Origin of the sequence: Marinomonas sp. FW-1 (assembly GCF_005222245.1) — a bacterium.
Lineage (GTDB): Bacteria > Pseudomonadota > Gammaproteobacteria > Pseudomonadales > Marinomonadaceae > Marinomonas > Marinomonas alcarazii.
This window is the reverse complement of sequence record NZ_CP025987.1, coordinates 3,453,357-3,511,027: the sequence shown is the minus strand read 5'-3', so window position 1 is coordinate 3,511,027 and position 57,671 is coordinate 3,453,357. Positions and strand designations below refer to the sequence as shown.

54 protein-coding genes (2 of these 54 cut by a window edge) are annotated in these 57,671 nt (G+C 44.9%); 19 read left to right on the top strand and 35 right to left on the bottom strand.

The window, feature by feature from the left end; all coding sequences use genetic code 11:
* From C1X04_RS16325 to C1X04_RS16295, 7 genes are all read right to left on the bottom strand, one after another.
* Window positions 1–863, bottom strand: partial view of an iron chelate uptake ABC transporter family permease subunit gene (locus C1X04_RS16325; protein ID WP_137170510.1) — the 5' portion only. It extends 139 nt beyond the left edge of the window; only the first 863 of its 1,002 coding nucleotides appear in the window; the start codon lies at window positions 861–863; the stop codon falls past the left edge of the window.
* Entirely contained in the window at window positions 860–1,753 is an 894-nt protein-coding gene (locus C1X04_RS16320) for a Fe(3+) dicitrate ABC transporter substrate-binding protein (RefSeq protein WP_137170509.1), read from the bottom strand. Before C1X04_RS16320 ends, C1X04_RS16325 begins: the two co-directional genes overlap by 4 nt.
* Before the next feature lie 112 nt (window positions 1,754–1,865).
* Window positions 1,866–2,861 carry a gluconate operon transcriptional repressor GntR gene (gene gntR / locus C1X04_RS16315; protein WP_217494977.1) on the bottom strand — a complete coding sequence of 332 codons (996 nt, stop codon included), beginning with the start codon at window positions 2,859–2,861 and terminating at the stop codon, window positions 1,866–1,868.
* Window positions 2,862–3,065: 204 nt separating this feature from the next.
* Window positions 3,066–3,557: a gluconokinase gene (locus C1X04_RS16310; protein WP_110576722.1), complete on the bottom strand. Its 492-nt coding sequence runs from the start codon at window positions 3,555–3,557 to the stop codon at window positions 3,066–3,068.
* An 83-nt stretch (window positions 3,558–3,640) separates the two neighbouring features.
* Window positions 3,641–4,957, bottom strand: coding sequence for a TRAP transporter large permease subunit (locus tag C1X04_RS16305; RefSeq protein ID WP_110576721.1), 1,317 nt, complete (start codon window positions 4,955–4,957; stop codon window positions 3,641–3,643).
* Window positions 4,950–5,507: a TRAP transporter small permease subunit gene (locus C1X04_RS16300; protein WP_175404964.1), complete on the bottom strand. Its 558-nt coding sequence runs from the start codon at window positions 5,505–5,507 to the stop codon at window positions 4,950–4,952. The genes C1X04_RS16305 and C1X04_RS16300 overlap by 8 nt, the downstream gene beginning before the upstream one ends.
* Window positions 5,508–5,592: 85 nt before the next feature.
* Window positions 5,593–6,609 carry a TRAP transporter substrate-binding protein gene (locus C1X04_RS16295; protein WP_110576719.1) on the bottom strand — a complete coding sequence of 339 codons (1,017 nt, stop codon included), beginning with the start codon at window positions 6,607–6,609 and terminating at the stop codon, window positions 5,593–5,595.
* A gap of 331 nt (window positions 6,610–6,940) precedes the next feature.
* On the opposite strand from C1X04_RS16295, the gene C1X04_RS16290 reads away from it, so the two are divergent.
* Window positions 6,941–8,818, top strand: a complete 1,878-nt coding sequence (locus C1X04_RS16290) for a DUF294 nucleotidyltransferase-like domain-containing protein (protein WP_137170507.1) — start codon at window positions 6,941–6,943, stop codon at window positions 8,816–8,818.
* The gene (locus C1X04_RS16285; RefSeq protein WP_110576717.1) at window positions 8,819–9,481 is read left to right on the top strand and encodes a 3'-5' exonuclease; all 663 of its coding nucleotides are present in this window, start codon (window positions 8,819–8,821) and stop codon (window positions 9,479–9,481) included. It begins immediately after the preceding gene.
* A gap of 90 nt (window positions 9,482–9,571) precedes the next feature.
* Here C1X04_RS16285 and C1X04_RS16280 read toward each other — a convergent pair whose 3' ends face one another.
* The 4 genes from C1X04_RS16280 to C1X04_RS16265 all read right to left on the bottom strand — a co-directional run bounded on the left by C1X04_RS16280 (window position 9,572) and on the right by C1X04_RS16265 (window position 13,725).
* A complete protein-coding gene (locus tag C1X04_RS16280) occupies window positions 9,572–10,375 on the bottom strand; it encodes a UDP-2,3-diacylglucosamine diphosphatase (protein ID WP_137170506.1) in 804 nt (267 codons plus the stop codon).
* A gap of 87 nt (window positions 10,376–10,462) precedes the next feature.
* Window positions 10,463–12,235 (bottom strand): GGDEF domain-containing protein, encoded by a 1,773-nt coding sequence (locus C1X04_RS16275; protein WP_137170505.1) that lies wholly within the window; start codon window positions 12,233–12,235, stop codon window positions 10,463–10,465.
* A 301-nt stretch (window positions 12,236–12,536) separates the two neighbouring features.
* Complete coding sequence (locus C1X04_RS16270; RefSeq protein WP_110576714.1) at window positions 12,537–12,722, bottom strand: RSP_7527 family protein; 186 nt, start codon at window positions 12,720–12,722, stop codon at window positions 12,537–12,539.
* A 106-nt stretch (window positions 12,723–12,828) separates the two neighbouring features.
* Window positions 12,829–13,725: a helix-turn-helix domain-containing protein gene (locus C1X04_RS16265; RefSeq protein WP_137170504.1), complete on the bottom strand. Its 897-nt coding sequence runs from the start codon at window positions 13,723–13,725 to the stop codon at window positions 12,829–12,831.
* A 293-nt stretch (window positions 13,726–14,018) separates the two neighbouring features.
* Here C1X04_RS16265 and pobA point away from each other — a divergent pair, with 293 nt between their 5' ends.
* Window positions 14,019–15,221, top strand: a complete 1,203-nt coding sequence (pobA, locus tag C1X04_RS16260; RefSeq protein WP_110576712.1) for a 4-hydroxybenzoate 3-monooxygenase — start codon at window positions 14,019–14,021, stop codon at window positions 15,219–15,221.
* Between the two features lie 103 nt (window positions 15,222–15,324).
* On the opposite strand, the gene C1X04_RS16255 is transcribed toward pobA, so the two are convergent.
* From C1X04_RS16255 to C1X04_RS16215, 9 genes are all read right to left on the bottom strand, one after another.
* A complete protein-coding gene (locus C1X04_RS16255) occupies window positions 15,325–15,657 on the bottom strand; it encodes a PBPRA1643 family SWIM/SEC-C metal-binding motif protein (protein WP_110576711.1) in 333 nt (110 codons plus the stop codon).
* A gap of 108 nt (window positions 15,658–15,765) precedes the next feature.
* Window positions 15,766–16,794 (bottom strand): LPP20 family lipoprotein, encoded by a 1,029-nt coding sequence (locus C1X04_RS16250; protein WP_137170503.1) that lies wholly within the window; start codon window positions 16,792–16,794, stop codon window positions 15,766–15,768.
* A 2-nt stretch (window positions 16,795–16,796) separates the two neighbouring features.
* Entirely contained in the window at window positions 16,797–17,423 is a 627-nt protein-coding gene (locus tag C1X04_RS16245) for a penicillin-binding protein activator LpoB (protein ID WP_217494976.1), read from the bottom strand.
* Between the two features lie 64 nt (window positions 17,424–17,487).
* Entirely contained in the window at window positions 17,488–19,155 is a 1,668-nt protein-coding gene (locus C1X04_RS16240) for a hypothetical protein (protein ID WP_137170502.1), read from the bottom strand.
* A 234-nt stretch (window positions 19,156–19,389) separates the two neighbouring features.
* On the bottom strand, window positions 19,390–19,866 hold the full coding sequence (gene secB / locus C1X04_RS16235) for a protein-export chaperone SecB (RefSeq protein ID WP_110576708.1): 477 nt from the start codon (window positions 19,864–19,866) through the stop codon (window positions 19,390–19,392).
* Window positions 19,867–19,956: 90 nt separating this feature from the next.
* A complete protein-coding gene (grxC, locus tag C1X04_RS16230) occupies window positions 19,957–20,208 on the bottom strand; it encodes a glutaredoxin 3 (RefSeq protein WP_110576707.1) in 252 nt (83 codons plus the stop codon).
* Between the two features lie 11 nt (window positions 20,209–20,219).
* Window positions 20,220–20,639 carry a rhodanese-like domain-containing protein gene (locus C1X04_RS16225; RefSeq protein WP_110576706.1) on the bottom strand — a complete coding sequence of 140 codons (420 nt, stop codon included), beginning with the start codon at window positions 20,637–20,639 and terminating at the stop codon, window positions 20,220–20,222.
* Between the two features lie 197 nt (window positions 20,640–20,836).
* A complete protein-coding gene (locus tag C1X04_RS16220) occupies window positions 20,837–21,640 on the bottom strand; it encodes a DUF1338 domain-containing protein (protein ID WP_137170501.1) in 804 nt (267 codons plus the stop codon).
* A gap of 118 nt (window positions 21,641–21,758) precedes the next feature.
* Window positions 21,759–22,628 (bottom strand): LysR family transcriptional regulator, encoded by an 870-nt coding sequence (locus C1X04_RS16215; protein WP_137170500.1) that lies wholly within the window; start codon window positions 22,626–22,628, stop codon window positions 21,759–21,761.
* Between the two features lie 178 nt (window positions 22,629–22,806).
* Between C1X04_RS16215 and C1X04_RS16210 the strand changes: the two genes are divergently transcribed.
* The 12 genes from C1X04_RS16210 (at window position 22,807) to C1X04_RS16155 (ending at window position 37,473) form a co-directional block, all read left to right on the top strand.
* Window positions 22,807–24,351 (top strand): aldehyde dehydrogenase family protein, encoded by a 1,545-nt coding sequence (locus tag C1X04_RS16210; protein ID WP_137170499.1) that lies wholly within the window; start codon window positions 22,807–22,809, stop codon window positions 24,349–24,351.
* A 46-nt stretch (window positions 24,352–24,397) separates the two neighbouring features.
* On the top strand, window positions 24,398–25,669 hold the full coding sequence (locus tag C1X04_RS16205) for an FAD-binding oxidoreductase (RefSeq protein ID WP_137170498.1): 1,272 nt from the start codon (window positions 24,398–24,400) through the stop codon (window positions 25,667–25,669).
* Between the two features lie 225 nt (window positions 25,670–25,894).
* Window positions 25,895–26,797, top strand: coding sequence for a LysR substrate-binding domain-containing protein (locus C1X04_RS16200; RefSeq protein WP_110576701.1), 903 nt, complete (start codon window positions 25,895–25,897; stop codon window positions 26,795–26,797).
* Window positions 26,798–26,908: 111 nt separating this feature from the next.
* Window positions 26,909–28,438, top strand: a complete 1,530-nt coding sequence (gpmI, locus tag C1X04_RS16195) for a 2,3-bisphosphoglycerate-independent phosphoglycerate mutase (RefSeq protein WP_137170497.1) — start codon at window positions 26,909–26,911, stop codon at window positions 28,436–28,438.
* Between the two features lie 7 nt (window positions 28,439–28,445).
* Window positions 28,446–29,585 carry a murein hydrolase activator EnvC gene (locus C1X04_RS16190; protein WP_137170496.1) on the top strand — a complete coding sequence of 380 codons (1,140 nt, stop codon included), beginning with the start codon at window positions 28,446–28,448 and terminating at the stop codon, window positions 29,583–29,585.
* Window positions 29,586–29,636: 51 nt separating this feature from the next.
* Window positions 29,637–30,923, top strand: a complete 1,287-nt coding sequence (locus C1X04_RS16185) for a S41 family peptidase (RefSeq protein ID WP_137170495.1) — start codon at window positions 29,637–29,639, stop codon at window positions 30,921–30,923.
* 43 nt (window positions 30,924–30,966) lie between these two features.
* Window positions 30,967–32,052, top strand: coding sequence for a divergent polysaccharide deacetylase family protein (locus C1X04_RS16180; protein WP_254682285.1), 1,086 nt, complete (start codon window positions 30,967–30,969; stop codon window positions 32,050–32,052).
* Window positions 32,053–32,481: 429 nt separating this feature from the next.
* A complete protein-coding gene (locus C1X04_RS16175; RefSeq protein WP_110576696.1) occupies window positions 32,482–33,594 on the top strand; it encodes a branched-chain amino acid ABC transporter substrate-binding protein in 1,113 nt (370 codons plus the stop codon).
* Window positions 33,595–33,701: 107 nt separating this feature from the next.
* Window positions 33,702–34,613: a branched-chain amino acid ABC transporter permease LivH gene (locus tag C1X04_RS16170; RefSeq protein ID WP_110576695.1), complete on the top strand. Its 912-nt coding sequence runs from the start codon at window positions 33,702–33,704 to the stop codon at window positions 34,611–34,613.
* Complete coding sequence (livM, locus tag C1X04_RS16165; protein ID WP_110576694.1) at window positions 34,614–35,885, top strand: high-affinity branched-chain amino acid ABC transporter permease LivM; 1,272 nt, start codon at window positions 34,614–34,616, stop codon at window positions 35,883–35,885.
* Entirely contained in the window at window positions 35,882–36,763 is an 882-nt protein-coding gene (locus C1X04_RS16160; RefSeq protein ID WP_110576693.1) for an ABC transporter ATP-binding protein, read from the top strand. Before livM ends, C1X04_RS16160 begins: the two co-directional genes overlap by 4 nt.
* On the top strand, window positions 36,760–37,473 hold the full coding sequence (locus C1X04_RS16155; RefSeq protein WP_110576692.1) for an ABC transporter ATP-binding protein: 714 nt from the start codon (window positions 36,760–36,762) through the stop codon (window positions 37,471–37,473). Before C1X04_RS16160 ends, C1X04_RS16155 begins: the two co-directional genes overlap by 4 nt.
* 134 nt (window positions 37,474–37,607) lie before the next feature.
* On the opposite strand, the gene C1X04_RS16150 is transcribed toward C1X04_RS16155, so the two are convergent.
* From C1X04_RS16150 to glnA, 5 genes are all read right to left on the bottom strand, one after another.
* Complete coding sequence (locus C1X04_RS16150; protein WP_137170493.1) at window positions 37,608–38,165, bottom strand: L-threonylcarbamoyladenylate synthase; 558 nt, start codon at window positions 38,163–38,165, stop codon at window positions 37,608–37,610.
* A gap of 155 nt (window positions 38,166–38,320) precedes the next feature.
* Window positions 38,321–38,701 carry a DUF3461 family protein gene (locus tag C1X04_RS16145; protein WP_110576690.1) on the bottom strand — a complete coding sequence of 127 codons (381 nt, stop codon included), beginning with the start codon at window positions 38,699–38,701 and terminating at the stop codon, window positions 38,321–38,323.
* A gap of 154 nt (window positions 38,702–38,855) precedes the next feature.
* A complete protein-coding gene (gene ntrC / locus C1X04_RS16140; RefSeq protein ID WP_110576689.1) occupies window positions 38,856–40,289 on the bottom strand; it encodes a nitrogen regulation protein NR(I) in 1,434 nt (477 codons plus the stop codon).
* Complete coding sequence (gene glnL, locus C1X04_RS16135) at window positions 40,286–41,371, bottom strand: nitrogen regulation protein NR(II) (RefSeq protein ID WP_110576688.1); 1,086 nt, start codon at window positions 41,369–41,371, stop codon at window positions 40,286–40,288. The genes ntrC and glnL overlap by 4 nt, the downstream gene beginning before the upstream one ends.
* Window positions 41,372–41,601: 230 nt before the next feature.
* Window positions 41,602–43,008 carry a glutamate--ammonia ligase gene (gene glnA, locus C1X04_RS16130; RefSeq protein WP_110576687.1) on the bottom strand — a complete coding sequence of 469 codons (1,407 nt, stop codon included), beginning with the start codon at window positions 43,006–43,008 and terminating at the stop codon, window positions 41,602–41,604.
* A gap of 355 nt (window positions 43,009–43,363) precedes the next feature.
* On the opposite strand from glnA, the gene thiI reads away from it, so the two are divergent.
* The 3 genes from thiI to dtd all read left to right on the top strand — a co-directional run bounded on the left by thiI (window position 43,364) and on the right by dtd (window position 47,461).
* A complete protein-coding gene (gene thiI, locus C1X04_RS16125; RefSeq protein ID WP_110576686.1) occupies window positions 43,364–44,815 on the top strand; it encodes a tRNA uracil 4-sulfurtransferase ThiI in 1,452 nt (483 codons plus the stop codon).
* 249 nt (window positions 44,816–45,064) lie between these two features.
* Entirely contained in the window at window positions 45,065–46,885 is a 1,821-nt protein-coding gene (typA, locus tag C1X04_RS16120; RefSeq protein ID WP_110576685.1) for a translational GTPase TypA, read from the top strand.
* 141 nt (window positions 46,886–47,026) lie between these two features.
* Entirely contained in the window at window positions 47,027–47,461 is a 435-nt protein-coding gene (gene dtd / locus C1X04_RS16115; protein WP_110576684.1) for a D-aminoacyl-tRNA deacylase, read from the top strand.
* 29 nt (window positions 47,462–47,490) lie between these two features.
* On the opposite strand, the gene tatC is transcribed toward dtd, so the two are convergent.
* The 8 genes from tatC to C1X04_RS16075 all read right to left on the bottom strand — a co-directional run bounded on the left by tatC (window position 47,491) and on the right by C1X04_RS16075 (window position 54,032).
* Window positions 47,491–48,267, bottom strand: a complete 777-nt coding sequence (gene tatC / locus C1X04_RS16110; RefSeq protein WP_110576683.1) for a twin-arginine translocase subunit TatC — start codon at window positions 48,265–48,267, stop codon at window positions 47,491–47,493.
* A 102-nt stretch (window positions 48,268–48,369) separates the two neighbouring features.
* On the bottom strand, window positions 48,370–48,732 hold the full coding sequence (gene tatB, locus C1X04_RS16105) for a Sec-independent protein translocase protein TatB (RefSeq protein ID WP_254682284.1): 363 nt from the start codon (window positions 48,730–48,732) through the stop codon (window positions 48,370–48,372).
* 3 nt (window positions 48,733–48,735) lie between these two features.
* Window positions 48,736–48,948, bottom strand: coding sequence for a Sec-independent protein translocase subunit TatA (gene tatA, locus C1X04_RS16100; protein ID WP_110576682.1), 213 nt, complete (start codon window positions 48,946–48,948; stop codon window positions 48,736–48,738).
* A gap of 16 nt (window positions 48,949–48,964) precedes the next feature.
* On the bottom strand, window positions 48,965–49,297 hold the full coding sequence (locus C1X04_RS16095) for a phosphoribosyl-ATP diphosphatase (RefSeq protein WP_110576681.1): 333 nt from the start codon (window positions 49,295–49,297) through the stop codon (window positions 48,965–48,967).
* Window positions 49,298–49,313: 16 nt separating this feature from the next.
* Window positions 49,314–50,957, bottom strand: coding sequence for a ubiquinone biosynthesis regulatory protein kinase UbiB (gene ubiB / locus C1X04_RS16090; protein ID WP_137170492.1), 1,644 nt, complete (start codon window positions 50,955–50,957; stop codon window positions 49,314–49,316).
* A 2-nt stretch (window positions 50,958–50,959) separates the two neighbouring features.
* Window positions 50,960–51,715 (bottom strand): bifunctional demethylmenaquinone methyltransferase/2-methoxy-6-polyprenyl-1,4-benzoquinol methylase UbiE, encoded by a 756-nt coding sequence (gene ubiE, locus C1X04_RS16085; RefSeq protein WP_137170491.1) that lies wholly within the window; start codon window positions 51,713–51,715, stop codon window positions 50,960–50,962.
* Between the two features lie 156 nt (window positions 51,716–51,871).
* Entirely contained in the window at window positions 51,872–53,398 is a 1,527-nt protein-coding gene (locus C1X04_RS16080; protein ID WP_137170490.1) for a GGDEF domain-containing protein, read from the bottom strand.
* 13 nt (window positions 53,399–53,411) lie between these two features.
* The gene (locus tag C1X04_RS16075; RefSeq protein ID WP_110576677.1) at window positions 53,412–54,032 is read right to left on the bottom strand and encodes a thiol:disulfide interchange protein DsbA/DsbL; all 621 of its coding nucleotides are present in this window, start codon (window positions 54,030–54,032) and stop codon (window positions 53,412–53,414) included.
* Between the two features lie 338 nt (window positions 54,033–54,370).
* On the opposite strand from C1X04_RS16075, the gene yihA reads away from it, so the two are divergent.
* Complete coding sequence (yihA, locus tag C1X04_RS16070) at window positions 54,371–55,015, top strand: ribosome biogenesis GTP-binding protein YihA/YsxC (RefSeq protein WP_110576676.1); 645 nt, start codon at window positions 54,371–54,373, stop codon at window positions 55,013–55,015.
* An 85-nt stretch (window positions 55,016–55,100) separates the two neighbouring features.
* On the opposite strand, the gene gshA is transcribed toward yihA, so the two are convergent.
* Window positions 55,101–56,693 (bottom strand): glutamate--cysteine ligase, encoded by a 1,593-nt coding sequence (gene gshA / locus C1X04_RS16065; RefSeq protein ID WP_110576675.1) that lies wholly within the window; start codon window positions 56,691–56,693, stop codon window positions 55,101–55,103.
* A gap of 215 nt (window positions 56,694–56,908) precedes the next feature.
* Window positions 56,909–57,671, bottom strand: the 3' portion of a protein-coding gene (gene hisF, locus C1X04_RS16060) for an imidazole glycerol phosphate synthase subunit HisF (RefSeq protein ID WP_110576674.1). Its footprint extends 11 nt past the window's final position; only the last 763 of its 774 coding nucleotides appear in the window; its start codon lies off the right edge, out of view; it ends in the stop codon at window positions 56,909–56,911.

Below are 57,671 nucleotides of genomic sequence, written 5' to 3'. Positions count from 1 at the left end.
ATCATAGCGATCGGCAAGAATTTACGATGATCTTGCCCTGCGAGCATTCGTGCCATATGCGGCACTAGTAATCCGACAAAGCCAATTGCGCCGACGCTGCTGATGGCGCTCCCGACTAATAACAAGACGAGAAAGCTACCGCCTAATTTTACCCACATCAGCGATACACCAAGGTTTCGCGCATTGTCATCGCCAAGCTGTAATAGATTCAGTGTAGGGGCAATCAGCATGGCACCTAATAAACCAACAAGGCAGACAGGCCATAGGGAATCGAAGGTTTGCCATCTGGCATCGGTCAAACTACCCGCGAGCCAAGTCAGTACACCGGCGGCTTGGTCTTCTGCAATGATAATCACGGCCTTGGTTAGGGCGGCACATAAAGCGGAAATAGCGACGCCAGCCAATACTAACCTACCGTGTTCATTGCCGCCGCGCCATGCGCTGCCAAGCAACATAACGAATGCCCAGGCAATGCCGCCACCGATAATGGCGGCGATTGAACTACCGAGTAAACCAAACCAAGGGGCGATCGTGGAAACACTTGCCATTCCAAGTGCTGCGCCAGCGTTAATGCCAAGTACAGACGGAGAAGCGAGTGGGTTTTGTGTTAGGCCCTGCATGATGACGCCAGCCGCCGCGAGATTAGCACCAACCATGATGCCAACGAGTACTCTAGGCAGCCTTAAATCATGAACAATATGCTGGGCAATGCTGTCCTGATTCATATTGTATAAGGCGTGCAGAGCATCCGCTGGCGTGACGGTAATAACGGACCAGCTAAATAAGCTGATCCATGAACAGGCAAACAGAAGCAGCAGTAGCAATAGGCACTGTACAAAAAAAGAAGGCCGTAACGAGATCATTTTTTCGCGTTGAAGACCTTGATTAGATCTTGCCCCATGGTTTCGGCTGAAATAATGCCGCGGCAACGGGACCAGGTATTAGGATTAACCGCATAAATATGGTGATTCTTAGCGGCTTTTAAGATTGACCAAAGCGGCTCACTTTTCCATTTATCGACGATGCTGGGCGTTACGTAATTGCCGACGATAAAGTAATCTGGGTTGACCGTGAGTAGTTGCTCTAGGCTAGTTTGACGATAAGCATCGTCGCTGCGGCCTGTATTGGCATTTTTTAAGCCTAAGGCTCGAATCACGCCGCCAGCGTAGGAATCTGCTGTGTGAAGAAATAAGGCATCATCACGGGCAACACCAAATTGCACTTCTTTGCCCTTTGGTAATTGGGCCGCTAGTTCAGCCATCACTTCGTCATGTTTCTTCAGGCGCGCTTGCATTTCTTTGTCTTTGCCTATGGCTTTACCAATAATGGCCGTGGCTTGAAGGTTTTCTTCATAGGTGGCTCGGCGTGAAGGCAGAATCAAGGTGGGGGCTATTTTTTGTAGATCAGCATATACGCCTTCATGGCGGGAAATATCGGCAATGATGAGATCTGGCTTGAGCGAAGAAATGGTTTCAAGACTAGGCTGTGAGCGCGTACCAACCGATGCCCAATCGCCAATCTCATCACGAATTTCTTTGAGTATGCGGTTAGAGTCTTTGTCATCCGCGATACCGACAGGGCTGACGCCAACGGCGGCCAATGCATCGACAAAAGAAAACTCCAATACAACAATGCGCTGCGGAACGTAATCGATACTAAAGGTACCTTTACTGTCTGCTACCGTGACGGCTTGAGCCAGTGAGCATAGGCAGAGAGAAAGAGCGGTTAAGACAAGATAGGTCAAGCGTTTCATGAGAGTATGTCTTTATCATTAAAAATTTCGATAATAATAACACTTCTCATTTCAGTGTTAAGTGTTTTCTTCTAAATAATGAGTTTTGACGCTTTTTCTCATTGCCTAATGATTAAACACTTTCGCCAGCTTCTATTTGAAAGGGCAAATCAATAATGGTTTGAGAGACGGGATTCCCCTGCAGGCGTGACAAAAGATGTTCGGCAGCAAGGCGTCCCATTTCTTCACGAGGTGTGATAACGGTCGCCAGCCTAGGCACCATAGCGCGAGAAATATCATGACCGTGGAAGCCCGCAATACTGATGTCTTGTGGAATCTTGATGCCCGCTTTTTGGCAAGCGTACAGCGCACCAATTGCCAAGTCATCGTTGGTGCAAAATATGCCGTCGGTGTCGGGTTGCTGCTGCAGGGCATCGTGTAGAAAAGTGGCCCCAAGGGTGAAGGAAGACGCGCTATTGGTTTTTAAGCACAAAGGCGTTAATCCATTGTCATGCATGGCGGTTTCGTAGCCTTTAATTTTAAACAGAGTCCGTTGGTCCATTCGCGCTGCGAAGTAAACGATTTTCTTGCGTCCTCGTTTGATCATGAAATCCGTCATTGCATAAGCGGCGGCTTCGTTGTCTATGCCGATGGCTTGCTCGATGGGAGGAGAAACAGAGTCCATGATTTCAATGACAGGAATGCCAGCGACAGCAAGCATCTTTCTAACGCGTTCTGTGTGATAGCTTTCAGAAATGATCAAACCATCCACGTTATAAGACAAGAGTGTGGCGATGCGTGCTTCTTCCGCTTCTTTGCTGTAACCATAGTGAGCTAGCATGGTTTGATAACCAGCAGGCTCTACAATGGATTCGATGCCACGAATGACTTCTGCAAAGACCTGGTTGGTTAAAGAAGGCAGCAAAACACCAATCGCATGGCTTTTTGACTTAGATAAAATATCGGGTGCTCGATTAGGAATATAACCCAGTTCTTCTAATGCGTCGGCGATTTTTGTCTGTAAAGGTACGGAGACTTGATCGGGGTTTCTCAGAAAACGGCTTACTGTCATTTTCGTCACACCGACTAGGTCAGCAACATCTTGTAACGTCGGTCGTTTGTTTTTCATGCTGGGGCTTTTTATATCTGAGCTTTTCATACCAATGACGCATCCATGTTTTGTTACAGGTAACATTATCATAAGCCGTTCATGGCGAGAAAGAAAAAGTCGATGTTTTTTTAGGTAGATACTAACTATTGCAGGTTTTAAATTGGCAGTAAGCGCTTACTTATAATGAAGAGGCGCAATTGTATTATTACGCCTCTTAGATCTTTACTGATTGGCCAAAAGCGTCAGTGCTTCTTTTAATACTTGGTCGGCATCTTGAGAAATGTCGATCACCAGAGCTTCTTCGTCTGTTGGTTCAACCAAGGTGGCAAACTGGCTCTCTAGCATTTCACGACCATTAAAATAATGACCGTCTCGCTTTTGATGGCGTTGCCAAATAGTATCGATACTGCCTTTTAGATAGATCATGGCGACATCGTCTAAACCCTTGCGCAGCATGGCGCGATATTCTGGCTTCAACCCTGAACAGGCTATGACCGCCGTTGGATTGTCGATCAAGATAGTGTTTAGAGTCGCCAACCAGTCTTTACGGTCGTCATCAGTAAGCGGTGTGCCCTGACGCATTTTGTCAACGTTTGCTTGGCTATGAAAATCATCGCCATCAAAAAATGGGTAGCCAAGTTCGTCAGCGATGCTTTTACCGATCAAGGATTTACCTGAACCTGATACGCCTAATACTACAATTTTCTTTGTCATCTTCTTAAGTCCTTATCGCCTTGCTGTTTTCAGCAAGGCTGTGTCGTTCAAAAAGCCGTGTTGAACGGCATGGTCTCAATGGGTTATTTCCACCAAAGGGCCAGCTCAGGGAAGAAAATGACCAATGCAAGAACCAAAACTTGTAAGCCAATGAAAGGCATGAGAGAGCTGAATATTTCGCCCAGACTAATGTCTTTTGGTGCCACAGATTTAAGGTAAAACGCCGCAGGACCAAACGGAGGAGATAAGAAAGACACCTGCATGTTCAAACAGAACACCACACCAAACCAGATCGGATCCAAGCCAAGGCCGATGATAATAGGGACGAAAATTGGCATAGTTAATAGCGCGACACCAACCCAATCCAAGAACATACCTAAGACCAGCAAGATCACCATCATGATCATAATGGTGCCCATCACGCTGCCACCACTTAGGGCAAGAATGGTTTCTTCAACGAAACTGATACCGCCCATTAGGTTGTAAACGCCAACCAATGCAGTGGCACCAATACCGATCCAAATGATCATGCCACAGGTGCTCATGGTGGCTTTGGCGCTGTCTATTAGCATGGCGAAATTCAGTTCGCCACGAATCGCCGCACTGATCAGGATACCCACCACACCTAATGCAGAGGCTTCAGTTACAGACGCCACACCAGTATAAATACTACCAAGCACCATCATTACCGTAAGTAACGGGAAGAGTAGGGCTTTGAAATAGTTAACGTCATTGTCCGTTGCCAGCTCTTCGTCGCTTGGCAAGGGGGCGTATTCTGGGTTAAGACGACAAATGATCAGCACATATGCCATGTAAGCGAAGGCAAGAATAAACGCAGGTAAAAACGCCGCTTTAAATAAGTCGCCAATAGACACGCTGGCGGTTAAGCCATAGATAATCAAGACGATACTTGGTGGCAACATGGTGCCCAACGCACCGCCAGCACAGGTAACACCAATGGCCAGTTTGCGGTTGTAACCAAGGCGCAACATTTGCGGCAAGGCCAAGATACCAAGCAACACAGTTTCACCACCGATCACGCCAGACATAGAGGCTAGAACAATAGCAACCAAAAGCGTTTGTACAGCCACGCCACCGCGAAGTTTGCGGCCAAAGACTTTCATGGCATCGAACAGGTCTCGGGCGATCCCCGACCTATCTAGTAGAGCCGCCATGAGAACAAACATGGGGACGGCTAGAAAGACATAGCTGCCAACAAAACTGTACAAACGGCTGGTGATTAAAGGCAACGCGCCCACGCCAAACCAACCAATAGCAAAAACAAGTGCGACTAACGCGGTAACAAAAGCTAATTGCATGCCCGTTAGTAGTAATAAAATCATTGAACCGAGCATGAGAAGGCTGCCGTAGCCTATGCCCATAGCGGATAAATCAAACATCTTTGCGTTTCCTTAAGCCATTTAATTCTTGTATTAAGTGCAAAGAGAACTGCACAAACATGATACAAAGCGTCATGAATATCATGCCTTTTACCAAGGCTGGGAAAGCAGGGTTCCAAGCGGATCCAGAGGTTTCTAAACGGATATCGCCAAAAGGTGTGAACCATGAATCCTGCACCATTTGATAAGCCGCCCAGCTAAGTAGGCCAGAAAACAAAAGCCCCATTAGGTGATGAAAAACATTCAGCCAGCGACGTGTTCGATCAGAAACAATATCGTAGATGAGCACCACTCGAACGTGCTTATTGATGGATAAAGCGTAAATGCCGCCATAGACAAACAAACATCCTCCTAAGAAAGAGGCCGTTTCGTGTACCCAAATGGTTGGGGCGTTAAATACATAGCGCATCAGTACTTCATAAAATGAAATGGCAACCGTAAAAACAAACAGCAAGCTGATGAGATTTCCAAACTTGAAAATCACACGATCTAGACCGTTTCTTGGTTGTTCTGAACTATCGAGAGTGTCTGGATGAATTTCGTCTTTCATGATCATGATCCAATGAAAAGCAGGCGCAGATGCAATAGGAATGCAGTGCGCCTGTTTTGCAGTTTTAAAAGGCTTCTAGGAGAGCTTAAAGAAGGCCATTCGCTTCTAGGTAAGTCGTAATAGAGTCGTACACTTTCTGAGCATTGTCTGAACTTTTAGCAAACTCTTCCCACTGTGTACGAGCAATCGCACGGAATTTTTTACGTTCTTCCGCAGACCAATCGTGAATCGTAATGTTCGGATCCGCTTGCGCTGCTTTTACCGCTGCTTGGTCCGCAATACGTAACTGAGTTGTCATGTCTTCCGCAAAGTCACGAACAGAAACCGTTAGGATAGATTGGATATCCGCAGGTAGCTTGTCCCATTTTTTCTTGTTCATTGAAATATCAATCAATGGCAAAGAGTGGAAACCAGGCTGAACTGGGTGTGTTGCAATGTCGTTCATGCCAGCTTTCTGGTTCGTTGAGAAAACAGTGTAGTCGGCTGCGTCGATAACGCCTTTGCTAAGACCGGTGAATACTTCAGAACCCGGTAGGTTAACTGGTGCTGCGCCTGCGGCTGCAAATACGCGTTGAACCAAGCCTTCAGGAGCGCGAAGTTTTAGACCTTTCAGATCGGCAACGCTGTCCAGTGGAACACGAGAAACCAACGATTCAACACCTGTTGTAGAACCACCAATGAACTTCACGCCGTAAGGAGCGTACAGTTCATTCATTAGCTCGTAACCGCCACCGTAATTAACGTATTGCAGAAGTTGTTGAGTATTAGACCAAGCACCTACTGTGTTACCAATTAGGCCGAATGCTGGATCTTTACCAGAGAAAAACTCGGTAGCCGTAATATGGCCATCTAGGATGCCCATTTTGATGCCGTCTAGCGTTTCAGTGTGTTTGAAAATACTGCCAACAGGAAGTAACTCGATATGAACACGGCCGCCCGTCATCGTTTCGACGCGTTTCGTCCATTCTTTTTGAACTTGGAAGTTTTTGTCGCCCGCTGGATCAGAGGATTGGAACTTGAAATTGTAGTCCGCTGCGATTGCAGACGTAGATAGAATGCCAGCCATAGTGGCGGTCATTAGCGTAGTGCTGAATTTACTCATGATATCGCTTCCCGTTGATTATTTTTTTAATAACAGTTTTTAGGAACAGTGCTTTTGCTGATGTTACCGGTAACTAAGGCGGCAATGTTACCGATAACATTTAAATCTAGTCAAGTCCATTTCTAGATAAAATTCTGAGTTAATTATAGATGATTGATATGTAAGGGGATCTTTTTGTGCCTTGTTAGCCTTTGCTGGGCGAAGATAAGCGAATAGTTTGTTTTAGACATTGGTCTAAGAAGCATTTTGTTGTCTATGATAAAAGCGCACACTCTTTTGAATCGATAGACGACTATTCCGTCAATAAACGCACATCAGCGAGAATAATAAAATGGCTGCGATCGACATTCCTGAAGTACATAAATTTATTGAAGCTACTCCGCCTTTTTCCAGCTTAAGTTTACTTGAACGTAAGCAATTGCTGACGGGCGTTTCTATGCTGTATGTGCGGCAAGGTCAGACCTTAGTGTTGAAAGGCGAGGCCGCTACTGTGCATTTAATTCGTCGTGGTGCTTGCGAAATTCGCACACCAAAAGGTGGGCTGGTGGATCAAATTGCTGATGGTGAATGTTTTGGCGTGTCCAGTGTGATGGCGCAAAACCCGGATGGTTTACAAGTGGTCGCCATGGAAGACAGCTTAGTATACCGCTTCGATAAGAAGCGCTTTATGGAAACCTTGGAAAAGAGCGAAGCCTTTGGGTTGTTTTTTGAGCACACTCAACTCAATCGTCTACGCAAACTATCTCGTAGCCAAAGTAACGAAATGGCGTCTCCCGCCTTGCAACTTTCGACACCTGTTTCGCACATAATGACACGGCAGCTGATTCTAGCGACGCCTGAAGAAACAGTTCAGGCGATTGCCATGCGCATGACCGAAGCGCGAGTGAGTTCCATATTAGTGGTAGAGGGCGACAAGCTTTCTGGCATCGTCACGGATCGAGATTTGCGCTCGCGTATTTTAGCCCTTGGCGGCTCGGCAGATTCATTAGTAAAAGAGGTAATGACACGAGCGCCTATTAATTTGAGACCTGATGCCTTGGTGATGCAGGCACAGACTCTGATGAGCGAAAGTAATATTCACCATTTGCCTATTGTCGATGAAGAACAAAGAGCCGTCGGCATGTTAACCGCCGCCGATTTGTTGCGACATCAAGAACTGAGCCCTTTGTTATTGATCAATCAAATTCATCGTCAGCAATCGATTGAAGATTTGGCTCGCGTTTGCAAACAATGGCCGACCTTGATTATCAATTTGATTGTGACCGATATGAAACCCGCTGATGTGGGCAAAGTACTGGCGACTGTCAGTGATAATCTGACGCGTCGTGTCATTGAGCTGGCGCTGGATAAATTGGGCAAAGCGCCGATGGCATTCCAATTTCTGGTATTTGGTTCACAAGCGCGACGTGATCAATCGTTAGGCAGTGACCAAGATAATGGTCTGATGTTAGAGCGTGAGCCAAATTCAGAAGAAAGCCAATACTTTGCCGATTTATCCGAATTTATCTGCCAAGGCTTGGCGCTTTGTGGTATTCGCCTTTGTCCTGGTGACATCATGGCGAGTAATCCTGAATGGCGAAGAACAACGTCTGGTTGGCAGCAAGCCTTTTCCACTTGGATCAAAAGCAGCGCGCCTAGTGCCTTGCTTCACGCGAGCATCTTTTTCGACATTCGTTGTGTGTATGATTCGGGAAGCAAGCAAGGCGATGCGGTGAATGACCTGATTAAAGCCATGCAGTTAGAGGTGAGCAAAAACAGTGTATTTTTAGCCACCTTGACGCGCACCGCGTTGGCAAGTAAACCGCCACTGGGCTTTTTTCGACATTTTGTATTGGAATCCTCTGGTGAGCATAAAAACCAGCTTGATCTAAAGCACCAAGGCTTGGCTTTAATTAACGATCTAGCGCGTTTGTATGGCTTGTCATGTAAGGTTTATCGGGCAGGCACCTTGGATCGAATTGAGCAAGCCATTCGTGAAAAACTTATCAGTGTCGATACTGCTCGAAATTTGATGGACGCTTGGGACAAACTTAATGGTCTGCGTTTGGAAGCCCAAGGACGACATTGGCAAGCAACCGGTAAAGCCAGTGCGTATTTGGATCCGAAAGACTTGAGTTCATTAGAGCGCAAACACCTGAAAACCACTTTTAGCATCATCAACGATGTACAAGACGTGGCGCAGCAGCGTTTTTTAAGGGGTTATAGTTAGATGTCGTTTGACCTTTTTCACAAACTGAATGCTTGGCATATTTCACGTCAATCACTTAAAAAAGCGTGGTCTGAATGGGATTATCTCGTGCTAGACATCGAAACCTCTGGGCTAGACGCGAAACAAGATCATATCGTCAGCTTTGGTTGGGTTTGTATTCATAATGGCGCGATCGCATTGGATACAGCAAGACACATTGTATTGGATAGCGCGCAAATTGGTGACAACGTCGGCATTCACATGATTACCGATTCAGATGTTCAGCAGCAGGGGAAGAAGCAAGAAAGCGTGTTGCGTTACTTACGGCACCTACTACGCGAACGCGTCTTAGTGATGCATCACGCGCCAATGGAGTTGGGATTTTTAAAACAAGCTTGGCAAACCGAAAGCTTACCGACATTCTCGGCTAGCTGGCTAGACACACTTGCTATTGAACGCACCAAAGCCAACCGATCCCAGCAACCCATCCAAGACGGCGGCTTTCGCCTCGGCGCCTGCCGAGAACGCTACGGCTTACCAGAATACCAAGGACACGACGCCTTAACCGACGCCTTAGCCACCGCAGAACTACTACTCGCACAGATCGCCTACCAAGGTAGAGACTGCCGACTACACGACCTAAACCAAATGGGGGGCGGAAGAGTGAGGTTTTCAGTACGTTAGCGTATCAAACACGTCATTCCCGCGAAGGCGGGAATCAAGGGCTTATGGTCATCGACAATAATATCTGGCCTTTTTACTTTCCCTTTCTTCCTAACTCCTAGCTGGCAGTGGCGATAATCCCCAAGCTTCTTCTTTTGGTTCTGTCGCTAAGATTCTTGGGTTTTCCGACCAATGTATTAGGCTCATTTCCCCTGCGGCGGATTCGGTTAATGCTGTGCAGTGTTCAACCCAGTCTCCGTCGTTGCAATACAGAACATCGTCTTTGAGTTGAAAAGAGGCGAAGTGAATGTGGCCGCAGATGTAGCCGTCGACTTTTTGGTTTTTGGCGGATTTTAGTGCGGCGGTTTCAAAGCGTTCGATAAATTCTTTTGCTTTGCTGATGTGGCTTTTTAAATAGCCTGCCAATGACCAATAAGGTAAGCCGAAAAAGCGTCTGACGCCGTTTATCCATTGATTAAGGGATAACATTAAGCCGTGAGCTTTGTCGCCTATGGCAAGCATGAGTGGGCTGATTTTCACCATTTGATCGAACTCATCTCCATGGCTGACATGGAAGGTGCGACCGTTTGCGCTTTTATGACGAGCGTTGAGTTTTATGTCAATTCCAGAAAGCGTCTGTCCAGCAAATTGACGAAAGAAGGCGTCGTGATTTCCAGGAATATAAATGACTTTAGTGCCAGACTTTGCCATCTCTAGTATGCGCTCGACAACCTGATGATGAGTATCGATAAAGTAAGCGCGATGACGCATTTCTTGTAGGTCGATAATGTCACCAACGAGATACAGGGTATCTGTTTTAATTGTCTGCAAAAAATCCAATAAGTGTATGGATTGGCAGGATTTTGTGCCGAGGTGTACATCAGAAATAAATACCGAACGAAATGTCGTCTGCATAAGCGCCTCCTAGACTGTCTATTCTTAAGGTAAAGCCGCTATGTGACAGAGTTGTGAGAGCTTTGTGACAGTTAGATCACAGTATGTTTAACAGGCATTGTCTAATAGGTACGACGATGTATTCGGTTGCAAATAAATGTTGTTGCCGCCTTTTTGCTTGGCCGATTTTTTTGCTTGCGCCGCGCGTTCTGCCACTTGGTGATGGTTCTTACATTGCTTTGGATTAGGGTGAACAACGCCAATGGCAAGACTTAAAATTGGATGGAATAGCATCTCGCCTTGACGGTTTTTGGTCCAGACTCCACCTTCTTCGAGGGTTTCAGCCGAGTAGAATTCTTTCACCTGATTGGCGAACTTTTCTAGGATGTGTTCGCATTGCTGCTGCCAAAGTGGGTCGCCAAAAATAACCACAAAATCATCACCACCGATGTGGCCGATAAAATTGTTATCTGGGTCGACGATGTCTTTGATCAGCGAGCCAACCAGTTGAATGACTGCGTCGCCTTTTGAGTAGCCAAAAAAATCATTAAATGGCTTAAAGTCATTTAAATCGAAATAGGCTACATAAAAATCTTCATTGGCTAATAAGCGACGACTGACTTCTCGGTGGATCGGAACATTGCCGGGCAATAACGTCAGTGGATTGGAGTAGGTGGCGTTTTGAATTTTTAGTTCCGTGATGCGTTTTAATAGATCCCGTAGATGACCCGTGCCGATGAATTTTCCGTCTCGTACAACAATGATTTCATTGTTGAAGGTTTCCGCTTCTTGATTGGTCATCAAGGTTGAAACACTGGATAAACTGACATTGCTTTCCACCACCAGTATATCACTGCTCAGTAAATTGGTGACGGGTTTGTGCTCGTATAACGCTCGCCCATAGGGCGTGGAGAAAAGTTCGTGCAGCTGATGGCGACGAACAACGCCCACAGGTTCGTTTTTGCTGTTGACCACAGGCACAGCAACTAAGTCTGGCTGCTTTTTGAAGTGCTGAGAGGCGTCTTCTAATAGGCTTGTTTCTTGTAAACAAGGCGTTGGTCGGCATAAAGTTTGTACTGTTTCTGCATGGTCATGCTGAAACTGAGAACGTCTTTGCGCTTGCTTCTTTAAATAGAGATGCGTCGAAAAAGCAGGGTTTTCCACTGGGCGGCCAAGGAAGTAGCCCTGACCTAATGTCACGCCAATTTCGATCAGCTGATCTAGCTCTTGTTGCGTTTCGATGCCTTCTGCAATGAGGGTGCAGTTGAGGCGTTGGGCAATGGTTAGAATAGAGCGTACAAACTCACGTTTGATTTCGTCTTTGTCGATTCCTTGAATAAAGTGCTTGTCGACTTTGACTATGTCTGGCTGCAATTCAGACCAAAGTTGTAAACCTGAATACCCCACGCCAAGGTCATCAATGGCCACCTGAAAGCCCATCTTTCGATAGTGTTCGACACTGCTGCGTGGCAGACCATTATGGTCGTATGGGTGTTGTTCGGACAGTTCGATGACTATGTCTTTTTGATCCAATCCAAGCTCATTTAATATCGCTAATGTCATGCCGGATTGATGATCTGGTGAGCCTAATAGTGAGGCGCTCACGTTCAAAAAAAGGCGGCCTTTAAGCGATAGCTTGGCGAATTTGGATAACGCTTTTTCACGACACAGTAGTTCTAGTTTGTGCAGTTTTCCTTCTTGCTGAGCGAGAGTAAAAAGAGGGTCTGGAGAAAACAGCGTGGAGTTCATCGGGCCGCGAGAAAGTGCTTCGTGCCCATAAATTTCGCCATTACTTAAATTATAAATAGGCTGGAAATAGGGTGTGATTAACCCATTGGCTAGGATTTTCTCAAGCAAAGTAATGTCGGCTTTTTGGCTCATTGTTCCTCTAATGTATCTTAATCAGACAAGGGAAAGAGGCATTATTTTATGTCACATTTATGACGTTTTAATGACTGGAAAAGTGAGCGAAGTGATTGAAGTCAATAAAGTATGAATGGTTTTTAAGGAAGAGGACCCCGTTACCGGATCGATTTATTATTCTTGCCTTTCGATCATCGGGAACATTGGGTTCTTTAATGGCGGTGTCTATTTGCTACCGCTACGGTTATTACTTTCTCTTTTAATGAGTAATAACGGTGGCAGTCAGTCCAAATAAGCTCGACCAAAAAGTGGTTGTTGCTTAGTGCTGTGGTGTAGATTTCAAAGTACGGTTACTAGTCGTTAGGTTAGCAAAGAATGCTTTTACACTTGCTACGGCACTTTTCATGGCTGCAGATAGGTATGCGCGACGCAATTCATATGCTTTTTCTACGTAATAATCAGCATCAAGGTTACCAAAATCATCATATTTAAGATCGTTTTTCATAGTAAATCTCCTAAAAAGTTAAGTCATATTCGACACTTGTTATTCTAAGATTTGACCAATCATTCAGCAAACGATCAATTTTCAGCTAATAGATTAGATAAATTCATCATATGGTGGGCAGGTTAGTCAGTGCCCTGAATTTACCTGGTGGTATGCCTGTAGAGCGTTTAAAAAAACGGGAGAAGTAACCGGGATCTTTGAAGCCTAAGTCGTAACTTATTTCTTCGACTGAGCGAGCGGTATAAATAAGGCTGCGTTTGGCTTCTAGTAATATTCGTCCATGAATTAAGTCGAGTACACTTTGATTGAAAGCGGCTTTACTGAGTCTATTCAAACGGCTGGTGGATGTGCCCAAGGCATCGGCGTATTGGTGACTTGTCCAGTGTTCTCGGTAGTGATTTTCTATTAATTCTTTGAGTTGATGTGCTTGGCTGGTTTCTGTTTTGTTGGTCGTACTCTGCTCGCCATTCATTTGCTGTCGATGCAGCAATAATAGAATCGCCTTGATCAAGTACTCACTCATTAGGGCGCGTCCTTCGCGTATATATGAGAACTCGCCTTCGAGTTGTTGTATCAGTGGCCAAAGCTCAGACAACATACTGCGTTGGCCATTGAAGTCGATGTAGTAGGCTTTGCTAAGCAGTGGCTGGATATATTTGGCGGCTTTTTCTTTGTAAGCATCTTCGAGTAGCGGTTCAGCAATGGTGATGACTCGCCCATCTGTATCTGGCGCAAAGCGAAAACCATGCACAACACCGGCAGGCACAATAATCGCCCATGCGCCTTGGAGTTTTTGCTGTTGATCATCGAGCTGAACTTTTACCTCCCCCGATTTCACAATCAGAATCTGAAAGAGTTGCGCATGTCGATGAGGGTTGATTTTCCAGCCTAACCCTCCGCTGCGGGATTCTATATCTTCTATATGGAAAAATTCAGAGTCATTAATCCAGCTAGATTCACCATATAGCCCAAAGTGTGGGATGTCGGTTTTGTGCTTTTGCATCTTGTTCTTCTTATTTTAAAAGTGACATAAATGTACTTTCCAAGAGTGCTTATCAATTTGTTAAAAAAGTACAAATAAACAGGTATTTACCGATATTTATAGGGGAAGTAGCGAAATAAGTCACTTTAATTTCAGAAAATAGTAGCAGCTCAAAACAATGAGTTTGATCAAAAAGTACAATTTTTTGAGTGAAAATCACCTAACGTCCGCTGTGTTTATCTTCCATTATGGTTGTTATAAAGAAGTTGATCACTGAGTCGACATCGAAAAATAACAATAAATTGGAGAGAAACATGAAAACGCAAGTTGCCATTATTGGCGCAGGTCCATCCGGTTTATTACTAGGCCAACTATTAGCAAAGCAGGGCATTGATAATGTCATTATCGAGCGTGTCTCTGGCGAATATATTTTAGGACGAATTCGTGCCGGTGTGCTTGAACAAGGTATGACGGATTTGCTTCGTGAAGCGGGCGTTGGTGAACGAATGGACCGTGAAGGGCAGGTGCACCACGGTGTAGAATTAGCATTTAACAACAAACGTGTGAAGATAGAGTTAGAAAAGCTGACTGGTGGTAGCACTGTGATGGTGTATGGCCAGACGGAAGTGACCCGCGATTTGATGGAAGCTCGCGCTGGTGCAGGTTTAACCACCTATTATGAATCCAGTAATGTGGTTTTACACGATGTGAAAACCGATTCTCCTTACGTTACTTTTGAACAAAATGGCGAGCAACATCGATTGGATTGCGACTACATCGCCGGTTGTGATGGTTTCCATGGTGTCTCACGTCAAACCATTCCTGAATCATCCCGCAAAGAATTTGAGCGTGTTTATCCGTTCGGTTGGTTAGGCGTGTTGTCTGATACTCCGCCAGTTAATGATGAATTGATTTATTGTAAAACGGACCGTGGTTTTGCCATGACCAGCATGCGTTCAGCTACTCGCTCTCGTTACTATCTTCAGGTGCCTCTTACTGACAAAGTAGAAGATTGGAGTGATGACGACTTCTGGACGGAATTAAAACGCCGTCTGCCTGATGACGTGGCCGCTAAGTTAGTGACAGGACCAAGTATCGAGAAAAGCATCGCACCACTGCGCTCATTTGTTTGTGAACCAATGCAATACGGCAACTTGTTCCTTGTTGGTGATGCGGCTCATATTGTACCGCCAACCGGTGCGAAAGGTTTGAACCTAGCAGCGTCAGATGTGGCGACCTTGTATAAGGTAATGACACGGGTCTACAAAGAAGGCGACAAAGAGTGTATCTCTCAGTATTCGGATATTTGTCTGCGTCGTGTTTGGCACGGAGAGCGCTTCTCATGGTGGATGACCAGTATGTTGCATGACTTTGGTCAAGGTGATGTGCATGACACGGATGCGGCAACTCACGAAAAATTCATGAGTTCTGAGTTGAGTTTTTACACGGATAACGAAGAAGGCCGCCGCATTATTGCGATGCAGTATGTTGGTCTGCCTTATGAAGATCTGGCTTAGCGGTCAAACATGACGTTGCGCTAAAAAAAATAGCGACAATCTAAACTAGATTGTCGCTATTTTTGTCTGATACACACTCAATTAGTCTGAAGTGCTTAGCGTTTTAGCCGCAGCACTTTTTGTATTTCTTGGTGCTGCCGCATGGGCATGGGTCGTTACGTTGCGGTGTTTTTTCAACGATCTGTGGTGCAGGTTTGTTAAGCACCATGTCCAAAGGCGTAATGTCTTCGGCAGCTTCGCTGTTAATCGTAATCTCTGCAATCAAGTCGTTGGCGACCAAGATAGCGTTTATTTCACGTTCACGCTCAGGCGTCTGTACTTGCAAAATAAGCGGATTTTCTGCGCTGCCCGGTTTTACTTTAGGCTTAGGCTGATAATTACCTAGGTTATGCTTACCCATGATATCGGGTCTACCACGATAAAAGAATTTTGACACAGGTGTTCCTAATGATACGTAAAACCACTCACAGCGAGTGGTTTAATGCCGCGCAGTCTAACAGAATTTAGAGCACATAGCGTATATCTTTCATGACGTTGGAAGGCGTTAATCCAAGCGAGTTAGCCAAGTAAACATGGCTTCGATCGCTTGCTTTGACCAATTGTAAGATGCTTGCTCTTGGGCTTTGCCTAGATTTTTTGCAATACCTCGGGCGCTGACTGTCCATGACGCCAAGCGTGAACCCGATGGGTCGATCAGTTCTAAAGTACCGTCTTCAAAAGCATAAAAACGTCCATCTTGCTCTTCGGTATGTTGGGCTGTTTTGCTATTTAGCTTGAAAAGCGAACCGCTTTTGGGGGTTAGACCAAAATGCGACAGAGCGCTGGCTAATTGGTCAGCTTGTTTTGTTGAGGAAACATCAAAGCCATAATGGCTGAGAGCGAGATTAAGTCGCTTTTCTATTGCTTGGATGTCTGCGTCCGCTTTACCTGCACTGGTGCGCTCAACGGAGTATAGGGTTAGCTCATCGACATAGGATTTGCGTTGGGCAAAATACGGAATAAGCTGCATGTAGGTTTGCCAATCCTGCGGTGCAGGATATTGGTCGTCGGCAGTGCTTAGCAAAGCCGCTTCTTTACGAATCGTCGCGTCTGTGTCGTTTATTGCTACCTTGAGTTTGGCAACAATGCGGCGGCGGTCAATGGATTGCATGGCATAGACGTAGTTTTCCCCAGCAAAGCGTTTTTCATTTTTGGTTTGCTCTAATTCGATCGGGGACGTGGTGACTTGAGTGTAGGCGGTTTGTGTCTTGGAAACTTGTTCTCCGCCTTGTCCAGATCGAACTTGCGTATCTTGGGTATTAATCTGGCTAACTTGGGTTCGAAGCTGTTGAGCGATTTGAGCATTGCCGTTTTGCTCAGCCTGAGTAAAGGCGAGGGCAATGTTTTCAATACGCGGAGCACTACCGACACCGTAAAGGTGGTTGTTATCCCGAGGCGGAGACAACACCCAGTCAGGTATGGTCTCTGATGCTTGCTCGGATGAGGTCATTAAACCTGCACAGCCCGTTAGGCTGAGTAATAGGCCCGTTACCATTATCCAGTTATACGGTGTTGGTAAAGCGGAGAGTTTCATTGTTAGAAAAAGCCTTTGTCTGCCAATTTTTTGATTTTCTTCTGACCGTTCCAAACTTCACGGTTGGTCGTCATATCAATCAATTTAAGGTCAACTTGATAGAAGCTTACACGCTGGTCGCCATTAGAGTCCACTATGGAGTTGATGGTGCCAGATAGGGCGAAGCCTGCACCTTGTTCTAGACCAAATTTAGCAACGGTGTCTGGTGCTGCGTTCAGTTCTTGCTCTTCACGTTCGCTGCGGACTTCATCTCGTTCAGCGCCTGATACCACAAAATCGACCTTACCAGCACGTAACAGGCTGCGTTTAATGTCATTAATGAAGGTATCAACAGGAATGTGTTCAGACGTTTTGTTACGTATGCTTTGTACGATAACCGTCGGGTTGCCTTTATTGCTGAAGTTATAGTTACGGAACCATGGGAAGGTGAGCATATCGTTCATCATTTCTTCTGCAACCAGACGAGAGTCTGTGTCATTCCAGCGGTCAGACAGCATGACATCTTCATTGGTATCAAGACGTTTTACACTGCCAGAACAGGCTGTCAGTAATAGAGTCATGGAGAGGGCGACAAGCGCTTTCCACGATAGCGAAATCAGATTCGGCTGTTTAAGAGTTACGATGCGCATAATTTTTTCCTTACGTCCGTTTTAGCCTGATGCCAAGCCGTTAGTATAATCAATTTAATAGAGTCTAATAGGGGTTGCGAAGATTCCAAAGCTTAATTTCATTGGCTTCTAAACTGACCTCACCGAGGGAAAAGGATTTTTTGTTTACCTTGTAGTCTGGAGTGTAGTTGCCAGGTGGAAGAGGCTCCCGTGTGAGTCTCACTTGTGCTGGCAGTGTGAGCCAATTTCGTGTGTCTGCTGCGGATGAGGCAAACACGGCAACTTGGCCGATTAGGTTTAAAAGCAAAGCGACATTTTGATCCTGCACACTTGATGACGCTTGATAAGCTAGCCAACTGCGAAGTAATTCTCTTACTAGGCCTTCATAAATATCTCGTTGTGCTTGAGCCAGTTGCTCTTGAAAAGCGATGTCGGCAAGGGACGTCATTCGTATCGTGCTCTTAAACGGCGCAATGGATGGCGTATTGACCTCTAGCGTTGGCTGGTGTTGGTCCAGTGTAAAACGTTGATAATAGGGAACAGTAACACGAATGGTTTGTTCTGTTAGTAGTCGATCAATTTTAGCGTCGTATAATTGCCGCCAAACAGGTCGACCAAGAATAACGCGCTTGGTAAAAATACCTGAAAATGTGCCCCATGCGCCGCCGGCTTTGTAGTTGGCGATCAGGTTTAGCGGGTTTATGTCCGCGTATACCATGGTAAACCAGCGAAATGAATCGTTTGCCGCTTGGTTGCCGCCGCCATGAAGAGGTTCAAGCACCAGCGAATAAGCTTGAGGATCGGCGTATAGCAATAGGGTCATTTCGCTTTTATCGGGAATAAAGCCCTGGTGTTCTAGAACCACTAACTCCGCATCGCCTTGCTTGTAATGGGCGAGAGTGGCTTGCATGTCTGCAGACAGTTTTGTGTCTATCTTTTGTTGAATTTCGCTTTGACTGAAACCGCCTTTTTGCATCATACGAATGGCATCTAACCAAGCGCGATCAGCGGTTATGTTAGGCAAAGCGTATTGTTTAGCATAACCGTCTTCGTATAACTGGGCCGCTTTTTCGTAACTGATACGCGCATCGTCGTATTCACCGTCTATCTCATATTGCAGCCCCGCCAAATAACGCGCCCAAGCGTCATCACGGTAAAGGAATTTGTCTGTGTCGCGTCCGCCAGTATAAAAATCACCGAGCCAACTTAATGCTTTCATGTAAAAGGCTTGGTTTTCTTTGGCGTTTAGGTCTTGGTAGCTTGGGTTTTGCGCACGAATTTCGTTTAGCTTTATGTCTATGCGTCTTACTTCTACCAGAGCGGCATCATTGAGCTGACGTTTTTTAGAGCGGTTCTTTTCTTGTTCAGCCAGAGCGAGGTAGTTTAAAGATTTGAGGTAACTAATATAAACGCGCTCTAGTCCGCTGCCGCGATAGTCGCCTTGCCTTGGGTTGCTGATCAGTGCCCAAGAACGATTCGAAAAATTATCAGGGAAAAAGGTATCGCTTAATTGCTCGGCTTTTTCTAGTAACGTATTGCTGCGTTCGTAATCCCCTTGGTTTTGTGCAAGCGCTCCAATTTCCATGTAATACAGCAAGGCATCCTGCTTGTTGGATAACACCTCTTCGAGCTGCGCTTCCGCTTCTTTCCATTCGCCAGCTTTAGCCAAACTTAAGCCTGCTTCAATATCTTGCTGGTAGGTGGCGCAGCCACTTAACAGGCTCATACTAAGCCAAAGAAGGAGCAACCTCACGTTACATTCCTTTTTCTAAAAACTGGTTTACGACAAGAACGCCAAACAAGGCAAAGCAACCGAGATAGAGAATTAACCAGCGGGCTCTGAGGCAATTAGGACAAGGTTTCTTTTTCTTCTTCATCACAGCTTCCATAATACGGAGAGGTTTATATAGTCTATTATGCAACAAAAAAAGGAAGCGAATCGCCTCCTTTTTTAAAACCCTAAACTGCGTATTTCAACCAATAAATATTATTGTGTTGTTTCAGCTTGCTTTTGTAGGCTTTCGACATACAGCGCATCAAAGTTGATTGGCGCAAGCATGATCGCTGGGAAGCTGCCTTTTACCACAATCGCGTCAATGTTTTCACGTGCGTAAGGGAACAAGGTTGCTGGGCAGAAAGCACCTAAAGCGTGGTGTAGTTGCTGATCGTCAAGACCAGAAATAACAAACAGACCGCCTTGTTGAACTTGTACTAAGTAGCCAGTCTCGCCTTTGTTTTTTACCGTTACGGTAATTTCTAGAACAACTTCGTATACACTTTCACCCACTTGGCGGCTTTTCGTGTTTAGCTCTAAGCCAACTTCTGGTTTCCATTCTTCTTGGAAAATCATTGGTGAACGTGGTGATTCAAAAGAAATATCTTTTAAAAACACACGTTGCATGGAAAGTTGTGGTGCTTGCGCTTCTTGTGTTGCTGCTTCTGGCGTTTCCGCTGTCTCGGACATCTTCGTTCCTTTTTATGATTTCTATGGTTTTGTATAGCGATGGTTATTGCGTTTATTTACTCTATGTTGGCGTAATATTAGCGGCTACTTTTATGCAAGTAAGGCGTCTAATTTTTTCTCGCGCTCTAGAGCATATAGATCGTCACAACCACCAATGTGTTGTTCACCAATCCAAATTTGTGGGACGGTGTGACGACCACTTTTTTCCATCATTTCTTGTCTTAACTCACGCTCTCCGTCAACGCGGATTTCGTTAAAAGCAATGTTTTTTGCTGATAACAATTGTTTTGCTCTAACGCAAAACGGGCAGTAATCACTCGAATAGATAGTTACGGTGGTCATAATAGTTACTCTTACCCTTTAACCAGTGGCAGGTTAGATGATTGCCATTCTGCAATGCCACCTTGAAGTTTATATACTTTACTAAAACCTGATTTTTTAAGGTCTTTTGCGCTTGCTCCAGACGTTACGCCAGATTTACAAACTATAATGATGGGGGCATCTTTATGTTTCTCAAGACGTTTTAGATTGTCTTTCATTTTCGTCGCAGGAATATTCATCGCACCTGTAATATGACCAGTGGTGAATTCTTTGGCTGGACGAATATCGACAATCACAGCGTCTTCATTATTCATTAGATTCGTTGCCGCAGAAGGTGTTAGCCCCTGAGCTCCGCCTTTGCTTTCAACGAAAAGTAGCGTGGCAAGGATCGCAAAAAAGACGGCGACCATTTCCCAGTGGTTCATAGAAAATTCAATTAATTGGTTAATCATAATAGTAGGCTCATATTTAAACTGCGAGCATTATACACGCCCTGATGGATCGGTACAGGCTCTCAGGAACTACTTTTGCTTGTCGCATCACATAAAGGTTTTTATCACACAAAAGTGACAAAGGTATGATAATACAAGGCTTAGAATGCAAAAACGAGCCACTTGGGCTCGTTGTGTGATGCGGTTTTTTCTGTCAGTTACTTGGTGTTGGTGGAATCAAATATTTTATCGGCGTTGCCTTCGATAAAACTATCAAACAGCTCGCCGTTTGGCATGGTGTGACGACGAGCAAATTCATAGAAGCAGCTTGGGATGGTTTTTTGCTTACCATCAGCAAAGGTGTAATCGATCTTGTCTGCCATGGTAGAAGACTGCTCCAAGAAGGAGTCAGGTGTGCCTTTTACTAAACCACCCACTTGGTTTAAAGCGTAACCCTCTTTTAACAATAGGGCGTTGACGTCTTCAATCGTAGGGAATTTTTGTAAGTGGTTAATGCTAACGGTGAAATGGTTGGCTTGTAGTCCCATGGTCGATAACCACGCAGCGTATTCGCTGTGCTCGGCTAGCGTCAGGTACTCCGCTTGCGTGGGTGTTTCCCACAGTTTGCCAGCCCAAAAAATGGCGGGAGATTGAACCGCATCACTGGGAATTTGTGCGACAAACTTCGCAATGATGTCTTGGCATTCGGTAGGAAGCTCTTCAACCAGCAATTCAGATAGGAACACTTTTGGGGAATCTGCATCGGTTTTATGCTTATAGCAACGAGCCTTTAAGTGTTTGCTCTCGAAAATAAAGGCGCCGTAGGCTTGGTAGCCAAGGGCTTCAAGTTGAGGCTCTAATTTCTCTAATGACACAGGTGAATTATTGAACGTGCGAAAAGCAACGTGGTCATTAAGAACCGTCTCACCGTGGTCTTTAAACAATTGTTGAATGCGATGTGCTTGTGGTGTGACGTCTGTGTAATGATCCCATAAGGATGCGAAAAAATCGGCGGGCTTCATGGAATGCTCCTGAGTTGGAAAATGTTGAAAGAGGTCATCTCTATCGAATAAGACTTACTCTAATCCACTGCTGACAAAAAATGCAAAAGGTAAAAATGCACTGTGTAATGCATAAAAGTTATGCGAGCCGATTTTCTGGCGTGTTCTTGTTCACCAACAATTGCTGTTTTGCAGTCAAAATTGTGTTTATCAGATGCGCGGGAAAACTGCGCTCTTTTTTATGGGCTAAGCCGACGACACGTTTTAGTTTTACATCATTTAATGGCCGTAAACACAGGTCATTACGTCCCCGCGAAGAGTGTTCTGGAATCAGCGAAATGCCTAAACCTGCCGCCACGAGATCCAACGCATACTCTTCTGTTTTTACCTGAGCACGAACATCGGTAGTGAGTTCTTGTTTTTGCATTAAGTAGTTCCATGATTCCAAAATGTCGCATGGCGTTCGGGAAATAAAGGGTTGCTTGTCGATCTGTTTAATGGATAACGAAGGAAAGTCTGCTAACCAATGATCCAATGGCATGGCGATAACATAGTCATCTTCCCAAAGGGGATAAAACACGTCTTCTTCACTGGTGTAGCGATGGCAGGTAAAACGCAAGTCGGCACTTTCTGATTCATCAACCAGTTTTAAAGTCAGTCCATGCACTTCATCAAGCATGGTTTTGATCACCTGACTGATCAGCGAACCCGACAAAAAAGGCGTGAGAGAAATAGACAAGGCAAGTGGGGCGGGTGTGTCTGTAAATAAGCTGCGCATTGCACTGAGATCGCTGACCATTTTACAGGCGTAAGGATAAAGCTGTGAGCCGCTGTCGGTTGGGGAAACACCTTTCGAATGGCGAACAAAGAGTTTGGTATTTAAATCATCTTCTAATTGCGACATCGTGGTCGATATAGACGGTTGTGCCACAAAGCAGCGTTTTGCGGCGGCGCTTAGGCTGCGCTCTTCGTAAACGGCAATAAAATAACGTAATGATCGTATGTCCATCGTTATGCTCTTTTGTGAGTGATCTCAGCGTCCTCCATCAATATACCTATAGAGGAATAATCTTGCCATAGGAAAAAACTAGACCTCCGGCAGAAAAACGGTATTTCTTATTTAGGATTGAGCTGGTTATGGTGTTGGTAGATAGACATCAATACATACATCAATCTTAGAGGTTCTTATGTCACTTACTTGCTTAGAAACATTGAGCGTAAATACCCTGAAACAAGGCGACACTTTCTACAGCGTATTAACGGGTAACACCCTTGCTTTGGGGGAAGGCAGTACGTTTTCTGCCCATAGCCCCATTGATGGCGCGACATTGTCTACGTTTAACAATGCGACACCTGCGCAGCTAGATAAAGTAAATGCGGAACTAAAAGACGCATTTAAAGTATTGCGTACGATTCCTGCGCCACGTCGTGGTGAACTAGTACGCCGTATTGGCGAAGAAGCGCGTAAGTATAAGCATGAATTGGCGCAAGTGATCTCTTTGGAAGCGGGCAAAATCGTTCCTGAGGCTTTGGGTGAAGTGCAAGAGTGGATTGACGTATGTGATTTCGCCGTTGGTCAATCGCGTATGTTGCATGGTTTGTCCATTGTATCTGAGCGTCCTGGTCACCGCATGATGGAGCAATGGCAGCCATTGGGCCCTGTGGCCGTTATTACGGCGTTTAACTTCCCGATGGCGGTTTGGGCGTGGAACACCATGTTGGGTTTGGTTTGTGGTGATCCCGTATTGTTAAAACCTTCTGAAAAAGCGCCATTATGTGCGTTGGCTATGTATCAAATTGCGCAGAATGTGATTGCTGATATGCCTGATATTCCAAAAGCGTCAGTGTCTGTAATGATTGGTGATCGTGATTTAGGTGAAGCGATTTCAGCAAGCGAGACTTTCCCACTGGTGTCTGCGACAGGTTCGACAGCAATGGGGCGTGCGGTTGCTAAAACGGTGGCGGGTCGCCTAGGTCGTTCTTTGCTAGAACTTGGCGGCAATAATGCGATGATCGTGTCGGATACAGCGGATCTAGATCTTGCGCTACGTGCGATTGTTTTTTCTGCGGCAGGTACGGCTGGTCAACGCTGTACGACACTGCGCCGCTTGATTACCCATGAAGCCATTGTTGATGGTTTGGTCGAACGATTGGCTAAGTCTTATGGCTCACTGCGTATTGGTAATCCATTAAACGACGGCATCTTAGTTGGGCCTTTGGTTGATGAAGGCAGTTTTAATCGAATGCAAGCGGCGCTAGAAACCGCTAAAACACAAGGTGGGGAAATTATCTGTGGTGGCGAGCGTGTGACGCAAGGCGTTCCTGCTGGTGGCTTTTATGTGCAACCAGCCATTGTTCGTATTGCCCACGATGCGCCAATTGTGCATGAAGAAACCTTTGCTCCTATTTTGTATGTGCTGACTTATAAGACCTTTGACGAAGCCATTGAAATTCAAAACGAAGTGCCACAGGGCCTGTCTTCTGCTGTGTTCACAGAGAGCATGCGCGAAGCAGAATTATTCATGTCTCCAGCGGGTTCAGACTGCGGTATTGCCAATGTGAATATTGGTACATCTGGCGCTGAGATAGGTGGTGCGTTTGGTGGTGAAAAAGAAACCGGTGGCGGTCGTGAGTCTGGTTCTGATGCGTGGCGAAACTACATGCGTCGCACCACCAATACCGTTAATTACGGTGGTGACTTGCCTTTGGCACAGGGAATTGTTTTCGAATAATTTTTAAGGTCTATGGGTTTTGTCTAGTGTCCAATGAGGTCATTTTATGTCTGATAAAGTCTGCAACTCTTTATGGCGTGCCAGTGCTCCTGATGCGCCTTCATTAACGCCTTTAGAGGGTCGTGTCGATGTTGAGGTAGTGATCGTTGGCGCGGGCTTTACTGGTCTTTCGGCAGCTTTGCATTTGGCTAAATTCGGTGTTTCTGTTGCTGTTGTGGAAGCGCAAGAAGTCGGCTTTGGTGGCTCTGGGCGAAATGTTGGCCTAGCGAATGCTGGTGTTTGGCTAGAGCCAGATCAGTTAGACAAAACCCTTGGTGCCGACGCGGGTAATGTGATGTACAAAGCATTGGCCGCAGCGCCAGACTTTGTCTACAGGCTGATTCAAGAATACGACATCCAATGCGAACCTGTGCGTAACGGCACCTTGCACGCAGGTGTAGGGAAAAGCGGTTTGGCTCAGTTACAGCGCCGTTATGAACAAATGATGAAACGTGGCGCGCCCGTTCAGCTGTTGGGTGCCGCAGAAGCCCAAGCTCGAATTGGCTCCAGTAAATTTAACTCGGCGTTATTTGACCCAAGAGCGGGAACGATTCAGCCTTTGGCTTATGCCCGTGGGTTGGCTGATGCAGCGTTAAAGGAAGGGGCGAAGCTGTTTGATCAGTCGCCTGTGAGCAAAATAGAACCTTCGGAAAATGGTTGGATCTTGTATACAGAGAAGGGGCAGGTGCATGCCGAAAAAGTGATTTTGGCGACCAATGCTTACTCTGAATTTGGGGTGAAGGAGCAAGCCCGCAAATTTGTGCCTATCTTTTATTCTCAATTAGCCAGTAAACCCCTAAGTGATGCCCAATTAGCCAGCGTATTACCAAACAAAGAAGGCGTTTGGGATACTTGTACCGTGATGAGTTCTTTCCGCTTGGATCAACAAGGCCGGTTAGTGTTTGGCGGTATGGGAGGCGAAGGCGGTGCTCATTCAAACTGGGCGACTCAGCGCGTCACCGAATTATTCCCGATTTTGAATAAAGTGGAATGGGATTATTGCTGGGCAGGAAAGATCGCTTACAGTGAAGATCACTTACCTCATTGTCAGCAGCTACAGAAAGGGCTATTTAGTGTGGCGGGCTACAGTGGGCGCGGTATTGGACCAGGAACTGTGGTCGGCGCAGAGTTGGCTGAATGGCTATCGGGACGAAGAGAACGTTTGTCTATCCCAATGACATTGCTCAGAGATATTTCATTTCGGGAACTGAAGCGTCTGTTTTATGAGGTAGGGGCGCATACTTATCATCTTGGACAGCAGTCGCACGCTTTGGATTAGAATGATTACTGCGCTCGCCACATCATTTGTCTTGGTGTCGTTCGCTACAGGGTAAATGTTTCGGTTAGTTCGGTGATTAAGTAAGTTTACTGTGATGAACTATATACGGCAAAACGCATCTTTATGGTGCGTTTTTTGTTTTTCTGGTTGGGAATCAGTGTGATATGAGATAGAGTTATTCTCTTCTTGTTTTTACTTTCTTTATTGTGAGCGAGCAACGTCTAGATGCGCCGTTATATACCATCGTCAACAGCGTTAAAATGCTTCGAAGCGTCTGTCAGACACTTAAGTTTTACTAAGGCGGCAGAAGAGTTGCACCTTACGCAGAGTGCTGTTAGTCGACAAATCCGTAACCTTGAAGAGTTTTTGTCGCGAGATTTATTTATTCGTCTCAACAAACGCTTGGTGCTAACCGGAACGGGCGCGGCTTATTACAAAGAAGTCGTGCCTTTACTTGATGGTATGGAAAACGCCTGTTTGCGCATGCTGCATCGGGAAGATGAAAAAACCACATTAACGATATCGGCGTTGCCGACCTTGGCCTCCTATTGGTTGATGCCGCTGTTGGCTGAGTTCCAAACCGCCCATCCACAATTTCAAATCAAAGTACGTTCACTGGACGACGCCGCGAAAATAGACCCTGAAAGCATCGATATTATTTTGCATTACGGCGGTGATCATTGGCCTAGAGCGATTTCCCATCAGCTAATGAAGGAAAAAGTCATCGCAGTTTGTTCAACCGAACTATTGAACAGAATGGGTGACAAGCCTTTTGATGCTTGGAAAGTCGAAGACGTGACGACTTTTCCATTTTTGCATTTATCGTCTCGTATTAATGCGTGGCCAGATTGGATGGTTGCCCAAGGTTTGGAAAGTGGTTCCTTTGCTGGTGCTTCTTTTGCGCATTTTCACATGTTGCTTGAAGCGGCTAAAAACAGCATGGGTATTGCGATTATGCCAAGTGTACTGGCTGAACGAAGCCTTAAAAATGGCGAGCTGGTGGCGCCTTTTGGTAACGCGGTTTCGACGCCACATGAATACCTTTTATCGTATCCAGTGGATAAAGCCGACCTTGAGCAAGTGGTGGTTTTCCGAGACTGGTTATTAGCTAAGCGAAATCAGCCTTAGCGACTCATTAGTAAAATTAATAGTCTGAATAGTTGTGCTGCTCTGTAATTAAATTACAAGCCTGTGGTAGTATCGAGACATAGTCATGAGCCATTTACGGGATAGATTAACATGAACAAAAAAACCACCGCTCTCTTTATTCTTGATGGATGGGGATACAGTGAAACGTCTAAATCCAACGCCATAGCTGCTGCGAACACGCCTAACTGGGACGCGCTTTGGAATAATCAGCCACACACTTTGATTAAAACGTCTGGTCTTGCGGTGGGTTTACCCGAAGGCCAAATGGGTAATTCTGAAGTTGGGCACATGAATTTAGGCGCAGGCCGCGTGGTTTACCAAAACTTTACTCGTATCGGTAAAGCCATTGAAGATGGTTCATTTTTTGAAAATGAAGCCCTTGTTAATGCAGTTGATAAAGCGGTTAGTGCGGGCAAAGCTGTGCATGTATTAGGTTTGCTTTCTAATGGTGGTGTGCACAGTCATCATGAGCAGATCATGGCGATGTGTGAACTCGCTGCTAAGCGTGGTGCGAAAGCGGTTTATGTCCATGGTTTTACCGATGGTCGTGATACACCGCCTCGTTCCGCTAAAACGCCAGCGGCTGAGCTAGACGCTAAATTGGCAGAACTGGGCGTTGGCAAAATTGCTACCTTAACGGGTCGTTACTACGCCATGGACCGCGATAACCGTTGGGATCGAGTGCAAACAGCTTATGATGCGATCGTTCTAGGTAAGGGTGAATTCCAAGCCAATACAGCGGAAGAGGCGATTCAGGCGGCTTACGATCGTGACGAAAACGACGAGTTCGTGAAAGCAACCGTGATTGGTGATTCCGCTCCAGTACAAGATGGTGACGCCATTATTTTTGCTAACTTCCGTCCTGACCGCGCTCGTCAATTAACTCGTGCTTTTACTGATGATGGTTTTGATGGCTTCACTCGTGCGGTTTATCCAAAACTGGCGTCTTTTGTGACTTTTACCGAGTTTGCTTCTGATATTAAAGCCGATGTGGCGTTCCCTCCTGTGGCTTTGACAAACACCTTGGGTGAAGTCTTGGCGAAGCATAATAAAAAGCAATTACGTATCGCCGAAACGGAAAAATACGCACATGTGACGTTTTTCTTTAATGGTGGTGAAGAGGCGTTGTTTGAGGGTGAAGAGCGTGAGTTGATTCCATCTCCAAATGTGGCAACTTACGATTTAAAACCAGAAATGAGCGCTCCAGAAGTCACAGACAAGCTGGTAGAAGTGATCGAAGCGGGTAAATACGACACGATCATTTGTAACTTTGCCAATGGCGACATGGTTGGTCACAGTGGTATTTTCGAAGCGGCGGTTAAGGCGGTTGAAGCGGTTGATGCTTGTTTAGGTCGTATTATTGAAGCTTTGAAAGTGAATGGTGGCCAATGCTTGATTACTGCCGATCATGGCAACGTTGAGCAAATGTTAAGTGATGATGGCGCTCAGCCGCTGACTTCTCATACGATTGGCCCTGTGCCTTTGGTTTTGTACTCTCCGACTCAAGGCTTGGGCATTAAAGAAGGCGCATTGTGTGACCTTGCTCCGACCTTGCTGGATATGATGGGGATGGAAAAACCTGCTGAGATGACAGGTGTCAGCTTGCTGACACGAGCATGAGGCAAGAATGATTGTATTATTCCGCTATCTTTTTTTGAGCTTATTCCTGTTGTCCAGCGTTAGCTGGGCGGCAGGTGAACCTCAAACGCCAGAAGAAGCCAAACAGCAGATTCAGGCTTTACAGAAAGATCTGAAAAAGCTGAACAACTGGCTGAAAGAGATAAAATCTGAGCGATCAGATGTGGAGAAACAGCTCGAAGGTAAAGAAAAAGAGATCCAAGAGCTGCTGAAAAAGATCCAAAATATCCAAGAAAGTCTCAAAAAAGGTGAGAAACAGCTGGGGGAACTAAGAGTCCAACAGCAGTCACTGCAGCTGAGCATTCAGCAACAAAATGAACAAATAGCCGCCCAATTGAGGGCGGTTTATCGTTCCGGCAATGAAGAAAGTATCAAGCTGCTTCTAAATGGTGACAGTTCAGAAGACTCTCAGCGTTTGGTGCAATACAACCGTTACTTTTCTAACGCTCGACAATCGCTTATTAATGGTTTTGTGACCGAGGTGAGTGATTTAAATTTGGTCGAAAAAAGCATTCGCAGTCATAGAGCCCAACAAGCCAAAGAAGAAGCCGAGCTTGTTGCGGAGCGCAATCGATTGACGAGTCAGCAGGCGGATCGACGCGAATTACTGGCTAAGTTAGACAAAGATTTAGCTACGGGTGATAAACGCGCCAAGCAATTGGTGCAAGACCAGAAAAACTTACAAGAAATGTTGCAGCGCTTAGAAGAGGCGCTGGCAGACATTCAGATTCCAGATCAGGATGTGCCTTTCTCATCGCAACGGGGCAAGTTGGTTCGCCCTTTAAAAACACTGTCTGAATTATCAAGTAATGGCAGCATCAACTTAGGTGGTGTGACATTACGAGCCAAAGAAGGCGAGCCTGTACACGCCATATTCTCCGGTCGAGTAGTTTTCTCTGATTGGATGCGAGGGTTTGGCTTTTTGCTTATTTTAGATCATGGTGACGGTTACATGTCATTATATGGTTACAATCAAAGCCTACTAAAAGAAGTTGGCGAATGGGTTGGCGCTAACGATACTGTGGCGATGGCTGGCAGTACGGGTGGACGACCAGATACCGCATTATTTTTTGCTATTCGACATAACGGCACACCATTAAAACCTCTTTCTTGGGTAAGAGCTGGGTGATTTTTTACACAACAGATAAACGCGCCCTGGTAATCAGTGATAGGAACGATCATGAACAATACTTTGCGTAGACAGGTTTCTTTTATTTTCATCGCGTTATTGGCCCAGCCTGTTTTTGCTGCGCAAACGACTGAACAAAGTCAGAAAGAGTCTAAGCTGCCCAGTGCTGAGATACAGTCTTTTGTCGAAACCTTTGAAACCATCAGAGAAGGTTATGTAGAAGAGATGTCGGATCAAGACATCCTAAATAAAGCCTTAAAAGGAATGGTGTCCGGTCTTGACCCGCATTCTGAGTATTTCACCAAAGAAGAATTGGTCGATTTCAACGAGCTCACGTCTGGTAATTATGCCGGCATTGGTGTTGAGGTCGAAATGAAAGACAAACGTTTGACTATTGTTGCGCCAGTTGACGGTTCAGCAGCCGCAGAAGCAGGTATCTTGCCGGGCGATGTGATCATTAAGATTGATGACACCCTTATTACTGATCTTGGCATGCAGGATATTGTTACCATGATGCGTGGTGAAATCGGCAGCAGTGTAACCCTAGACATTGAGCGTGATGGCGAAATTAAGCACTTTGAACTTGTGCGTCAGCTTGTAGAAGACGCCAGTGTGACGGATAAATGGTTAGGCGATGGTATTGCGTACTTTCGTATTAGCCAATTTCAAGGCGACAGCAGCGAAGAGTTCCAACTTGCTATTGAGAAGCTGAAAAAAGAAAACAAGATTCAGGGTGTGGTTTTAGACTTACGTAATAATCCTGGCGGTGTGTTACAAAGCGCTGTCGGGGTTGTCGATGCTTTTATTGATAAAGGTATGATCGTTTACACCAATGGCCGCCACGATATGTCCAAGAGCCAATTCACGGCAACAGAGAAGAACACCACGCTGGCTAATATTCCGCTTGTGGTGCTGGTAAACGAGGGTTCTGCCTCTGCATCTGAGATTGTCGCTGGCGCCTTACAGGATCATCAGCGGGCGGTGATTATGGGCACAGAAACCTTTGGGAAAGGCTCTGTTCAAACTGTGGTGCCGCTATCAAATGGCGATGCGGTAAAGCTGACCACCGCACTTTACTACACGCCAAACGGTCGCTCGATTCAAGCTCAAGGCATTACGCCGGATCTAGTCGTACCACAGGCAACTTTGACGTTCGATAAAGGGCAGTTTTTTGTTAAGGAAGCCGAACTAAAAGGCCATTTAGGAAATGGCACTGGTGGCGAAGAGCGTACCAGCTCCGATGTGCAGTCTGATATTGGGGAAATGGCAAAAACAGATTTCCAACTGTATCAGGCCGTCACTATTTTAAAAACGCTACCTAAGCTCTCGCATAAGTAGCCTTTTGTTGTTTTATAAACGTATTTTTTAGGTAATGGTTCGCTTGGTTAATTTTAAGAATATATTGTCTGTGTTGGTTTGTTCATGGGGCTTGTCTGTCTGGGCAAATGATCCGAGTGAGCTTGTGGTCGAAGACGCCGTGTCCGTTGAAAGCCTGCAAGAAACCTTGGGTGCTGAGGAATCGATTATTTTGCCTGAGCATCTGGGGCCTGTTATCAATACAAACGTATTGGCAGAAGGGGTTGCAGAGGAGGTTGATTCGTCTCCAGCGACAGACGACAGTGCTATCTTATTAGACGCTGGGGAGCCTTGGGTTCCTGCTATTGTGCCATTTTTGGATGCGCCGGACAGGGGTGAAGAAAAAGCCGTACTTGAAGATAGTGAATCCAAATCACTTCCAAAAGCATCGACACCATCCAAAATGTTGGCGGTAGATGTACACCCTAAGATGCCACGAATCGCGATACTCATTGATGACCTGGGTTACAACCGTCATGGTATGGACTCGTCTTTGTTGTTGCCGACGGAGGTAGCGTTAGCGATCTTACCGAGCACTCCTTTTGCTATGCAAACGGCAACGTCTGCACAAAAGCAAAAACGTATTACGCTTTTACATGCCCCTATGGAGAATCAACGAGAGTTGAAGCTTGGCCCCGGTGGTTTGTATGCCAAGATGACAGAAGAGGAATTAAAAGCAACGCTGAGCAAAGACCTAGATGGTTTGCCCGGCATCCAAGGGGTGAACAACCACATGGGAAGTTTGTTAACCACTAAGGCGGATTCGATGGCGTGGGTGATGGAAACGCTGAAAAGCCGATCTTTATTTTTTATCGACAGCCTAACCAGTCCGAAAAGCGTTGCTAAGAAAACGGCGCAAGAGTACGGCTTAGCCACCGTGAGCAGAGATGTGTTCTTGGACAACATTCGCACCGAGGCAGCCATTGATAAGCAGTTTACACGCTTACTCAAGCTTGCCAGAAAGCACGGCAGTGCGTTGGCGATTGGGCATCCTTACCCAGAGACTATGTCTTATCTTAAGAAACGATTATCTAATTTGGAGCATGATGGTGTGCTTCTCGTACCGCTGTCTTCTTTGCTAGTGTCTTCTAAGGGCACCGCTGATAATTAAATGTTTATTTGGTTGGCGTATTGTCGTCATAAATGAAAAGAAAAGGGCGACTTGTTATTACTTCTGCTTTGTATCAGTTATTCGTTATGTGTATATCTGACGCTGTTTTGCTCTCGTTGAGTGCGTCTATTGATCATCTTTTGTTCACCTATAGTGAAAAATCCTTTTCCGATAAAATAATTTAGTGATTAATTTTGCTTATATTTTTTAATTCAGCGTTTAACTCGATATATTTGTACAATTTATGTGCACTACTATTGACCAAAGATTGTGGTGATATTAATGTGTAGCCATATTACGGTGCACATTTTTTGAATAGTTGCCGTATTAAGTTCCATAATTTATTCATTTTCTATAGAAAAAATTGTTGGAACGCTTCTTGCTTTTGAATAATAACGATAAATCACAAAACGAATAGAGGCTTTTCTTATGTCAAATGCGGTTATTAGAAAAACATTGATTTCTCTTGCGGTTGCTGGTGCTGCGACACTGGCTCAAGCGGATGTAGTAATTGGTGTAGCGGGTCCTCATACAGGAGCATACGCAGCGTTCGGTGAGCAATTGTGGAAAGGGGCTGAAAAAGCAGCCATGGATATTAACGCTGCAGGCGGTATCAATGGTGAAATGATTAAGCTTGTAAAAGCGGATGATGCTTGTGAACCAAAGCAAGCCGTTTCTATTGCTAACCGTCTAGTTGACTCTGATGATGCATTGGCTGTGGTTGGGCACTTCTGTTCGTCCTCTTCTATTCCAGCGTCAAAAATCTACGAAGAAGCGGGTGTTATCATGGTAACGCCAGCCTCAACGAACCCAACGCTTACCGATCAAGGATTACCAAACGTTTTCCGTGTATGTGGTCGTGATGATCAGCAAGGCGATGTGGCAGCAAGCTATATTGTCGATAAACTAAACGCAAAACGCGTGGCCGTTATTCATGACAAAGACACCTACGGTAAAGGTCTTGCGGATGCCATGAAGGCAACGCTTAACTCTTATGGCGTAAAAGAAGTCATGTATGAAGGTTTGACTCGTGGCGAGAAAGACTTCAACGCCTTGATCACTAAGATTCGTTCTGTAGACGCAGATGTTGTCTATTTCGGTGGTCTTCACTCTGAAGCAGGTCCATTGGTTCGCCAGTTACGTGAGCAAGGTTCGAAAGCCATCTTCATTTCTGGTGATGGTATCGTATCCGATGAGTTTGTTTCTGTTGCCGGTTCTCCTGAATACGTAGACGGAGTACTGATGACATTTGGTGCGCCACCAACTTCTTACCCATCAGGCAAAAAAGTTATCCAAGAATTCCGTGACAGCGGTTATGAGCCAGAAGGTTACACTCTGTACTCTTATACAGCGATGCAAGTGGCGGTTGCGGCTCTAGCTAACAACAACTTAGACCCAATCAAGGGGGCTGAGTGGTTGAAATCTCATTCTATCGATACCGTAATGGGTAAGAAAGACTTTGATGATAAAGGCGATTTGACGGTTTCTGATTACGTTATGTATGAGTGGGACGGTCAAGGAAAATATAACGTAGTAGAATAATTTCTATTTCGTTTTTACATTTCAGTAATTACCTACACATGTTTACCGGCCAGGGATCGCGCTGGTAAACATGCTCTCTATATTAAAAATTCCCACGAGGTCTTACGATGGATATCGTTCTCCAGCAGCTGGTAAACGGTCTTACCCTTGGTTCAGTATATGGACTCATTGCGATCGGTTACACCATGGTGTATGGCATTATAGGCATGATTAACTTCGCCCATGGCGATGTATACATGGTGTCGGCTTATATCACCGCTATTGCTATTGCGATTTTAACATTTTTCGGTATCGAATCTTTTCCTATCATTATTGTTGGTACGTTGTTTCTTACCGTTGCTGTAACGGGAGCCTATGGCTGGGTGATCGAACGTATCGCTTATCGTCCATTAAGAAGCTCTAGTCGTTTGGCAGTATTGATTTCCGCAATCGGTATGTCGCTGATTTTGCAAAACTACGTTCAATTGAGTCAGGGGGCGAACCAACAAGGTGTTCCAACTCTATTGACCGGTGCTATCCGCTTTTCAGTCGGTGATGGTTTTGTACAAATCACTTATATGAAATTGTTTATTTTGTTCGTTTCCCTCTTGGGCATGGGCATTTTGACGTATGTGATTCAAAAAACGAAATTAGGCCGTATGTGTCGAGCGACTCAGCAAGACAGAAAAATGGCGTCTATTTTAGGGATCGACACAGACAAGGTGATTTCGACGGTATTCGTTATCGGTGCTGTGATGGCGGCATTAGCGGGTGTCTTGGTGACGCTGGATTATGGCGCATTCGATTTTTATGTTGGCTTTATTATTGGTATCAAGGCTTTTACCGCTGCGGTGCTTGGTGGCATAGGTTCTTTACCTGGCGCTATGTTAGGCGGGTTAATCCTTGGGTTATCTGAAGCTTTGTTTGCTGGGTTGATCAGTTCTGATTATAAAGATGTTTTCTCATTCTCTTTATTAGTTCTCATTTTGATTATTCGCCCAAGTGGCCTTCTAGGCAAACCTGAAGTGGAGAAAGTATAAATGAGCCAAGCAGTTGGAATAAATTTTAAGAAAAGTAGTATTGATGCCTTTATTGCTGGCTTAATGGCATTGGTCTTGTTTGGGCCAATTGTTGGTGTCGTACTAGATGGTTACGGCTTCAATGCTGAGTTTGGGCGAGTCGCCTGGATCGTTGCGATTGTTGCTGTTGGGCGTTTTGTTATGTCCAGTTTTATGCAGACAGAAAAAGGCATAGCTCTGGCTTTTCGTTATGCGAATAACGATGACGGTGTTACGGTTCTACCACCGGGCCATAAATCCAAAATGGTATGGATTATTCCATTGGTCGTTGTAATTGGACTCGTTTTACCTTTTGTCGCATCTAAATACGTATTGACGGTGATTATCCTAGGGTTGATTTACGTCTTGCTGGGCTTGGGTCTCAATATCGTTGTTGGCTTGGCTGGTCTATTGGACTTAGGCTTTGTTGGCTTTTATGCCATCGGTGCTTATGGTCTAGCGCTGGGTTATGAAAACCTTGGGCTTGGCTTTTGGTCAATGTTGCCAATTGCCGCCATAATGGCGGCGGTTGCAGGGGCTATATTGGGTTTTCCTGTACTGCGAATGCATGGCGACTATTTAGCTATTGTGACGCTAGGTTTTGGTGAAATTATTCGTTTGATCTTAACCAACTGGGCTTCTTTCACTCATGGACCAAATGGTGTGTCCGCACCTTTGCCAACCTTCTTTGGTTTGGAGTTTAAGCGTCGATCCAGTGAAGGCACATTCCACGAGTTTTTTAATCTTCCTTATGATTCTGCTTACAAGTACATGTTCATCTACTTGGTGTTGTTCGCAGTGGTATGGGCTGTACTTTTTATCAAGCATCGCCTGGTAAAAATGCCAATTGGCCGTGCATGGGAAGCACTACGTGAAGATGAGATAGCGTGTCGCTCATTAGGTTTAAACCATGTATTGGTGAAGCTTTCTGCTTTCATGATAGGCGCTTCAACAGGTGGTTTAGCCGGTGTATTTTTCGCGACTTACCAAGGTTTTGTGAACCCTTCGTCGTTTACCTTCTTTGAGTCCGCTTTGATTCTAGCGATTGTGGTGTTAGGTGGTATGGGGTCGACATTAGGTGTGGTTATTGCCGCTTTCTGTTTGACGGTATTACCTGAAATGTTAAGGGAATTCGCAGAATACCGCGTTTTGATGTTTGGTATTCTGATGGTGGTAATGATGATTTGGAAGCCTCGGGGCATTGTTCGTGTAACTAGAACAGGCTTTTCTCCGAAAAAAGGGGTGGCGAAATGAACCAAGAAAATATTTTAGCTGTTGAAAACTTGGTGATGCACTTTGGTGGTATTAAAGCGCTGAATGATGTGACTTTTAATATTAAGCGCGGCTCTGTATCGGCTTTGATTGGGCCGAATGGGGCAGGTAAAACCACAGTGTTTAACTGCCTGACTGGTTTTTATAAAGCCACTGGAGGCAAGATTCAATTGTCTGCTGGCGGTAAAGAAACCAGCATTATTAAAGTGTTGGGTGAACCTTTCAAAGCGACGGACTTTATTTCGCCTGTGGCTTTCGTTTCTCGTCTTAAGTACAAAATGTTCGGCGGATCCCACCTTGTAAATCGTGCAGGCTTGTCGAGAACATTTCAAAATATTCGCTTATTCAAAGAAATGTCAGTGGTTGAGAACTTGTTAGTGGCTCAGCATATGTTAGTGAACCGTAGTTTGGTCGCTGGTATTTTGAATACAAAAGGTTATCAAAAAGCCGAAGAAGAAGCGTTAGAGCGTGCGTTTTATTGGCTGGGTGTTGTAGACCTTGTGGATTCCGCGAACCGCTTGGCGGGTGAGCTTTCATATGGGCAACAGCGTCGCTTAGAAATCGCTCGCGCCATGTGTACGAACCCTGAAATTGTTTGTTTGGATGAGCCAGCAGCGGGTTTGAATCCGTCTGAAACGGAAGCGTTAACTAAGATGATTCGGGTGCTTCGTGACGAGCATAACACGACGGTTCTGTTAATCGAACATGACATGGGGATGGTAATGGACATCTCTGATTACATCGTTGTATTAGACCATGGTGAAGTGATTGCAAAAGGTGGTCCAGATGACATTAAGAGTAATCCAAAAGTTATTGCGGCTTACCTTGGTGCAGAAGAAGGTGAGGAAGTAACACTATGACTACATTGATGCAGTTCAAAGATGTGGATGTTCATTACGGCCCAATTCAAGCGTTAAAAAAAGTTTCATTAACCGTAGATGAAGGTGAAATCGTTACCCTGATTGGTGCGAATGGGGCAGGTAAATCCACTCTGTTGATGTCTATATTTGGGCAGCCTCGAATATCTTCTGGCGAAATCATTTATCGTGGTGAAGATATTTCACAGAAATCAGCGCATTACGTGGCTTCTCATGGTTTGGCGCAATCACCGGAAGGCCGTCGTATTTTCCCTGGCATGACGGTAGAAGAAAACCTATTAATGGGGACCATTCCGATAGGTATGGATCACGCGGAAGAAGACATGCAACGTATGTTTGAGTTGTTCCCTAGGCTGTTGGAGCGTCGTAACCAGCGCGCATCCACTATGTCTGGTGGTGAGCAGCAAATGTTGGCTATTGCACGTGCGCTAATGAGCCGTCCTAAATTGCTTTTATTGGATGAGCCGAGTTTAGGCTTGGCCCCCATTATAGTTAAGCAAATCTTCCAAATTTTGGAAGATGTGGCGAGCACAGGCATGACGATTTTCTTGGTGGAGCAGAATGCCAACCACGCACTAAAACTGGCCAACCGTGGCTATGTTATGGTGAATGGTGAAATTCGTTTAACGGGCACAGGGGCCGAGCTTTTGGTTAACCCTGAAGTGCGTGATGCTTATTTAGGCGGTCATTAAACTCAGTTAAAGTAAGAAAAAAAGCGCGGTGACCAGGTTATAAACAAGGTCACCGCGCTTTTTTATTTTCTATTGTGGATAAAAACTGAGCTTTTACACAATAGATGAGTATATCTATCCGTATTGGGCTTTATTTAAGCTCGAAACAGGGTGTCGGTAAGAATGTCTCTCACTTGTGATGGTTGTGAAGCGCCACCTAATGGCGCGTTGAAAATAGCATCCACTTTGTCACCAAAATACGCATTTACTTCTTCTACGCTCATGGCTGGATCTAGCCCCGCAGGATTAGCCGAAGTCGACACAATGACGCCTTGGTAAGCGGCACACAAACGTTGTACTGGTTGGTGCTGGGAAAGGCGTATGGCCACGCTTTGATGCTCACCTCTCACCCAGCTTGGGGTGATTGTTGTGTCCGGAACCACCCAAGACGTAGGGATCTCGTTCTGGCTGATTAGACGCTCTGATGCGTTGGTATCTAAAGTCTCTAACCACGGTGTGAGTTGGTCTTTTGCGCCAGCGATTAAAATGAGTCCTTTGTATTCTGGACGATCTTTTAGTGTCAGAATTCGCCTGACGGCAGACTCGTTATAAGGATCGCAGCCTAGGCCCCAAACCGCTTCTGTTGGGTAAGCGATGACGCCGCCTTTACGGATAATATCGGCTAATTCTTCGACGCTGGTTATAAGATTCATAGTAATTGGCTTTCGCAAAAGATAAGAGAATAAATAGCGAGAGATTGTAGCGAGATTTTATGAGAGGGGCTAGCTGGTATTGTAATCAAATGGCTGAGCGATAATGAGGTATCACTCAGCCAAAAGAGGGATGTCTGTCAAAGGATCAAGTTGGGTTATTGCATCGACTCGATTTTCACTTTGATTTCGCTAATTTTGCTATTAACGACTTTTTCTAGGTGTTCAAGTTCTTTAATCAGATCTTCTTTTGAAGTCTTGGTTTCGTGTTGTCTACCGACGATTTGCTCAAGCTCTTCCATTGCACGCAATACAATTAAAGACGGTTCTTGTACTTGTCGATAAGTTTGTTGGCCGCCGTCGGCTAATACGGTTTTAGTCGAGCGACCAAATTTGAATTTTTTACTCTTAGGAAGCAACGAACCTTTTTCACGACGGTAATAAATTTTTAAAACATCGTGGCCGCCTTCATAGCGCAAAGTGAATTTTTCAATGTCCTGTATGCTGGTGATACCCATGGACTGAAGTGTTGGATACATAACAGTTTTCCCGTTTATTGATGAACATTTAGTCGTCTTTAATTAGTAGGGGATTGTGTCGGTAAAAGCAAGTCTAAAACACCAGAAAGCTGAGATAATGCAGGCAAATAATAAATCAGTGTGCCTGCATCACTCTTTTCCTAATGAGGATTAATTAATCTTCATCTTGTTCCGCGTGATCAATGTTCAACTCTTTGATTTTTCGGGTTAGCGTATTGCGTCCCCAGCCTAAAAGCAGAGAAGCATCGCGACGGCGGCCGCCAGTATGAGCCAGTGCCGTTTCTATCATAATGCGCTCGAATTTTGGTACGGCTTGATCAAGAATGCCTTTTTGACCCGTTGCGAGGGTGCTGTCTACCCAATTCTTCAGAGCTTCTTCCCATGATGCAAAGGGTTGCTCATGCGGAACCGCTGCGAGCAGTTCAGGTGGTAAGTCTTCTACTAAGACTTCACGTCCTGATGCCATTACAATCAACCAGCGGCAGGTATTTTCTAGCTGTCTAACGTTGCCCGGCCAGTCCAGTTGAGTCAGATAGTTCTCAGTCTCTTTGGTGAGTTGTTTAGGCTCAACGGCAAGCTCTTCAGCAGCACGGCTCAAGAAGTGACGAGCAAGCTTCGGAATGTCTTCTCGACGCTCTGCCAGTTTAGGTAAATGAATTCGGATGACGTTTAGGCGATGGAACAAATCTTCGCGGAACGACCCTTTCTGTACCAAGCTTTCTAAATTTTGGTGTGTGGCTGCAATAATACGAACATCGACTTTCACTGGGGTGTGTCCACCCACTCGATAGAATTCTCCGTCTGCTAGAACTCGTAATAGGCGCGTTTGAGTTTCCGCTGGCATATCACCAATTTCATCTAGAAACAGAGTACCGCCATTGGCTTGTTCAAATCGGCCTCGTCGCTGTGTATTAGCACCGGTAAAGGCGCCTTTTTCATGACCAAACAACTCAGATTCAATTAGGTCATGGGGAATCGCTGCCATGTTTAAGGCGATAAACGGGTTTGCTGCGCGAGGGCTGTGTGTGTGCAGTGCTTGAGCAACCAGCTCTTTACCCGTACCGGATTCACCATTGATCAGTACAGTTATATTAGAATTGGCGAGTCGACCAATCGCACGAAACACTTCCTGCATGGCTGGCGCTTCACCAATAATCTCTTTGTCTACTTGTTGCTCAGCTTCAACTTCCATATCGTCAGTGCTGGGGCGTGCATTGCGGTGATGCAGCATGGCACGTTTGACAAGGCTAACGGCTTCTTCGACATCGAAAGGCTTAGGTAAATATTCAAAAGCGCCACCTTGATATGAGGCCACTGCACTTTCTAAATCTGAATGCGCTGTCATGATAATGACAGGTAAATAAGGGTGGTCTTTCTGAAGCTTTTCAAGCAGCGCCAAACCGTCCATACCCGGCATCCGAATGTCACTGATGATGGCGCTTGGTTGTTCTTTATCGATAAGATTAACGAGGTTTTCAGCAGAATCAAACAAACGACATTGGATTCCTTCTTGTTCTAATGTCTTCTCTAAAACCCAGCGAATAGAACGATCGTCGTCAACAATCCATACGGTTTCTTCTGGTGTCATGAGTGTTTCTCCTGTTCTTGGACTGTCGTCTCAATGGGTATTAATATATTGAATTCGGTTTTTTGTGGGTAACTGTTGCATTCAATGATCCCGTGATGCTGGTGAATAACGGACTGTGAGATAGACAAGCCTAAACCTGTGCCGTCCGCTCTGCCGCTGACCATGGGATAAAAAAGCGTCTTTAAAATCGCCTCGGGTATACCCGGGCCATTATCGATAATGCTGATTTTGCACACCAAGCGATGGCGCTTGGAACCTATCGTAAATTGTCGCAAAGCACGCGTTACCATATGAATCGTCTTATGGTGATTGTCTTGGTCTTCCATTAGTGCCTGCATGGCGTTGCGAGTGATATTGAGTAACGCTTGTATCAGCTGTGACTCGTCACCGATTAAATCTGGGATACTAGGGTCGTAGTCTCGGATGACTTTAATCTGATTCTCTGTTTCAACCGAAATAAGCTGTCTAACACGCTCAATCACTTTGTGAATGTTGAGAGGTTTGTTTTTTGGCAGCTGTCTTGGCCCTAAGAGACGATCAACGAGATCTCGTAAACGATCAGACTCTTCAATAATGACCTGTGTGTAATCATTTAGAGCTTCATCGGTAAAGGCGCGGCTAATGAGCTGAGCGGCTCCACGAATACCGCCTAAGGGGTTTTTAATTTCATGGGCTAGACCTCGCACAAGCTCTTTACTGCTTTCATGATTCGCAATGAGCTCGTCTTCTTGCGAAATCCGCTTCATTCGATCTCGTGGATATAACTCGATAATCAAGCTTTCTGTATTATTGGTCGTGCCCATAACAGGTGTAACGGTGTAATCGCAGAACAGTTTTTTGTTATTACTGCACTCAATTTCTGCTTCACGTTTTGTGAATGGGTGACCCGATTCAATGGCAGAATACAAAGCTTGAATGCTTTCTTCGTTTTCCCTAAAGGCAACGCTGATGTCGTTGCCATAGATTCGACGACGGCTAACAGCTAACAACATTTCGGCAGCAGGGTTTAAATATTCAATTTGAAGTTGATCGTTTAATTGAACAACAGCAGTGGATAAATGGTCGATTAGTAAACTATACACAGACAGCGCCTCTCTGTTGACTCCTGCTTTTATGACTTTCTTCTAATACAGTTGCAAAAAGCGAACCAACATTGGGCAGCTTTGAGTAGCTTGTTTATTAAGGTTTTTGTCATTTGGATAAAAACATTATGCACCATAATTGTGCGCAATGGTTGTGAGGTTTTTTTTAGGGCAAAAAAAAGCCCTGATTTGTATCAGGGCTTTTCGTATTTTATTAACCGCTATTGCGATTAAACGCTGTAGTAAAGTTCGAACTCAAGTGGGTGAGTTGTCATTGCTACACGCTGCGCTTCGCCAGACTTAAGATCGATGTAAGCGTCGATCATGTCGTCAGAGAATACACCGCCTTGAGTCAAGAATGCACGGTCTTCGTCTAGGCACTTAAGTGCTTCTTCTAGGCTGCCAGCAACCTGTGGGATAGCCAAAGCTTCTTCAGCTGGAAGGTCGTACAAGTCTTTATCTGCTGCATCGCCAGGGTGAATCTTGTTTTTGATACCGTCGATACCAGCCATCAACATTGCTGCGAATGCTAGGTATGGGTTTGCGGTTGGATCAGGGAAACGAGCTTCAATACGTTTGCCTTTAGGGCTTGCAACGTATGGGATACGGATAGAAGCAGAACGGTTGCGTGCAGAGTACGCAAGCATTACAGGTGCTTCGAAGTGAGGGACAAGACGCTTGTAAGAGTTAGTTGAAGCGTTAGTGAACGCGTTCAATGCTTTAGCGTGCTTAATGATACCGCCAATGTAGTAAAGCGCCATTTCAGATAGGCCAGCGTATTGGTCACCAGCGAATTGGTTAGTGCCATCTTTCCAGAAAGATTGGTGAACGTGCATACCAGAACCGTTGTCACCAACGATTGGTTTAGGCATGAACGTCGCTGTTTTACCGTAAGCGTGAGCTACGTTATGAACGCAGTACTTAAGGATTTGAACTTCGTCTGCTTTTTTAACTAGAGTGTTGAATTTAACACCGATTTCGTTTTGACCAGCAGTCGCCACTTCGTGGTGATGAACTTCAACAACCAAGCCCATTGTTTCCATTGCGCCACACATAGCGCTACGAAGGTCGTGGTGAGAGTCTACTGGTGGTACTGGGAAATAACCGCCTTTAACGAAAGGACGGTGGCCCATGTTGCCGCCTTCAAATTTTTTGTTAGAAGACCAAGCGGCTTCTTCAGAGTTGATTTCTACTGTGCTACCAGACATGTCTGTTTTCCAGCGAACATCGTCAAAAATGAAGAACTCTGGCTCTGGACCGAAGAATGCAGTGTCGCCAAGGCCAGTAGATTTAAGGAATTCTTCAGCGCGAAGTGCTACAGAGCGTGGGTCACGGTCGTAGCCTTGCATTGTAGAAGGCTCGATGATGTTACAACGAACAATAACAGTCGCTTCTTCTGTGAAAGGATCGATAATAGCAGTATCGTCCTGAGGCATCATGATCATGTCAGATTCGTTAATGCCTTTCCAACCAGCGATTGATGATCCATCAAACATCTGACCGTTTTCAAAAAACTCTTCATCTACCGTAATAGCTGGAATAGATACGTGTTGTTCTTTACCTTTAAAATCGGTAAAGCGAAGGTCAACCCACTTCGCGTCGTGCTCAGCAATCAAGGCAAGGGTCTTGTTTGACATAGTTGTTCTCCAGTCGTAGTTAAAGCGAAATTGTTTTTCGTTGTAAAAGGCGCTTTATTTAAAATAATACAAAGCACCGTTTGTCGAGTTATTTATCAAACATAAGTAAGCACAACTTGTGCCAGAAATCTGTGCGAGCCAATAAGTCTTTATTTTACAATTAGATAGAGCGTTCCAATTATAAATTGCACTTATTTGTGGCTCGTTAGGAGGGTAAGCAAAACAGTTTTTGCACTTAAAAGGTGCGCTTTTTGGTGTTTTGTATTCTTTTGGTGCGAATTTAGCGTTTTCGTATCGAATGGCTTTTCTTTATACTGTGCGCCTTTATAAATATCCGGTATAAACCACAATCCCTATGAAATTTATTGTTAAGTTCTTTGCAGAAATCACCATCAAAAGTCGCCCTGTTCGAAAAGCTTTTATTAAGCAGCTTCGACATAATGTTAAGTTGGTTCTTAAAAAGCACGATGCTGATGTTGTCGTATCAGGTAACTGGGATTTCATCGAAGTGTTTTCTGATAAAGATGAATTGCGGGAAGAGTTTACAGAAGCGCTTTCTAATATTGCTGGTATAGCGCATTTTCAATTTGTACGTGAATTCCCTTTAGTTGATCTAGATGACATCGTTGAACAAGCCATCACATCTTATGGTGATGTCATTAAAGATGCCGTGTTTGCTGTCCGAGTGAAACGAGTGGGTCATCATGACTTTACCTCGGTAGATGCAGAGAGACACATCGGTGGCTGTTTAAAAGCACGTTGTGGTGCTTTGGCAGTACGCTTAAAAAATCCTGAAGTATTGGTGCCGATCGATATTCGAGATAATCGAGTATGGATGATTGAGCAACGTGTAGAAGGGCTTGGAGGTTATCCACTAGGTTCGCAAGACTGTGTATTGTCTCTAATGTCTGGCGGGTATGACTCAACAGTGAGCTCTTATCTCACAATGAGTCGAGGCTTGAAAACACATTTCTGCTTCTTTAACCTTGGTGGTGATGCTCACGAAATTGGCGTAAAGCAAGTTTCTAATTTCCTTTGGGAGAAATACGGCTCAACTTTGAATGTGAAATTCATCACCGTACCTTTCGAGGCGGTTGTGGGTGAGATTCTTACCAAAGTCGATAACTCTGAAATGGGCGTTATTCTAAAACGCATGATGTTGCGAGCGGCCTCTAAGTTAATGCCTGAGGTAGGCGCAAAAGCGTTGGTAACAGGGGAAAGCGTTGCCCAGGTTTCTAGCCAAACATTGGTGAATTTAAAAGTCATTGACCAAGTAACAGAAGAGCTTGTGCTGCGCCCTCTGATTACTTCAAATAAACAAGAAATTATCGATAAGGCCATTGAGATTGGTACCGCACCTTTTGCGGCGAGTATGCCAGAGTTTTGTGGTGTTATCTCAGTAAAGCCCACCACACGTGCTAAAATGCATCGTGTAGAGAAACAAGAGTCCAATTTTGACTTTTCAGTATTGGAAAGTGCCATCGAAAACGCACAGATCATGTCCATTCAAAATGTCATGGAGGATGTGTCTAAGCAATATCAGGGCGAAGTGCCTGTTGTCCGTATGCCGGTTGGTGACGAAGTCATTATTGATATTCGCCATCCTGATGAAGCGAGTAATCGACCTTTAAAAGTCAGTGGTCGTCCAGTGAAGGTGATTCCATTTTTTGCACTCGAATCTAATTGGGCTGATTTGGATAAAGATGTAACGCATTTATTGTATTGCGGTAAAGGCGTAATGAGTCGTATGCATGCTTCTTTCCTTTTAGGTAAAGGGCATGAGAACGTAGGTGTTTACCTACCATAAATAAGTACTAATAAGCGGTAGCATTTTTGTAGTAAATGAATGCTATCGTTTATATTTGAATGTGCATTGTTACTCTATTGAATTATTTTTGTGGACTTTTTTTGTCACTTTAATGGGATATTGATCAATATAAGGGTACAATTGCGCGAATTTTACCCCGCACCAAGATCCGAGACGCTTGAAGAGCATGCCTGCCCGTATCAAGCGGCGGTATATCTTTTTGCTCACGCTAAATGCAGAGAACTATAAATGTCTAATGATATCAATAAGTTACGTAACGTAGCTATTATTGCCCACGTTGACCATGGTAAAACTACCTTGGTTGATCAGCTATTAAGCCAATCTGGTACACTGGATCGTAAGGACCTAGGTTCTGAACGAATCATGGACTCGAACGATCAAGAGAAAGAACGTGGTATCACGATTTTGGCGAAAAACACGTCAATCATGTGGAACGACTACCGTATTAATATCGTTGATACACCTGGACACGCCGACTTCGGTGGTGAGGTTGAACGTGTATTGTCTATGGTTGACTCTGTACTTTTGTTGGTTGACGCTGTTGATGGTCCAATGCCACAAACACGTTTCGTAACTTCAAAAGCATTTGAGCGTGGTCTACGTCCGATCGTTGTTATCAACAAAATTGACCGTCCAGGCGCTCGCCCAGATTGGGTTATGGATCAGGTTTTTGACTTGTTCGACAGCCTTGGTGCGACAGAAGACCAGTTAGATTTCCCTGTTATTTATGCTTCTGCTATCAATGGTATTTCTGGCCTAGATCCAGAAGACATGTCAGAAGATATGACACCACTTTACCAAATGATCGTCGACAGCGTGCCTGTTCCAGATGTTGATCCAGAAGGTATGTTCCAAATGCAGGTTTCTGCATTGGACTATGATGCTTATGTTGGTGTTATCGGTATCGGCCGTATTACCCGCGGTAGCTTGTCTCCTAACCAGCAAGTTGTTGTTAAGTCTGCTGATGGCAAAGAACGTAAAGGTAAAGTTCTTAACGTTAAGGGCTACCACGGTCTAGCTCGTGTTGATACGGATAAAGCCGGTGCTGGTGATATCGTTTGTATTAATGGTATTGATGGCCTAAGTATCTCTGACACACTATGTAACCCTGAATGTGTAGAAGCGCTTCCTCCTCTAACGGTAGATGAGCCGACAGTAAGCATGACATTCATGGTTAACGATTCTCCGTTTGCTGGTAAAGAAGGTAAATTCGTTACTTCTCGAAACATCAAAGATCGTCTAGACCAAGAGCTTATCCACAACGTTGCGTTGCGCGTTACTCAAGGCGATGCACCAGATAAGTTTATTGTTTCTGGTCGTGGTGAATTGCACCTTTCTGTATTGATCGAAAACATGCGTCGTGAAGGCTTCGAGATGGGTGTTTCTCGTCCTGAAGTAGTTCAGAAAGAAGTAGACGGCAAAATCCAAGAACCGTTTGAACGCGTTGTTATTGACGTTGAAGAACAGCATCAAGGTTCGATCATGGAAGAGCTTGGCTTGCGTAAAGCTGAGTTAACGAACATGGAACCAGATGGTAAAGGTCGTGTACGTCTTGAGTTCATGTCGCCTTCACGTGGTTTGATTGGTTTCCGTGGCTTGTTCCTAACGCTAACGTCTGGTTCTGGTATCATGACCAGTGTATTTGACCATTACGGACCAGTAAAAGAAGGTGACGTTGGTGGCCGCCAGAATGGTGTATTGATCAGCATGGTTACAGGTAAAACAGCGGCATTCGCTTTGTTTAACCTTCAAAGCCGTGGTCGTCTGTTCTTGGGTCATGCGGTTGAAGTGTACGAAGGTCAGGTTATCGGTATTCACTCACGTGATAACGATTTAACTGTTAACCCAGTTAAAGGCAAGCAGTTAACTAACATGCGTGCCTCTGGTACAGATGAAGCATTGACGTTGACTCCACCGATTCGTCACACACTAGAGCAAGCGCTTGAGTTTATCGAAGACGATGAATTGGTAGAAGTAACACCAGAAAGCATCCGTATTCGTAAGAAACTATTGACTGAAAACGAGCGTAAACGCGCTGGTCGTAAGTAATCGCTATTCTATAAAGAGCAGCAGCAAATGAATTCATGCAAATGAATTCGTGAGCGACAGAAGCGCCTTCGGGCGCTTTTGTTTTATCTGGACTTTGCTAAAGTAACAGGCTCGATCCAGCGGAATAAAAAAAGGTAAATCATGAAAGTATTAGTGCAACGGGCATTGGATGCCAGTGTGGTGGTAGATGGGGAAACGATAGGCCAAATTGACCACGGCCAATTAGTATTAGTGGGAATCGAAAAGGGCGACACGGAAGCAGATACCCAGCGTCTAGCGGAGAAGCTTTTAAAGTATCGTATGTTTAGCGATCAGGAAGGCAAAATGAACCTTAATGTCCAGCAGGTTAATGGTGGGATTTTGCTGGTATCGCAGTTTACCCTAGCGGCTGAAACCAAAAAGGGCTTACGTCCAGGATTCTCTAGCGCAGCGGTTCCTGCAGAGGGTGAGCGGTTATTTAATGATTTTGTGAATAAGGTGCGTGCTCAGTACGAGAACGTCGAAACAGGGCGCTTTGGGGCCGATATGAAAGTGTCTTTCACAAACGATGGCCCTGTCACCTTTATGTTGGATTGAGCTGTTTTCGCGTTTGGTAACACGAAGTCTTATTCAGCTCGCTGTGCTTTTGTCTCTTCTTCATTCTCTTCGCTGCCATCAACGACGACTTTTACCGTGCGCCCAGCAATAAGCCCAAGTTCAAACAGCATCCACATAGGGATAGCAAGCAAAGTCTGAGAAAAGATATCAGGTGGTGTGATTAGCATTCCAATGACAAAACAACCCAAGAAAATATAAGGGCGTTTTTTTGATAACGCTGCCACTGTCGTAACGCCAGCTTTAATCAGTAGATAGGTAGCGACAGGGATTTCGAAGGTGACACCAAAAGCAAAAAACAGCTTCAGAACGAAGTTTAGGTAGTTGTTAATGTCCGTCATCACCGTCACTTCACCTGGCCCTACGGTGGTAAAAAAGCCAAAAATGAGTGGTAGCACAACAAAGTAAGCAAACAAGACCCCAGCATAAAACAGAAAGATACTGGAAATTAACAGGGGAATGGCGATCTGTTTTTCGTTTTTATACAGAGCCGGTGCGATAAAAGACCATGCTTGGAATAACGTATAAGGAACAGAAATAAGAACCGATACAGCAAATGTGAGCTTGAGCGGTGCAAGAAATGGAGACGCAACCTCGGTGGCAATCAGTGAACTGCCAGGGGGCAGTAATAAACGCAACGGCTCAGAGACGATCAAATATAAATCGTTGGCAAACGCGTATAAACCAACAAAAAGAATCAGTATGGCCACAACGCATTTTAATAAACGATTTCTCAGCTCAACTAGGTGAGCAACCAATGGGGCTTGATTTGATGAATCCGTGCTCATAATGCGTTTTATATCCACCGTGTTGTGAAAAGTATGAAGAAGATACTCGATTTAAAATGATCAAGAAGCCACTAACGTTGATTTGTCGTATCCGCTGTCATGTCAGTTGGATCTGTTTTTTTTGTGTTCTGACGTATCGCTTTGTGCTTCTGCTGTCGCCTCTAGTGGCTGTGTTTCAGAAACGACGCCATCTTTCGCCTTATAGCCTTCTGGATAAGGTGTGATGGTGTTTTGAATGGCTTGGCCTTCTTTTAGCAGGCGTTGATTGGTTTCGTTAATCTTTTGCTGCAGCTCTTCATGGTCCAATTGGGCATTAATTTCTCTTTGCACAGAGCTAATGCTGCGGCGAATTTTACGAACCCAGAGCCCCGCTGTTTTGGCAGCATGGGGCAAACGTTCAGGCCCAAGAATAAGTAGGCCTACAACAAAGACAACAAGAAGTTCTGAAAAACCAATATCGAACACAGTTTAGGCGCTCTTGTCGTCTTTTTTGGTTTCAGCATCGATAACTTTATGCTGTGCGTTTTTTTCTTCGTCATCGTCTTTGTCGACAGCTTCTTTGAAGCCTTTTACTGCACCGCCTAGGTCAGAACCTAGATTTTTCAATTTCTTGGTGCCGAAAATAAGTACCAAAATTGCCAAGACAATAAGTAATTGCCAAATACTAATACCACCGAACATAGATTACTCCTGTTATTTAGTTACTTCTGTTGGCTTTTTCGTCAAGCCCAGACAAGTTAAAACGACGAGCTAACTCATCAAGAATCGCATCTGGGCCAATGTCTAGGTGAGATAACATAACAAGCGTATGGAACCAAAGGTCTGCGGTTTCATAAATCAGATCCGATTTATCACCCGAGATAGCAGCGTCTTTTGCTGCAATAATGGTTTCAATGCTTTCTTCGCCGACTTTTTCTAGGATCTTATTTAATCCTTTTGCGTGTAGGCTGGCAACATAAGATGAGTCAGCTGCTGCGGTTTTACGTTCTTCTAGAGTGGCTGCTAATTCAGCCAATACATCAGATTTCATTATAGTCTCTCGAATGTTACGGTTTTAAGACAAGTAAGTACAGGCCGACTAGAAACAGCCCAAGGCTAGTAAAGTCGGCAATCTCTAAATGCTTTAAAGATACAGGATCGGTAATGAACCAAGCCGCCCCGATGCTTAATGCACCAAGTAACCGGAAAGGTAAACTTTGTCTGCTGCTTTTCAGTTCTTTACCGAGTTGTGCGATGGCATCGGTTTGCGCTTGCATACGCTCTTCTTGATGGGACATTTGCGACAATGCGGTAAATACTAAGTTTGGAATCTGTGGCAGCTGACCTGCCCATTGAGGAGCTTGCTTGCGAAGCTCTTCCATTACGCGCTTTGGCCCTATCTGCTCGCGCATCCAGCGCTCTAAGAAAGGTTTAGCGGTGACCCAAAGGTCTAAATCAGGATAAAGCTGACGGCCTAAGCCTTCGATATTTAGCAATGTTTTTTCTAGCAAAACCAACTGTGGCTGCACTTCCATATTAAAGCGTCGTGCGGTTTGGAATAAACCAATAAGGACCTGACCAAAAGAGATGTCCTTAAGGGGTTTGGCAAACATGGGTTCGCAAACACTACGAATAGCCGATTCAAACGCATGCACTGGCGTGCCTTTCGGAACCCAGCCACTTTCTACGTGCAGTTCCGCCACCATGCGATAGTCGCGCTGGAAAAAAGCCAATAAATTGCGTGCTAAGTAATTTTTATCCGCATCATCTAGGCTACCCATAATCGCACAGTCGATGGCAATGTATTTAGGCTTTTGCGGGTTACTCACATCCACGAATATATTGCCTGGATGCATATCCGCATGGAAAAAACTATGGGAGAAAACTTGTGTGAAGAATATTTCAACGCCACGTTCAGCTAAGCATTTCATATCGACATTGGCTTTGTTCAAAGCAGCAATGTCTGCCACAGGAATGCCAGATATGCGTTCCACCACCATCACATTGCGGTGGCAGTAATCCCAATAAACCTGAGGGACATACAGCAGTTCAGAATTGGTGAAGTTGCGCTGCAATAACCCGGTATTGGCGGCTTCTTTTGCTAAATCAAGTTCGTCTAGAATGGTGTATTCATAATCGGTCACCACTTCAACGGGTCTTAAGCGTTTACCGTCGTCACTCATATTAGCGACAAGGTGGGCTAGGGTATAAAGCAGGCCAATGTCTTTACTAATGGTTTTTTCGATTTTTGGGCGAATAACCTTTACCACAACCTCTTCACCGCTGTGTAGCTTCGCTGTGTGTACTTGTGCAATAGAAGCCGACGCCAGTGGTGTTACATCGAATTCAGCGAATAGTTGATCGACAGGAGCCTTAAGGTCTCTTTCAATAATGGCTTGAGCGATGTGCCCTGGAAACGCTGGGACTTTATCTTGAAGCTTGGCAAGTTCATCGGCGATTTCGTCATCAAGCAGATCACGTCTTGTTGAAAGGATTTGCCCGAATTTAACAAATATTGGACCAAGCGACTCTAGCGCAAGGCGCAGTCGTTCACCTCTGTTTTTTCTGGCGCGTTTACGTCCGATTGAGCACACCGCCCCCAATGTATAGCGTATATACCAAGGCAAAAGAGCAAAGGGAATAAACACATCAAGGCGAAAGCGCACAACCGTCAATAGTATGCGAAGTAAGCGAAAAGCACTGGTTAACATGGTTAGAATTTAAATCCTTTATGGAGCGCAACAATACCGCCAGTTAAATTTTGGTAGCTCGCTCGTTCAAAACCAACCTCTTCCATCATGCCTTTCAGTGTTTCTTGGTCAGGATGCATACGAATAGACTCCGCAAGGTAGCGGTAACTATCGGCATCGTTGGCAATCAGTTTTCCCATTGCAGGTAATAGGCGGAAAGAATATTGATCGTAAACTTGTGAAAGAAGCTCTGATTCAGGTTTCGAAAACTCTAATACCAATAAACGACCACCTGGTTTTAATACGCGATACATAGACGCCAGTGCTTTTGATTTGTCAGTGACGTTGCGCAAGCCAAACGCAATGGTGATGCAGTCGAATGTATCATCAGGGAAGGGAAGTGCTTCGGCATTCGCCTGAACGAATTTTACATTGCCAACGATGCCTTGGTTTGCCAGTTTGTCTCGGCCTACTTTTAGCATTGAGTCATTGATGTCCGCTAGGATAACTTGTCCTTGGCTACCAACTAGACGTGAAAATTTAAGGGTCAAATCCCCTGTGCCGCCAGCGATATCTAGCACACAGTTTCCTGCGCGAACACCAGATTGGCTAATAGTATGGCGCTTCCATAGACGATGAATGCCGCCAGACATTAGGTCGTTCATAATGTCGTATTTTGCAGCTACGGAATGGAAAACTTGCGCGACGGCTTGTACTTTTTCATCGGTGGGGATTTCTTTAAAACCAAAGTCGGTGGTTTTTTTCTGATCGTCTTGCATAAACTACTTCATCCTAATGGCGGCGTCGCACGCCTATATCTAGTTTCTGCCCTATTTACGTTTCTATAGGGTGTAAATAGTCACTTGGTGACAGTGCTGTTGTGTATTTGGTTATTGTAACCTTGACGGCAAGGCTCTGGTACTGCTTTGTCCTTTCTATTTGTTTGCCATGACGCGATTTCGGCCGGATTCTTTGGCTAAATAAAGCTGCTTATCGGCACGGGCAAATAAAGATTCTGGATCTTCTTGTGGTTTAAGTTCTGCTACACCAATTGATACCGAAATTGAGACAGGCTCACCTTGCATGTTAAAAGGGGCTTTTTCAACAGCAAGACGTATGGCTTCAGCGCGTTGGATAGCTTGTTCCATGTTTGTTTCGGGAAAAATGATAACGAACTCTTCACCGCCATAACGAAATATGTGATCTTGCTTTAATAAGCTGCTGCGTATTTGCTTGGGCACAAGGCGCAGTACTTTGTCGCCAGCAAGGTGTCCCCAAGTGTCATTGACCTTTTTAAAATGATCGATATCGCAAACCGCTAAACAAAGTGGCTTTTGTGTTTTTTGCATGATTTTGCAAAGAGGCAAAATGGCATCTTGATACGCGGTGCGATTGGGTAAGTCTGTTAATGAATCTGTCATCGCCTGAGCCAGCTTTTCTTGTAACAAAGAGCGCAATGAGGCCGTGTCTTTTTCCATTCTTGTGACTTTGTTTTTAAGCTGGGTAATAGACTGATTGGCGTGCTTCTCTTGTTCCAGCATTTGAGTACGGTATTCTGTCATGGTACTTGAAATGGTCGCCATCTTATCGTTGATAAGCGCTTTCAGGCTGTCTAAATCGCTGGCATTTTGTACTGCTTGGGAGGTGTCTGTGACTTGTGTTTGTAGTTTTGAGTTAAAGCCTTCACGGCTTTCCGATAAGTTCTTTTGGGAGTGATAACTGATGCTTATCGAGTCATTGATACTGGCAAGTTGTTTATTTAGCTGATTTAGATAATTGGTTAAATTCTCTTGGGTTTTTCCTATGGCGACCATGATTAAGTTGATGATTTCATCAAGCAGCGCCGGTAGTTGCTGTAGGTTCTTGTTGCCTAGTAGTGCTTTTTTGAGGTCAGCAATATCATCATCGTAATGGCTTGGAAGCATTAAGTTGTTTATTAAGCCTGCAAGAGTATGGCTTATTTGCCCCATGACTTCGTGGTCGTTTTTTGAGGTGGCGGCATTTTTCTTAGCGTTAAAAAGCGTCTTTAAGAATGAGCTTTTCGGCTGATTGGAATCTTTTTGTGATAAGGTTTTTTCGGCTAAAGACAAATAGCTTTTTAATAGCCCAGGCCATTGTGACGAGGCTTGCCAATGCATGCGTATTTGGGCTTCTAGCTGCTTTTTTTCATTTTGCGGAACGCTTTTTTGTTCTTGTTGCTCAAGAAGATCGATCAGCTCTTGTAAGCAACTTCGAACTTGTTTTGCTCTCGTTAACTGAGCCTCGTCACTCTGAATGAGTAGAGGCTCGGCATCACTTAGGACGGTTTGTATTTCGTCGGCATTGGCACCCTTGGTGATTGCCAAACGAATTTGGCGTACAACGGAATCCAGTTTTGGGTCGTTTCCTTCTGCCAGCATGCTGGTTCTGGAAACAGCTTTGCGTAAAACTTCTATCAGTTTTTCACTTGATGATTCCGTCATATCGCCTCATATATTATTTTTGACGTTCTTTCTCGATAAGAAAATCAACGACTTTGAAAATATTTTCGTTACCGTTTGCTGTTTGGGCACTAACCAAATATTTACCGTTTACAATGATTCCAGGAACACCGCGGGCTCCATAAGCGCGAATTTTCGCATCCGCTTGTTTCAGGCGACTATTAACCGCAAAAGAATCGTACTGTTTGCGAAATTCATCTTCACTCACACCATAGTTAGCGAAAAAGCTAGCCAATGCATCTTCAGAGTTTAGATTACGACGTTCCACATGGATAGTATTAAAAATATCGGCACGAACTTTATCTTCCATGCCTAATAGATCAGCTACGTAGAAGGCTTTGGCGTGTGCTAACCAGCCACGACCAAAAACAGCAGGTAGGAACTTAAAGTCGACATCGCTAGGAAGATCTTTTTTCCAAGCCTGAACAAGCGGTTCTAGTTGGTAGCAATGTGGGCAGCCGTACCAAAATATTTCGGTTACCTCTATTTTGCTAGGGTCACTAGTTCGAACGGGAGTTTTAATTGTGGTGTAGCCATTGCCATCACTGTAGTCAGCCGCATTTGCACTGAGTGAGACAAATAAGGAAAGTATTAGCGCTGAAAACAGCTTTATCATGAGTTGCTCCTGATTGTATTCAATCGTTTTATTAATATCTTATTAGGGTATGCGTATATCATGCATAGAATTACATAGAATACGATTATTTCAACCAAGGAAGGTTCTGCTTTTCCAGTAAGTTTACATAAAGCTTACAAAATTAAAGCGGATTGATCGATAGTTTTCCTGTGTTTATAGCGAAATCTTGTGTTTCATCAATGTTGCTCCCTTAGATTCTCTTTGTTTACCCTTGCTGGCAGAGTTTAACATGGCATCTTCTACTGATTGCTGGCATTATATACAGCAATTGAAACAACGCTGAATGCAAATCCGAATCTACTGACGAATATCAACTTATGACCCCTTTTGACTCCACTTTCCAATCCGCGCATTTTATTAAAAGTGCAGAGAAGCTTTCCCAATGTCCTTTAGACCAAGGTGTCGAAGTCGCATTTGCAGGTCGCTCTAATGCTGGTAAATCCACTGCGTTAAATACCCTTACGAATCAGAAAAAATTAGCGCGCACATCTAAAACACCAGGTCGAACTCAGTTGATTAACTGCTTTGGCCTAAATGTGGATGATCGCCGCCTGATTGACCTTCCAGGTTATGGCTTTGCAAAAGTGCCGATTGCCATGAAAAAAGTCTGGCAAGCACACATGCAAGATTATTTGATGAACCGTCGCTCTTTGGCGGGGGTTGTATTGGTGATGGATATCCGTCATCCATTAAAAGAGTTTGATGAAATGATGCTGGATTGGGCAAAATCCAATCGCATGAAAGTTCATGTTTTGCTAACTAAGTCTGACAAGCTAAAGCGTGGCCCTGCTAAATCGACCATGTTGGCAGTGAAGAAGGTACTAAAAACACTCGGTGTGGATGGTTCCGTACAGACTTTCTCATCGTTAAGTGGTGATGGTGTGGATGATCTACGCACCAAGTTGGCCGAGTGGCTTGTGTTAGATAATTTGGAAGAGATTCCAGTGTCGCCAAACGCATAATCAAAAGCCTTTGTGTGACGGATCTTAATAGACGAAAAAAGCCTCGAAAGAGGCTTTTTTTATGGTTACGGGTTATCTCAGTGTTTTATTGCGGGGTTAAGTAATCCACCAAGAAAGTATCGAAGTCAACTTCGTCTGCCGCTTCAATCGCAGCTTGATCCTGTAAGGAACGCTCTGCTTTCAAAGCAAATTCATTCGTCAGTTCCGCAGATAAAGGGCGGGACATCCATTCTGCTTGTTGCTTTTTCGACAGCGCCAACATGGCGTTCTGATAACCTTGGTGTGCTTTACTTAGCTCCAATAGCTGAGCTGAAGGCAGTTTAGATTCATCGCTTAACTTTTCGCGTTGCAGCTCAACAGCGTCTGTGTAAGCTGGGTTGCCAGTTTTATTAGATAAAAACGCCGCAACTTCTGCGAGAGAATTCAGCATATCTTCTGCCTTGGTACGTAGCTTCGTTGGGCCTTGGCCAAAATCGAAGTCCATATCCAAATCGCGGCCATGAGAGGCAATTTCTTGCTGCATAACGCGAAGCTGGCTGCATTCAGCGCTGCCTAAATGTTCATCACCACGTAACATGCAGTAGAGCAAGAACACATCAATGAAATACAGGGTTGAAGACTGCATGCCAATGGGTGAGCTTGGGTCCAAGTCCATGATGCGAACTTCAATGTATTCGACGCCTCTGGCGTGCAAGGCTGCACTTGGATGCTCACCAGGTTGAGTAACACGTTTTGGACGAATGTCGCTGTAATACTCGTTTTCAATCTGCAGCAAGTTGCTGTTCAACTGTCGGTATTGGCCATCCACTTTTACACCAATATCTTGGTAACGCTGATAGGGCGTACGTAGTGCTTTTTTGATCGTGCTGATGTAGGTGTCTACTTCGTTGTAGCACACGTATAAATCTGCTTGGGCTTTATTCTGATAACCAAGGTCGCTCATACGAAGTGATGTGGCTTTAGGGCCGAACCAAGTATTTTCTTTAAGCTCTTCAAGGCTTTCAGGCTTTTTAGGTAAAAAGCTTTCATCGATCGCAGGGGAAGCGCCAAACAGCAAAGACAACATCCAAGAGCTACGGCGGAAGTTACGGATCAATGCAAAATAGCTGTCCGATTGAAAGGCTTGTTTCTCCAAACCGGATAAATTCGATTTGCCTTTATAGTTTTCTAAGAAAGACCAGAAGTCTTTATCAAAGGAGAAGTTGTAGTGCATACCAGCAATACATTGCATGATACGGCCATAGCGATTTGACAATCCTTCACGGTAGGCGCGTTTTAGTTTGCCAGTATTGGACTCACCATAATAGGCAATAGGTACATCGTCATTGCCGTTTAAATAACATGGCATGCTGGCAGGCCACAAACATTCATCTTGCTTGAATAGCTCATGGTTTACTAAGTTATGAATGTCTTCTAGCTCTTGAATGACACCTTCAACGCTTGGGTGAACGTCAGTAATAAACTCCATCAAGGATTCGGAATAATCTGTCGTAATCGAGCTGTGCGTCAAAGCGGAGCCTAGACTTTTAGGATGAGGCTTGTGTGATATACGGCCTTTAGAGTGTTCAACTCGTAGTGCTTCGCGCTCCACACCACGATGAAACGTTAATGCAGAAGTCGTGGCAGCTTGTTGGCAATATGCAGCCAGCGCTTGCAAGGCATCGGTTAAGGTGGTCAAGAAGTCTTCCTTGTATTAAATAAGGCAAAATTAAATTGTAAGAATTGTACTCGGCAGTGCTTATTCACAGCAAGCAGCAGTTGCCTCGTGCACAAAAAATGCTGACTTTCCGAATATAATAGATAAAAGGAACGTGTCGTGCCAAAGAACGACCTACATTTAGCTTATTTATCTGTAGCGCGATCTTTAGGCCGACAATGTTCACTAATAATGGATTACAGGCGCATTTCGATGCCGGCATCGGTCATACGTTGTTTAGCTTCTTGAATGCTATATTCACCAAAATGGAAAATGCTGGCCGCCAAAACCGCATCGGCTTTGCCTTCAATGACGCCGTCGACCAGATGGTCCAAATTACCCACACCGCCAGAGGCGATAACGGGCACATGAACCGCTTCACTGATGGCTCGCGTCACACCTAGGTCGAAACCATTTTTGGTACCGTCACGATCCATACTGGTTAGCAATATTTCTCCCGCACCGTACTCAACCATTTTTTTCGCCCACTCAACCGCATCTAAGCCAGTTGGTTTGCGTCCGCCATGGGTGAATATTTCCCATTTATCGGTTTCGCCTTCAGCACTGACTTTTTTCGCATCAATAGCCACAACAATACATTGCGAGCCAAAGCGCTGAGCCGCTTCACGAACAAATTCAGGGTTAAATACCGCCGCGGTATTGATGCCCACTTTGTCTGCACCAGCATTTAGCATGCGACGAATATCTTCGCAGGTACGAATGCCGCCACCCACAGTGAGAGGAATAAACACTTGGCTGGCAATGGCTTCGACCATATGCACGGTGGTTTCACGATCGTCTGAACTGGCGGTGATGTCTAAAAAAGTAATCTCATCCGCACCTTGCTCATTGTAACGCTTGGCGACTTCTACAGGGTCGCCAGCGTCACGAATATCAACAAACTGAACGCCTTTAACCACGCGGCCATTGTCCACATCAAGGCAAGGAATAATACGTTTT

What these genes read in the sequence shown, in the direction of transcription:
- livM (WP_110576694.1), top strand. Translation starts at nt 34,614, where the DNA reads ATGAGCCAAGCAGTTGGAATAAATTTTAAGAAAAGTAGTATTGATGCC.
- C1X04_RS16185 (WP_137170495.1), top strand. Translation starts at nt 29,637, where the DNA reads ATGAACAATACTTTGCGTAGACAGGTTTCTTTTATTTTCATCGCGTTA.
- C1X04_RS16145 (WP_110576690.1), bottom strand. Translation starts at nt 38,701, where the DNA reads ATGTATCCAACACTTCAGTCCATGGGTATCACCAGCATACAGGACATT.
- C1X04_RS16310 (WP_110576722.1), bottom strand. Translation starts at nt 3,557, where the DNA reads ATGACAAAGAAAATTGTAGTATTAGGCGTATCAGGTTCAGGTAAATCC.
- ntrC (WP_110576689.1), bottom strand. Translation starts at nt 40,289, where the DNA reads ATGACACCAGAAGAAACCGTATGGATTGTTGACGACGATCGTTCTATT.
- C1X04_RS16250 (WP_137170503.1), bottom strand. Translation starts at nt 16,794, where the DNA reads ATGAAACTCTCCGCTTTACCAACACCGTATAACTGGATAATGGTAACG.
- thiI (WP_110576686.1), top strand. Translation starts at nt 43,364, where the DNA reads ATGAAATTTATTGTTAAGTTCTTTGCAGAAATCACCATCAAAAGTCGC.
- pobA (WP_110576712.1), top strand. Translation starts at nt 14,019, where the DNA reads ATGAAAACGCAAGTTGCCATTATTGGCGCAGGTCCATCCGGTTTATTA.
- C1X04_RS16155 (WP_110576692.1), top strand. Translation starts at nt 36,760, where the DNA reads ATGACTACATTGATGCAGTTCAAAGATGTGGATGTTCATTACGGCCCA.
- C1X04_RS16215 (WP_137170500.1), bottom strand. Translation starts at nt 22,628, where the DNA reads ATGGACATACGATCATTACGTTATTTTATTGCCGTTTACGAAGAGCGC.
- typA (WP_110576685.1), top strand. Translation starts at nt 45,065, where the DNA reads ATGTCTAATGATATCAATAAGTTACGTAACGTAGCTATTATTGCCCAC.
- dtd (WP_110576684.1), top strand. Translation starts at nt 47,027, where the DNA reads ATGAAAGTATTAGTGCAACGGGCATTGGATGCCAGTGTGGTGGTAGAT.
- C1X04_RS16095 (WP_110576681.1), bottom strand. Translation starts at nt 49,297, where the DNA reads ATGAAATCTGATGTATTGGCTGAATTAGCAGCCACTCTAGAAGAACGT.
- tatC (WP_110576683.1), bottom strand. Translation starts at nt 48,267, where the DNA reads ATGAGCACGGATTCATCAAATCAAGCCCCATTGGTTGCTCACCTAGTT.
- C1X04_RS16200 (WP_110576701.1), top strand. Translation starts at nt 25,895, where the DNA reads ATGCGCCGTTATATACCATCGTCAACAGCGTTAAAATGCTTCGAAGCG.
- C1X04_RS16080 (WP_137170490.1), bottom strand. Translation starts at nt 53,398, where the DNA reads ATGACGGAATCATCAAGTGAAAAACTGATAGAAGTTTTACGCAAAGCT.
- C1X04_RS16295 (WP_110576719.1), bottom strand. Translation starts at nt 6,609, where the DNA reads ATGAGTAAATTCAGCACTACGCTAATGACCGCCACTATGGCTGGCATT.
- grxC (WP_110576707.1), bottom strand. Translation starts at nt 20,208, where the DNA reads ATGACCACCGTAACTATCTATTCGAGTGATTACTGCCCGTTTTGCGTT.
- gpmI (WP_137170497.1), top strand. Translation starts at nt 26,909, where the DNA reads ATGAACAAAAAAACCACCGCTCTCTTTATTCTTGATGGATGGGGATAC.
- C1X04_RS16300 (WP_175404964.1), bottom strand. Translation starts at nt 5,507, where the DNA reads ATGAAAGACGAAATTCATCCAGACACTCTCGATAGTTCAGAACAACCA.
- C1X04_RS16220 (WP_137170501.1), bottom strand. Translation starts at nt 21,640, where the DNA reads ATGAAGCCCGCCGATTTTTTCGCATCCTTATGGGATCATTACACAGAC.
- glnA (WP_110576687.1), bottom strand. Translation starts at nt 43,008, where the DNA reads ATGTCAAACAAGACCCTTGCCTTGATTGCTGAGCACGACGCGAAGTGG.
- C1X04_RS16190 (WP_137170496.1), top strand. Translation starts at nt 28,446, where the DNA reads ATGATTGTATTATTCCGCTATCTTTTTTTGAGCTTATTCCTGTTGTCC.
- tatA (WP_110576682.1), bottom strand. Translation starts at nt 48,948, where the DNA reads ATGTTCGGTGGTATTAGTATTTGGCAATTACTTATTGTCTTGGCAATT.
- C1X04_RS16075 (WP_110576677.1), bottom strand. Translation starts at nt 54,032, where the DNA reads ATGATAAAGCTGTTTTCAGCGCTAATACTTTCCTTATTTGTCTCACTC.
- C1X04_RS16225 (WP_110576706.1), bottom strand. Translation starts at nt 20,639, where the DNA reads ATGATTAACCAATTAATTGAATTTTCTATGAACCACTGGGAAATGGTC.
- C1X04_RS16275 (WP_137170505.1), bottom strand. Translation starts at nt 12,235, where the DNA reads ATGAGCCAAAAAGCCGACATTACTTTGCTTGAGAAAATCCTAGCCAAT.
- C1X04_RS16290 (WP_137170507.1), top strand. Translation starts at nt 6,941, where the DNA reads ATGGCTGCGATCGACATTCCTGAAGTACATAAATTTATTGAAGCTACT.
- C1X04_RS16150 (WP_137170493.1), bottom strand. Translation starts at nt 38,165, where the DNA reads ATGAATCTTATAACCAGCGTCGAAGAATTAGCCGATATTATCCGTAAA.
- C1X04_RS16205 (WP_137170498.1), top strand. Translation starts at nt 24,398, where the DNA reads ATGTCTGATAAAGTCTGCAACTCTTTATGGCGTGCCAGTGCTCCTGAT.
- ubiB (WP_137170492.1), bottom strand. Translation starts at nt 50,957, where the DNA reads ATGTTAACCAGTGCTTTTCGCTTACTTCGCATACTATTGACGGTTGTG.
- C1X04_RS16210 (WP_137170499.1), top strand. Translation starts at nt 22,807, where the DNA reads ATGTCACTTACTTGCTTAGAAACATTGAGCGTAAATACCCTGAAACAA.
- secB (WP_110576708.1), bottom strand. Translation starts at nt 19,866, where the DNA reads ATGTCCGAGACAGCGGAAACGCCAGAAGCAGCAACACAAGAAGCGCAA.
- C1X04_RS16285 (WP_110576717.1), top strand. Translation starts at nt 8,819, where the DNA reads ATGTCGTTTGACCTTTTTCACAAACTGAATGCTTGGCATATTTCACGT.
- C1X04_RS16175 (WP_110576696.1), top strand. Translation starts at nt 32,482, where the DNA reads ATGTCAAATGCGGTTATTAGAAAAACATTGATTTCTCTTGCGGTTGCT.
- C1X04_RS16265 (WP_137170504.1), bottom strand. Translation starts at nt 13,725, where the DNA reads ATGCAAAAGCACAAAACCGACATCCCACACTTTGGGCTATATGGTGAA.
- ubiE (WP_137170491.1), bottom strand. Translation starts at nt 51,715, where the DNA reads ATGCAAGACGATCAGAAAAAAACCACCGACTTTGGTTTTAAAGAAATC.
- C1X04_RS16170 (WP_110576695.1), top strand. Translation starts at nt 33,702, where the DNA reads ATGGATATCGTTCTCCAGCAGCTGGTAAACGGTCTTACCCTTGGTTCA.
- C1X04_RS16305 (WP_110576721.1), bottom strand. Translation starts at nt 4,957, where the DNA reads ATGTTTGATTTATCCGCTATGGGCATAGGCTACGGCAGCCTTCTCATG.
- gntR (WP_217494977.1), bottom strand. Translation starts at nt 2,861, where the DNA reads ATGAAAAACAAACGACCGACGTTACAAGATGTTGCTGACCTAGTCGGT.
- C1X04_RS16160 (WP_110576693.1), top strand. Translation starts at nt 35,882, where the DNA reads ATGAACCAAGAAAATATTTTAGCTGTTGAAAACTTGGTGATGCACTTT.
- C1X04_RS16270 (WP_110576714.1), bottom strand. Translation starts at nt 12,722, where the DNA reads ATGAAAAACGATCTTAAATATGATGATTTTGGTAACCTTGATGCTGAT.
- C1X04_RS16280 (WP_137170506.1), bottom strand. Translation starts at nt 10,375, where the DNA reads ATGCAGACGACATTTCGTTCGGTATTTATTTCTGATGTACACCTCGGC.
- C1X04_RS16245 (WP_217494976.1), bottom strand. Translation starts at nt 17,423, where the DNA reads ATGCGCATCGTAACTCTTAAACAGCCGAATCTGATTTCGCTATCGTGG.
- yihA (WP_110576676.1), top strand. Translation starts at nt 54,371, where the DNA reads ATGACCCCTTTTGACTCCACTTTCCAATCCGCGCATTTTATTAAAAGT.
- C1X04_RS16320 (WP_137170509.1), bottom strand. Translation starts at nt 1,753, where the DNA reads ATGAAACGCTTGACCTATCTTGTCTTAACCGCTCTTTCTCTCTGCCTA.